The organism is Dechloromonas sp. CZR5 (assembly GCF_008711155.1).
Lineage (GTDB): Bacteria > Pseudomonadota > Gammaproteobacteria > Burkholderiales > Rhodocyclaceae > Azonexus.
In genome coordinates, this window is record NZ_VUYQ01000009.1 from 56890 (window position 1) to 112833 (window position 55944).

General features: G+C 59.6%; 60 protein-coding genes (2 of these 60 cut by a window edge). 32 read left to right on the forward strand and 28 right to left on the reverse strand.

The features are described from left to right. From F1002_RS21455 to motD, 17 genes are all read left to right on the forward strand, one after another. A protein-coding gene (locus F1002_RS21455) for a methyl-accepting chemotaxis protein (RefSeq protein WP_150430479.1) crosses the window boundary here: on the forward strand, nucleotides 1–1237 show its 3' end. Its footprint begins 1607 nt before the window's first position; 1237 of the gene's 2844 nt are visible here — the last part of the coding sequence; its start codon lies off the left edge, out of view; it ends in the stop codon at nucleotides 1235–1237. Between the two features lie 2 nt (nucleotides 1238–1239). Then, nucleotides 1240–2133 (forward strand): CheR family methyltransferase, encoded by an 894-nt coding sequence (locus F1002_RS18280; protein ID WP_150430480.1) that lies wholly within the window; start codon nucleotides 1240–1242, stop codon nucleotides 2131–2133. An 11-nt stretch (nucleotides 2134–2144) separates the two neighbouring features. After that, nucleotides 2145–2750: a chemoreceptor glutamine deamidase CheD gene (cheD, locus tag F1002_RS18285; RefSeq protein ID WP_150430481.1), complete on the forward strand. Its 606-nt coding sequence runs from the start codon at nucleotides 2145–2147 to the stop codon at nucleotides 2748–2750. A gap of 41 nt (nucleotides 2751–2791) precedes the next feature. Then, nucleotides 2792–3847 carry a chemotaxis response regulator protein-glutamate methylesterase gene (locus F1002_RS18290; protein ID WP_150430482.1) on the forward strand — a complete coding sequence of 352 codons (1056 nt, stop codon included), beginning with the start codon at nucleotides 2792–2794 and terminating at the stop codon, nucleotides 3845–3847. 76 nt (nucleotides 3848–3923) lie between these two features. After that, on the forward strand, nucleotides 3924–4229 hold the full coding sequence (locus F1002_RS18295; protein ID WP_150430483.1) for an STAS domain-containing protein: 306 nt from the start codon (nucleotides 3924–3926) through the stop codon (nucleotides 4227–4229). A gap of 139 nt (nucleotides 4230–4368) precedes the next feature. Continuing rightward, nucleotides 4369–5337, forward strand: a complete 969-nt coding sequence (locus F1002_RS18300) for a chemotaxis protein (RefSeq protein WP_150430484.1) — start codon at nucleotides 4369–4371, stop codon at nucleotides 5335–5337. A gap of 17 nt (nucleotides 5338–5354) precedes the next feature. After that, nucleotides 5355–6290, forward strand: coding sequence for a chemotaxis protein (locus F1002_RS18305; RefSeq protein WP_150430485.1), 936 nt, complete (start codon nucleotides 5355–5357; stop codon nucleotides 6288–6290). 24 nt (nucleotides 6291–6314) lie between these two features. Beyond that, nucleotides 6315–6707 (forward strand): chemotaxis response regulator CheY, encoded by a 393-nt coding sequence (gene cheY, locus F1002_RS18310; RefSeq protein WP_150430486.1) that lies wholly within the window; start codon nucleotides 6315–6317, stop codon nucleotides 6705–6707. A gap of 9 nt (nucleotides 6708–6716) precedes the next feature. After that, a complete protein-coding gene (gene cheZ / locus F1002_RS18315; protein ID WP_150430487.1) occupies nucleotides 6717–7571 on the forward strand; it encodes a protein phosphatase CheZ in 855 nt (284 codons plus the stop codon). An 11-nt stretch (nucleotides 7572–7582) separates the two neighbouring features. After that, on the forward strand, nucleotides 7583–9502 hold the full coding sequence (locus tag F1002_RS18320; RefSeq protein ID WP_150430488.1) for a chemotaxis protein CheA: 1920 nt from the start codon (nucleotides 7583–7585) through the stop codon (nucleotides 9500–9502). Between the two features lie 179 nt (nucleotides 9503–9681). Then, a complete protein-coding gene (gene flhB, locus F1002_RS18325; RefSeq protein WP_150430489.1) occupies nucleotides 9682–10815 on the forward strand; it encodes a flagellar biosynthesis protein FlhB in 1134 nt (377 codons plus the stop codon). After that, nucleotides 10816–12900, forward strand: coding sequence for a flagellar biosynthesis protein FlhA (flhA, locus tag F1002_RS18330; protein ID WP_150430490.1), 2085 nt, complete (start codon nucleotides 10816–10818; stop codon nucleotides 12898–12900). It begins immediately after the preceding gene. After that, nucleotides 12897–14360 carry a flagellar biosynthesis protein FlhF gene (gene flhF, locus F1002_RS18335; RefSeq protein WP_150430491.1) on the forward strand — a complete coding sequence of 488 codons (1464 nt, stop codon included), beginning with the start codon at nucleotides 12897–12899 and terminating at the stop codon, nucleotides 14358–14360. The genes flhA and flhF overlap by 4 nt, the downstream gene beginning before the upstream one ends. Beyond that, entirely contained in the window at nucleotides 14353–15243 is an 891-nt protein-coding gene (locus tag F1002_RS18340) for a MinD/ParA family protein (RefSeq protein WP_150430492.1), read from the forward strand. The genes flhF and F1002_RS18340 overlap by 8 nt, the downstream gene beginning before the upstream one ends. Then, a complete protein-coding gene (locus F1002_RS18345) occupies nucleotides 15243–15995 on the forward strand; it encodes an RNA polymerase sigma factor FliA (protein ID WP_150430493.1) in 753 nt (250 codons plus the stop codon). Before F1002_RS18340 ends, F1002_RS18345 begins: the two co-directional genes overlap by 1 nt. Continuing rightward, nucleotides 15988–16728 (forward strand): flagellar motor protein, encoded by a 741-nt coding sequence (locus F1002_RS18350; RefSeq protein WP_150430494.1) that lies wholly within the window; start codon nucleotides 15988–15990, stop codon nucleotides 16726–16728. Before F1002_RS18345 ends, F1002_RS18350 begins: the two co-directional genes overlap by 8 nt. Next, nucleotides 16728–17525: a flagellar motor protein MotD gene (gene motD / locus F1002_RS18355; protein WP_150430495.1), complete on the forward strand. Its 798-nt coding sequence runs from the start codon at nucleotides 16728–16730 to the stop codon at nucleotides 17523–17525. The genes F1002_RS18350 and motD overlap by 1 nt, the downstream gene beginning before the upstream one ends. A gap of 18 nt (nucleotides 17526–17543) precedes the next feature. Here motD and F1002_RS18360 read toward each other — a convergent pair whose 3' ends face one another. The 3 genes from F1002_RS18360 to flgA form a co-directional block, all read right to left on the reverse strand. Next, nucleotides 17544–18008, reverse strand: coding sequence for a flagella synthesis protein FlgN (locus F1002_RS18360; protein WP_150430496.1), 465 nt, complete (start codon nucleotides 18006–18008; stop codon nucleotides 17544–17546). Then, the gene (gene flgM, locus F1002_RS18365; protein ID WP_150430497.1) at nucleotides 18008–18295 is read right to left on the reverse strand and encodes a flagellar biosynthesis anti-sigma factor FlgM; all 288 of its coding nucleotides are present in this window, start codon (nucleotides 18293–18295) and stop codon (nucleotides 18008–18010) included. Before flgM ends, F1002_RS18360 begins: the two co-directional genes overlap by 1 nt. A 62-nt stretch (nucleotides 18296–18357) precedes the next feature. Next, nucleotides 18358–19032: a flagellar basal body P-ring formation chaperone FlgA gene (gene flgA / locus F1002_RS18370; protein WP_150430498.1), complete on the reverse strand. Its 675-nt coding sequence runs from the start codon at nucleotides 19030–19032 to the stop codon at nucleotides 18358–18360. A gap of 143 nt (nucleotides 19033–19175) precedes the next feature. Between flgA and flgB the strand changes: the two genes are divergently transcribed. From flgB to F1002_RS18430, 12 genes are read left to right on the forward strand one after another with little or no spacing between them, the layout of a single operon-like run. After that, nucleotides 19176–19586 carry a flagellar basal body rod protein FlgB gene (gene flgB / locus F1002_RS18375; protein ID WP_150430499.1) on the forward strand — a complete coding sequence of 137 codons (411 nt, stop codon included), beginning with the start codon at nucleotides 19176–19178 and terminating at the stop codon, nucleotides 19584–19586. Nucleotides 19587–19596: 10 nt separating this feature from the next. After that, nucleotides 19597–20010 (forward strand): flagellar basal body rod protein FlgC, encoded by a 414-nt coding sequence (flgC, locus tag F1002_RS18380; RefSeq protein WP_150430500.1) that lies wholly within the window; start codon nucleotides 19597–19599, stop codon nucleotides 20008–20010. A gap of 22 nt (nucleotides 20011–20032) precedes the next feature. Then, a complete protein-coding gene (locus tag F1002_RS18385) occupies nucleotides 20033–20722 on the forward strand; it encodes a flagellar hook assembly protein FlgD (RefSeq protein WP_150430501.1) in 690 nt (229 codons plus the stop codon). 12 nt (nucleotides 20723–20734) lie between these two features. Then, nucleotides 20735–22045, forward strand: coding sequence for a flagellar hook protein FlgE (flgE, locus tag F1002_RS18390; RefSeq protein WP_150430502.1), 1311 nt, complete (start codon nucleotides 20735–20737; stop codon nucleotides 22043–22045). 21 nt (nucleotides 22046–22066) lie between these two features. Further along, complete coding sequence (flgF, locus tag F1002_RS18395; protein ID WP_150430503.1) at nucleotides 22067–22810, forward strand: flagellar basal-body rod protein FlgF; 744 nt, start codon at nucleotides 22067–22069, stop codon at nucleotides 22808–22810. 13 nt (nucleotides 22811–22823) lie between these two features. Further along, nucleotides 22824–23606 carry a flagellar basal-body rod protein FlgG gene (gene flgG, locus F1002_RS18400; RefSeq protein ID WP_150430504.1) on the forward strand — a complete coding sequence of 261 codons (783 nt, stop codon included), beginning with the start codon at nucleotides 22824–22826 and terminating at the stop codon, nucleotides 23604–23606. A 9-nt stretch (nucleotides 23607–23615) separates the two neighbouring features. Continuing rightward, nucleotides 23616–24284 (forward strand): flagellar basal body L-ring protein FlgH, encoded by a 669-nt coding sequence (locus tag F1002_RS18405; RefSeq protein ID WP_150430505.1) that lies wholly within the window; start codon nucleotides 23616–23618, stop codon nucleotides 24282–24284. A 23-nt stretch (nucleotides 24285–24307) separates the two neighbouring features. Then, entirely contained in the window at nucleotides 24308–25402 is a 1095-nt protein-coding gene (locus F1002_RS18410) for a flagellar basal body P-ring protein FlgI (protein WP_150430506.1), read from the forward strand. A gap of 14 nt (nucleotides 25403–25416) precedes the next feature. Beyond that, nucleotides 25417–26376, forward strand: a complete 960-nt coding sequence (gene flgJ / locus F1002_RS18415) for a flagellar assembly peptidoglycan hydrolase FlgJ (protein WP_223879672.1) — start codon at nucleotides 25417–25419, stop codon at nucleotides 26374–26376. Between the two features lie 53 nt (nucleotides 26377–26429). After that, nucleotides 26430–28418, forward strand: coding sequence for a flagellar hook-associated protein FlgK (flgK, locus tag F1002_RS18420; protein WP_191090467.1), 1989 nt, complete (start codon nucleotides 26430–26432; stop codon nucleotides 28416–28418). Between the two features lie 11 nt (nucleotides 28419–28429). After that, entirely contained in the window at nucleotides 28430–29389 is a 960-nt protein-coding gene (gene flgL / locus F1002_RS18425) for a flagellar hook-associated protein FlgL (RefSeq protein WP_150430509.1), read from the forward strand. Between the two features lie 26 nt (nucleotides 29390–29415). Next, nucleotides 29416–29844 carry a hypothetical protein gene (locus tag F1002_RS18430; protein ID WP_150430510.1) on the forward strand — a complete coding sequence of 143 codons (429 nt, stop codon included), beginning with the start codon at nucleotides 29416–29418 and terminating at the stop codon, nucleotides 29842–29844. Between the two features lie 3 nt (nucleotides 29845–29847). Here F1002_RS18430 and fliR read toward each other — a convergent pair whose 3' ends face one another. The 13 genes from fliR to fliF are packed head-to-tail and all read right to left on the reverse strand — an operon-like array spanning nucleotide 29848 to nucleotide 40622. Next, nucleotides 29848–30633, reverse strand: coding sequence for a flagellar biosynthetic protein FliR (gene fliR, locus F1002_RS18435; RefSeq protein ID WP_150430511.1), 786 nt, complete (start codon nucleotides 30631–30633; stop codon nucleotides 29848–29850). Between the two features lie 3 nt (nucleotides 30634–30636). Then, the gene (gene fliQ / locus F1002_RS18440) at nucleotides 30637–30906 is read right to left on the reverse strand and encodes a flagellar biosynthesis protein FliQ (protein ID WP_150430512.1); all 270 of its coding nucleotides are present in this window, start codon (nucleotides 30904–30906) and stop codon (nucleotides 30637–30639) included. Beyond that, nucleotides 30903–31649: a flagellar type III secretion system pore protein FliP gene (fliP, locus tag F1002_RS18445; RefSeq protein WP_150430513.1), complete on the reverse strand. Its 747-nt coding sequence runs from the start codon at nucleotides 31647–31649 to the stop codon at nucleotides 30903–30905. The genes fliQ and fliP overlap by 4 nt, the downstream gene beginning before the upstream one ends. Continuing rightward, nucleotides 31642–32046, reverse strand: a complete 405-nt coding sequence (gene fliO, locus F1002_RS18450; protein ID WP_150430514.1) for a flagellar biosynthetic protein FliO — start codon at nucleotides 32044–32046, stop codon at nucleotides 31642–31644. The genes fliP and fliO overlap by 8 nt, the downstream gene beginning before the upstream one ends. Nucleotides 32047–32105: 59 nt before the next feature. After that, nucleotides 32106–32549 (reverse strand): flagellar motor switch protein FliN, encoded by a 444-nt coding sequence (gene fliN / locus F1002_RS18455; RefSeq protein ID WP_150430515.1) that lies wholly within the window; start codon nucleotides 32547–32549, stop codon nucleotides 32106–32108. Then, the gene (gene fliM, locus F1002_RS18460) at nucleotides 32542–33558 is read right to left on the reverse strand and encodes a flagellar motor switch protein FliM (RefSeq protein ID WP_150430516.1); all 1017 of its coding nucleotides are present in this window, start codon (nucleotides 33556–33558) and stop codon (nucleotides 32542–32544) included. The genes fliN and fliM overlap by 8 nt, the downstream gene beginning before the upstream one ends. 6 nt (nucleotides 33559–33564) lie before the next feature. Then, nucleotides 33565–34131, reverse strand: a complete 567-nt coding sequence (locus F1002_RS18465) for a flagellar basal body-associated FliL family protein (protein ID WP_150430517.1) — start codon at nucleotides 34129–34131, stop codon at nucleotides 33565–33567. Nucleotides 34132–34161: 30 nt separating this feature from the next. Then, nucleotides 34162–35232 (reverse strand): flagellar hook-length control protein FliK, encoded by a 1071-nt coding sequence (locus F1002_RS18470; protein WP_150430518.1) that lies wholly within the window; start codon nucleotides 35230–35232, stop codon nucleotides 34162–34164. Nucleotides 35233–35285: 53 nt separating this feature from the next. After that, nucleotides 35286–35744, reverse strand: coding sequence for a flagellar export protein FliJ (gene fliJ, locus F1002_RS18475; protein ID WP_150430519.1), 459 nt, complete (start codon nucleotides 35742–35744; stop codon nucleotides 35286–35288). Between the two features lie 6 nt (nucleotides 35745–35750). Beyond that, the gene (gene fliI, locus F1002_RS18480) at nucleotides 35751–37169 is read right to left on the reverse strand and encodes a flagellar protein export ATPase FliI (protein ID WP_150430520.1); all 1419 of its coding nucleotides are present in this window, start codon (nucleotides 37167–37169) and stop codon (nucleotides 35751–35753) included. After that, on the reverse strand, nucleotides 37151–37873 hold the full coding sequence (locus F1002_RS18485; RefSeq protein WP_150430521.1) for a flagellar assembly protein FliH: 723 nt from the start codon (nucleotides 37871–37873) through the stop codon (nucleotides 37151–37153). The genes fliI and F1002_RS18485 overlap by 19 nt, the downstream gene beginning before the upstream one ends. 3 nt (nucleotides 37874–37876) lie before the next feature. Continuing rightward, nucleotides 37877–38881, reverse strand: a complete 1005-nt coding sequence (gene fliG / locus F1002_RS18490) for a flagellar motor switch protein FliG (RefSeq protein ID WP_150430522.1) — start codon at nucleotides 38879–38881, stop codon at nucleotides 37877–37879. After that, the gene (fliF, locus tag F1002_RS18495) at nucleotides 38871–40622 is read right to left on the reverse strand and encodes a flagellar basal-body MS-ring/collar protein FliF (RefSeq protein WP_150430523.1); all 1752 of its coding nucleotides are present in this window, start codon (nucleotides 40620–40622) and stop codon (nucleotides 38871–38873) included. Before fliF ends, fliG begins: the two co-directional genes overlap by 11 nt. Nucleotides 40623–40755: 133 nt before the next feature. Here fliF and F1002_RS18500 point away from each other — a divergent pair, with 133 nt between their 5' ends. Genes F1002_RS18500 through fliE form a run of 3 tightly spaced genes read left to right on the forward strand, consistent with a single transcriptional unit; the run spans nucleotide 40756 to nucleotide 43653 of the window. Then, nucleotides 40756–41928, forward strand: a complete 1173-nt coding sequence (locus F1002_RS18500; RefSeq protein WP_370452196.1) for a PAS domain-containing sensor histidine kinase — start codon at nucleotides 40756–40758, stop codon at nucleotides 41926–41928. Further along, nucleotides 41921–43291 carry a sigma-54 dependent transcriptional regulator gene (locus F1002_RS18505; RefSeq protein WP_150430525.1) on the forward strand — a complete coding sequence of 457 codons (1371 nt, stop codon included), beginning with the start codon at nucleotides 41921–41923 and terminating at the stop codon, nucleotides 43289–43291. The genes F1002_RS18500 and F1002_RS18505 overlap by 8 nt, the downstream gene beginning before the upstream one ends. Before the next feature lie 47 nt (nucleotides 43292–43338). Continuing rightward, entirely contained in the window at nucleotides 43339–43653 is a 315-nt protein-coding gene (gene fliE / locus F1002_RS18510) for a flagellar hook-basal body complex protein FliE (protein ID WP_150430526.1), read from the forward strand. Here the strand turns inward: fliE and F1002_RS18515 are convergent. The 12 genes from F1002_RS18515 to F1002_RS18570 form a co-directional block, all read right to left on the reverse strand. Further along, the gene (locus tag F1002_RS18515) at nucleotides 43650–44444 is read right to left on the reverse strand and encodes a flagellar brake protein (protein WP_150430527.1); all 795 of its coding nucleotides are present in this window, start codon (nucleotides 44442–44444) and stop codon (nucleotides 43650–43652) included. The two genes, fliE and F1002_RS18515, sit on opposite strands and share 4 nt — an antisense overlap. Nucleotides 44445–44527: 83 nt before the next feature. After that, the gene (locus F1002_RS18520; protein ID WP_150430528.1) at nucleotides 44528–44821 is read right to left on the reverse strand and encodes an EscU/YscU/HrcU family type III secretion system export apparatus switch protein; all 294 of its coding nucleotides are present in this window, start codon (nucleotides 44819–44821) and stop codon (nucleotides 44528–44530) included. Then, complete coding sequence (locus F1002_RS18525; RefSeq protein WP_150430529.1) at nucleotides 44802–45944, reverse strand: flagellar hook-length control protein FliK; 1143 nt, start codon at nucleotides 45942–45944, stop codon at nucleotides 44802–44804. Before F1002_RS18525 ends, F1002_RS18520 begins: the two co-directional genes overlap by 20 nt. Next, entirely contained in the window at nucleotides 45941–46261 is a 321-nt protein-coding gene (locus F1002_RS18530) for a hypothetical protein (RefSeq protein WP_150430530.1), read from the reverse strand. Before F1002_RS18530 ends, F1002_RS18525 begins: the two co-directional genes overlap by 4 nt. 19 nt (nucleotides 46262–46280) lie before the next feature. Then, nucleotides 46281–46688: a flagellar export chaperone FliS gene (gene fliS / locus F1002_RS18535; protein WP_150430531.1), complete on the reverse strand. Its 408-nt coding sequence runs from the start codon at nucleotides 46686–46688 to the stop codon at nucleotides 46281–46283. A gap of 93 nt (nucleotides 46689–46781) precedes the next feature. Next, nucleotides 46782–48140 carry a flagellar filament capping protein FliD gene (gene fliD, locus F1002_RS18540; protein WP_150430532.1) on the reverse strand — a complete coding sequence of 453 codons (1359 nt, stop codon included), beginning with the start codon at nucleotides 48138–48140 and terminating at the stop codon, nucleotides 46782–46784. 41 nt (nucleotides 48141–48181) lie between these two features. Beyond that, nucleotides 48182–48562 carry a flagellar protein FlaG gene (locus F1002_RS18545; protein ID WP_150430533.1) on the reverse strand — a complete coding sequence of 127 codons (381 nt, stop codon included), beginning with the start codon at nucleotides 48560–48562 and terminating at the stop codon, nucleotides 48182–48184. Nucleotides 48563–48646: 84 nt separating this feature from the next. Further along, nucleotides 48647–49342 carry a flagellin gene (locus F1002_RS18550; protein WP_150430534.1) on the reverse strand — a complete coding sequence of 232 codons (696 nt, stop codon included), beginning with the start codon at nucleotides 49340–49342 and terminating at the stop codon, nucleotides 48647–48649. A 161-nt stretch (nucleotides 49343–49503) separates the two neighbouring features. After that, nucleotides 49504–53085 (reverse strand): glycosyltransferase, encoded by a 3582-nt coding sequence (locus F1002_RS18555; RefSeq protein ID WP_150430535.1) that lies wholly within the window; start codon nucleotides 53083–53085, stop codon nucleotides 49504–49506. A 7-nt stretch (nucleotides 53086–53092) separates the two neighbouring features. Next, on the reverse strand, nucleotides 53093–54262 hold the full coding sequence (gene rffA, locus F1002_RS18560; RefSeq protein WP_150430536.1) for a dTDP-4-amino-4,6-dideoxygalactose transaminase: 1170 nt from the start codon (nucleotides 54260–54262) through the stop codon (nucleotides 53093–53095). A 54-nt stretch (nucleotides 54263–54316) separates the two neighbouring features. After that, on the reverse strand, nucleotides 54317–55018 hold the full coding sequence (locus tag F1002_RS18565; RefSeq protein WP_150430537.1) for a WbqC family protein: 702 nt from the start codon (nucleotides 55016–55018) through the stop codon (nucleotides 54317–54319). 17 nt (nucleotides 55019–55035) lie between these two features. Next, on the reverse strand, nucleotides 55036–55944 hold the 3' portion of the coding sequence (locus tag F1002_RS18570; protein WP_150430538.1) for an FAD-binding oxidoreductase. 537 nt of this gene lie beyond the right edge of the window; 909 of the gene's 1446 nt are visible here — the last part of the coding sequence; its start codon lies beyond the right edge, outside the window; it ends in the stop codon at nucleotides 55036–55038.

The following is a 55944-nucleotide window of genomic DNA, read 5'->3' on the forward strand; positions in this document are numbered from 1 at the left end:
TGACCGGGGCCAGCGGCTGGGCACGGTCGGTGAATGGCGCGACCGTACCAACGAGCTTGCCGTCGAGAAGGAGGTGGCCGCTATCGTGGGCGCCGCGGCGAACGGCGATTTCTCGACGCGGATCATCGAGGAAGGCAAGGAGGGATTTTTCCGTAGCCTGGCCCAGGATCTCAATCGTCTGTTGAACACCAGCCAGCAAGGTCTGGAGGATGTGGCCAGAGTGCTTTCCTCCATGGCGGGCGGTGACCTGTCGCAGACCATCAATGCCGACTATGCGGGAACTTTCGGGCAACTGAAGGACGATACCAATGCAACGGTGCTTCGCCTGCAGGAGATCGTCACTCAGATCAAGGATGCGACCGACGCCATCAACACGGCGGCCAAGGAAATTGCCTCGGGTAACCAGGACCTGTCGAGCCGGACGGAGGAACAGGCGAGCAGCCTTGAAGAGACGGCCTCGAGCATGGAAGAGCTGACGGGCACGGTGAAGCAGAATGCCGACAATGCCCGGCAGGCCAACGAACTGGCTGGCACGGCCCAGCAGGTGGCAGTCAAGGGAGGAGAAGTGGTCAGTCAGGTGGTCGACACCATGAGCGCCATCCACCAGTCGAGCAGCAAGATCGCGGACATCATCGGCGTGATCGACGGCATAGCCTTCCAGACCAATATCCTGGCGCTCAACGCGGCGGTCGAAGCGGCCCGTGCCGGCGAACAAGGTCGTGGTTTTGCGGTGGTAGCGACCGAGGTGCGCAACCTGGCCCAGCGCAGCGCGGCGGCAGCCAAGGAAATCAAGGGCCTGATCTCCGACTCGGTCGAGAAGGTCGAAACCGGGAACCGGCTGGTCGATCAGGCGGGGCGGACGATGGACGAAGTCGTCACCAGCATCAAGCGGGTGGCGAAGATCATGGCCGATATCTCGGATGCCAGCCGCGAGCAAAGTTCGGGCATCGAGCAGGTCAGCCGTGCGGTCAGCCAGATGGATGAAGTGACGCAGCAGAACGCGGCGCTGGTGGAAGAGGCAGCAGCCGCCGCCGAGAGTCTGGAAGAGCAGGCGCACAGCCTGTCCAAGGCGGTCGCCGTCTTCAAACTGGCGGATGCGGAAGTCGCTCCCCGACTTGGCGCACCGCGCAGCGCCCAGCGCTCGCCTGCGCCGCAGCTCGAGCGCAGCCAATCTCCGCGCGGGCGGAAAGCGCCGGCCTTGCCGGCCAGTCTCGACGATGAATGGGAAGAGTTCTGATCATGGCTGACTTGCACAAACCGGGGTTACCGTTGAGAAGCGCCGTTACGGCCACGTTGCCGCAGCGGGAGAGTGCCGCGCGGGAATTCTCCTTTTCGACGGCTGATTTCGAGCGGGTTCGCAAATTGATCTATCAGCATGCCGGCATTTCACTGTCGCCGGTCAAACAGGATATGGTGTATTCGCGGTTGGCCCGCCGTTTGCGGGCAACCGGCAAGCAAACCTTCGCGGATTATCTCGATGCATTGGAAAAGAATGGTGGCGACGAATGGGAACGCTTCGTCAATTCGCTGACCACCAATCTGACCTCGTTCTTTCGCGAGCCGCACCATTTCCCCATCTTTGCGGAACATCTTCGCAAACTGGGCAACCATCGTCCGATTCGCGTGTGGTGCTCCGCGGCATCGACGGGGGAGGAGCCCTATTCGATTGCGATTACGGTAGCAGAAACGTTTGGCGGCAATTGTTCGAATGTTTCGATCGTGGCGTCGGATCTCGATACCAACGTGCTGGCTACGGCACAAAAAGGGGTCTATCCGATCGAGCGGGTTGAAAAACTATCCCCGGAACGCTTGCGCAAGTTTTTCCTGCGCGGAACGGGCGCTCAGGAGGGTTATGTCTCGGTGCGACCGGAGCTGAAAAACATGATTCAGTTCCAGCGCCTCAATCTCCTGGACCAAAGCTACGCAGTCAAAGGACCGCTTGACGTCATATTCTGCCGAAACGTCATGATCTATTTCGACAAGCCGACGCAGTACAAGATACTTGCTCGCTTTGCCCCCATGATGCAGCCGGATGGATTGATGTTTGCCGGACATTCGGAGAGTTTTCTGCATGCTGCGGACCTCTTCAAATCCCAGGGCAAGACGGTTTATACCCTGGCGCGGGCACGTTAGGAAAAGCGCCGGTGCAACACGCCTACGACGAAAACCTCGCCGCAAATCGCTATTTCGACCGCAAGTTCGGGCTGGAGGCTGCCAAGATATTGCCCGGCGAGTATTTCGTCGCCAATGACGATGCCTTGCTCGTGACGGTGCTTGGGTCCTGTGTCGCAGCCTGTATTCGTGACTGCGACTCCGGTATCGGCGGCATGAATCATTTCATGTTGCCGGATGACGGCGGGAGAGATACCGTTGGCACCTCGGCCCGTTATGGGACATATGCCATGGAAGTCCTGATCAACCACCTGCTCAAGCTGGGGGCGCGGAGAAACCGTCTGGAGGCGAAAGTGTTCGGGGGCGGTGCGGTCATGGCCAGCTTGTCGAGCAGCAACGTTGGCGCGCGCAACGCCGAATTTGTTCTCAACTTCCTGAAGACCGAAAAGATTCCCGTCGTTGCCAAGGACCTGCTGGATTCGTATCCGCGGAAAGTCTACTATTTCCCCCAGAGCGGCAAGGTTCTGGTCAAAAAGCTGCACCGCGTGCATAACGATACCTTGTTCAGCCGCGAAAACGATTACAAGGTCAGATTGTCCGGTTCGCGCCTCGAGGGCGAGGTTGAACTGTTCATTTAAGGCCGATTTTTCCGACAAATCCTTCCCTTGACGTGATCTAGATGCTGCACAAAACAAGAGTTCTGGTTGTTGATGATTCTGCGTTGATGCGTGGCCTGTTGAGCCAAATGATCAATTCGGCGCCGGATATCGAGGTTGTCGGCTCCGCACCGGATGCATCAACCGCAAGGGAAATGATCAAGACCCTGAATCCGGACGTATTGACCCTGGATGTCCAGATGCCGAAGATGGATGGCTTGGAGTTTCTTGATCGCCTGATGCGCCTCAGGCCGATGCCGGTGGTCATGGTTTCCTCATTTACCGAGGCCGGCTCGGATACCACATTGAAGGCGCTGGAACTGGGCGCCATTGATTTCATCGGAAAGCCCCGCTCTGATGGTGGGCGAAGCATGGAGGCCTATGCCGACGAGTTGGTCGAGAAAATTCGCGCCGCCAAGGGCGCGCGCTTGCGTCGCCCTGTCGCTATGCCGCTGACCGCACCGACGGTGAAGCCCGCAGGTTCCGCCAAGGGGGCGGCCAACGGGAGCAACGGGAAGATCATTTTTCTTGGCGCTTCCACGGGAGGGACCGAGGCCATCAAGGATTTTTTGATGGGCGTCCCGGCGGATTGCCCGCCGATCCTGATTGTCCAGCATATGCCGGAATCGTTCACGGCATCGTTTGCGCGCCGTCTCGATGGATTATGTGCGCCCCAGGTCATCGAGTCGCAGGGAAACGAGAAGGTAGAGTCCGGCACTGTCTATATAGCGCCGGGCCACTCGCATATGACGATCAAGCGGGTAGCGACCGGTTATGCCACCGAGTTGGCTGCCTCTCCGCCGGTCAATCGGCATCGACCTTCCGTTGACGTGCTTTTTGACTCGGCAGCCACGCTGGTTGGCAAAAAGGCTGTTGGAGTCATCTTGACCGGTATGGGGAAGGATGGCGCCCAAGGGCTTTTGCGCATGCGTCAGGCCGGTGCGAGAACCTTCGGACAGGATGAAGGTAGCTGCGTCGTATATGGCATGCCCAGGGAAGCATTCCTGATCGGCGGTGTCGAGGAGCAGTATTCGCTTGAGGAAATTTCCCGAAAGGTTTTGGCTGCTGCTGCGCTGTAAAGCGCGTTTGGGCTTGTTCCCCGTCTGTAAAGTATTAAACTAATGTGAAATTTGGTTATTTTGAATAGGAATACCGATGCAAGCGAGCATTCTCAAAGACGCCGGCAAGGCGACGATCAAACTGGTCGGCCGTTTTGACTTCAATACCCATCGCGAATTTCGCAGCGCCTATGAACCCTTGGTTGGCGATGCCTCCGTCCGTTCTGTCGTCGTTGATTTTTCTGGCGTAGATTATCTGGACAGCTCGGCTTTGGGTATGTTGTTGATGTTGCGGGATAAGTTGGGTGGCGCCAATAAGGAGGTCAGTTTGCTTGGTGTACGTGGTAACGTAAAACAGGTGCTGGATATTGCAAATTTTGGTAAATTATTCCAAATTTCTTAAAAAAGTGATAACGTAGGTCGCTAGGGAATGGCAGGGTGGATGCCCTGCATAGGGCTGAGTGAACAGCCTCTGTTGCGACGGTGCTCGGCAGGCAGGTGGCCTGATCGGATGGTAGCAGGTGACGTGCGAGAGGAATGCGATGTCGGAACTATTAAAGAATATTGATGCACGGACCAAGTTGGCTGGAACCAACAAATTGGAGATTTTGCTGTTTTTCCTCGGGGTCGATCAGCGTACCGGTCGCCGCGAAACCTACGGCATCAATGTCTTCAAGGTTCGCGAAGTGATGCGTACACCGGCTATCACCGCCGCTCCCGATATGCCATCCTCAGTTGAAGGGATGGTCAGCTTGCGTGGTGCGCTGGTGCCGGTAATCGATCTGGCGAAATACTCGGGCATTACGCCGGGGACGCCGCGCGAAATCATGATCGTGACGGAATACAACGGGCATACCCAAGGCTTTTTGGTCGAAGGGGTGGATACCATTCTGCGCCTTGACTGGAGCAAAATGCGGGTGCCTCCGGAGATGCTCACCGCCCAGACGGGTGGTCTGGTTACCGCAGTGACCGAGTTGGCAGACAACCGGCTGGTGATGATGATGGATGTCGAGAAAGTCTTGTCGGAAACCACCAGCATCGACCAGGAAATCATGTTCCGGGATGTCATCACCATCGATCGGCCCGAGTGCACGGTGTTCTACTGTGACGATTCCAGCGTCGCGCGCAAGCAGATCGAGCGCACCCTGGCGGCCATGGGCGTCAAGGGCGTGGCCGCGGTCAACGGCCGCCAGATGTGGGAAGAGATGGAAAAGGTCGCGACTTATGCGCTGTCGGTCGGCAAGTCGCCATCGTCGATCATCAGCCTGGTTCTGACCGATATCGAAATGCCGGAAATGGACGGCTACATTCTCACCAAGAAAATCAAGTCGGATCCGCGCTTCAGTGGCATCTCGGTCATCATGCATTCGTCACTCTCCGGGATGTCGAATCAGAAGCTGGGCTTGTCGGTTGGCGTAGACGAATATGTGCCGAAATTCGAGCCACTACGTTTGTCGGAAACCCTGGCGCGTCGCCTTGGGGTTGAAACGACATCTGTTGCTGTGGATTGAGTGAGCGGGAGAAGAAGATGAATCTCGTTGAAAGCAAGAACCTGCTGGATAGTGTCGATGCCAGGACGCGGCTGGCTGGCTCGAACAAAATGGAAATCCTGTTGTTTTCGCTGGGTACTCGCGAGATTTTCGGGATCAATGTTTTCAAGGTACGCGAAGTAGGGCGGACTCCTCACATCACCAAGACCCCCAACATGCCGCGCGGTGTCGAAGGTCTTATCTCGTTGCGAGGCAACGTGATTCCCGTGCTCTCCCTGGCCCCTTTCCTGCAGCTGGATACGCAGCCGGGTCGTGGAAAAACCATGATGGTGGCCGAGTATTCGAAGCGCACCCTGGGTTTCCTGGTGCACGATGTGGATCGCATCATCCGTGTCGATTGGGAGCGGGTAAAAGCGCCGGAGAGTGTGCTTTCCGCCAACCAGGGGCTGATCACTGCCGTCATCGAGCTGGAGGGCGGCGGTCTGGTGTCGATTCTCGATGTCGAACAGATTCTTGCCAACGCGTTTGGCGAAGCAATGATTATTGATATCCCGCCGGCACGTGTCGATCCGGATACCAGCGTGTTTTTCGTGGACGACTCGGTTGTGGCTCGCCGGAAGATTTCCGAGGTACTGGACAAGCTTGGGGTTCGTCACAAGCATGCCACCAACGGCATGGAGGCATGGACCCGCCTGCAGGGGCTGGCTGCGCACGCCTCCCAGATGGGGCGTAACATTCGCGACGATGTCCGGTTGATTCTTGTCGATGCCGAGATGCCGGAGATGGATGGCTATGTGCTGACCAAGAACATCAAGTCCGACCCGCGCTTCGATGGCGTGCCGGTCGTCATGCATTCTTCGCTCTCGTCTGAAGCGAATCGTGCAATGGGCAAGTCGGTAGGTGTGGATGCATACGTGGCCAAGTTCGATGCCGAAGCTTTGGCCGATACCTTGCGCCCGCTGATTGAACGATAACAAACAGAGTTACCGGAGTAGTTGATGGCTGATCCCAAAATGAGATTTCTGGTAGTGGATGACTTTTCCACGATGCGTCGTATTGTCCGCAACCTCCTCAAGGAGTTGGGCTACACCAACGTGGACGAGGCTGAGGACGGGGCGATTGCCCTGCAAAAGCTGCAGGGCGGTGGTTTCGAGTTCGTCGTGACGGACTGGAACATGCCCAACATGGATGGGCTCACCTTGTTGCAAACCATCCGCGCGACCCCGAATCTCAAGCACCTGCCGGTGCTGATGATTACGGCGGAAGCCAAGAAGGAGAACATCATCGCCGCGGCCCAGGCCGGTGCGAGTGGCTATATCGTCAAGCCATTCACGGCGGGTACGCTTTCCGAAAAACTGAACAAGATATTCGAAAAAATGGGTCAGGCCTAAGGGGATATCATGGCTGCCAATAACGATTCCGCCGATCTAGAGGCCCTGTTCGACTCCATCGCCGCCGATTTTCCGCCGCTTGCGGCTGCGGCGCCCGCGCCCGTAGCGTCGGCGCCTAAAGCGTCGGCCGATAGCGATTCTGACGATCTGCAGGCACTATTCGACAGCGTCGCCGCCGAGACCAAGGCGACTGCTGTTGTTTCCGAATTGGCTGCTACGTCGCCTTCGTCGGATGCGGGCCCTGAAGACTGGCCGCAGCAGGAAGCCGTATTCAATCGTCTCGGCCACATGGCGCGATCGCTGCACGACACGCTGCGTGAACTGGGCTATGACAAGTTGCTGGCGCAGACGGTGACCGCGTTGCCGGATGCGAAGGACCGCTTGGCGTACGTGGCGAATCTGACCGAGCAGGCCGCCTGCCGCGTCCTCAATGCCACGGATATTGCCGGTCCCTTGGTTGATGAAATCGAAAGCGGCGCTTCGGAACTGGGCTCTCGCTGGGACAAGGCCTTTGCCAATCAGCTCGGTGTTGCCGAGTTCAAGCAGCTGGCCGAGGAAACCCGCGCTTACCTGAAGGATCAGTTACCAACGAAGACGCGCGCAACCCACGCCCAGCTGACCGAAATCATGATGGCGCAGGATTTCCAGGATTTGACCGGGCAGGTTATCAAGAAGGTCGTGCTTCTGGCGCAGGAACTTGAGGCGGGGCTGATGGGGGCGCTGATTGATGTCTTGCCGGCCACCCGGCGGACTGAAGAGGTGGCTAGCCTGATGAACGGGCCGGTCGTCAATGCCGAGGGGCGCAGCGATGTCGTGGTCAACCAGGAGCAGGTCGATGACTTGCTCGACAGCCTCGGATTCTGAGGAGGGGCACTATGAGTGACTTTAGCGGAATGGAAGACCTGCTGCAGGATTTCCTGCAAGAGGCGAGCGATTTGTTGTCCGACGTTGACAACAAACTTGTCGATCTCGAAAAGATGCCGGATGACCGCGGGCTTCTCAACGACATTTTCCGTGGATTCCATACCGTCAAGGGCGGCGCTGGATTCCTGAACGCCACCGAACTGGTGACGCTCTGCCATTTGACGGAAAATCTCTTCGATCGCTTGCGCAATGGTGAGCTGGAGCTGACGCCCGAGTTGATGGACGTCATCATGGCGGCAACCAAGGGCGTTCGCGAGATGTTCGGCGAATTGGGGCAGATGGTACAGCCGCAACCGGCCGATCCCGACGTCCTGGCCGCCTTGCAGGGGGCCCTGTCTGGCGAACAGCCGGTGGCAGCTCCGGCGGCGGATACTGCTCCGGCCGCGCACGAAGTCGCACCGGAGCCATCCGCGACTAGTGGGGAGCCCGACTGGAGCCTGCTCCATGCTGCCGTCGCTGGGCAGCCGGCAACGCAGGCACCGGTGAGCGAATTGATTACCAAGGCGGAAGCGGCTGCCGGTGGCATTGCCGTGACGCCGGCAGCCGGCATGCCTGCTCAGGCCTCCGGCCAGCAGGCGCCGGCTTCTCCTTACGGACGTCGGGCAACCGATCGCCCGGGAGCGCAGCCCGTCAATGCAAGGCGCGCGGAAGAGCGCGTCCGCGAGAATACCATTCGTGTCGATACATCCCGACTCGACCAAGTGCTGAACCTGTCCGGTGAAATTGGCCTGACCAAGAACCGCCTGACCAGTTTGCGCGCCGATATCCTGGCCGGCAAGAACGATTCCGAAACGTTGCATGCCCTTGATCAGGCGGTCAGTCAGCTCGACTTGCTGGTTTCCGATCTGCAGAACTCGGTCATGAAAACCCGAATGCAGCCGATCGGTCGCCTGTTCCAGAAATATCCGCGTATCGCCCGCGATCTGGCGCGGCAACTGGGTAAGGATGTGGAACTGGTACTGGCAGGCGAGGAAACCGAGGTCGATAAAACCATGATCGAGGATTTGGCGGATCCGCTGATCCACCTGATTCGTAATGCAGTCGATCACGGCGTTGAAATGCCGGCCGAGCGCCAGGCGGCCGGCAAGCCCGCAAAGAGTCTGGTACGCCTGGAGGCGCGCCAGGAGGGTGATCACATCGTCCTGATCATCGCCGATGACGGTAAGGGGATGAGTGCCGAGCGGATTCGTGCCAAGGCTATCGAGAAGGGGCTGATTTCCGAGGAAGAGGCGAATACGCTGGATGAGCGTCAGAGCCTGAACCTGATTTTCCTGCCCGGATTCTCGACCAAGACCCAGATTTCCGATGTGTCCGGGCGTGGCGTGGGCATGGATGTGGTCAAGACCAACATTCAGAAGCTCAATGGCTCGATCGAAATTCGCTCCGAGCCGGGCAAGGGATCCGTATTCATGATCTCCCTGCCGCTGACGCTGGCCATCCTGCCGGTATTGCTGGTGCTTCTGGGTGATCAGCCGTTTGCACTGCCGCTGTCGCTGGTTCGCGAAATCCTGCCGATCGAGCAGAGCCGCATCCAGGAGGTGGGCGGCAAGGAAACGCTGGTGGTGCGCGGCGAAGTCTTGCCCGTCATTACACTCTCCCGCCTGCTCGGTTGGCCGCGAGAGCACTACCCGGAGTACGGGGTGTTCATGCAGACGGCAGAGCGAAGCTTCATCCTGGGAGTCGACAGTTTTGCCGGGCGCGACGATGCGGTGATCAAGTCGCTCGAGGACTTCCGTCCCAAGGGCGTTGCCGGGGTAACGACCCTGTCCAACGGTCAGATCGTGCTGATTCTGGATATGAAGGAGTTGCTGACCGATATCGGGCAGCATGTTGATATCGGGTCGGCGGTAAGGGCGCTCGACTTCGCCTGATTCCCGTTCCAAGTCAACGAGTTGAGAGAGGGCTGCGGCCCTCTCTTTCTTTTTGGATGTTTACTCTGATGTCATGGGCTTGCGTCTGGCATCTGAGAAACAATCTAAAAAAAGTGGTGTACCTATTTAATTTTTCTCGTTTTTTCCTATAATAGCCGCAACACCAACTAGACACGGCTATGGCGGAAGATAGCGACCTCGAGAAAACCGAAGAGCCTACAGGCAGGCGAATCGAGCAGGCCCGCGAGCAGGGTCAGGTCCCCCATTCCCGTGAACTTGGTACTTTTCTGGTCCTCGCCGTCGCTGCGGCAACTATCTGGATGATGGGCGGCTGGTTTGCGCAGCGCGCCATGGCCATCATGCGGAAGGGCTTCGTCATCGATTCTCAGGTCATGCGCGAGCCGAATCTGATGCTTCCGCGGCTGGCCGATATTTCCAGCGATGCACTGTTCGTGTTTTCCCCCTTGTTGGCCCTGCTCCTGGTGGCTGCCATCCTGCCGCCGTTTTTCCTGAACGCCTGGGTGTTTTCGCCCAAGGCGCTGGTGCCGGATTTGAAACGCCTGAATCCCTTGAGCGGTTTTGGACGCATGTTTTCCTGGTCCAGCCTGATGGAGTTGCTCAAGGCGGTACTCAAGGCGGTGCTGGTGGGGGGCGTGGCAGCCCTGTTGATTTGGAAGGAGCGGGAAGAGTTGTTCGGCTTGCTCGGTGAATCGCTGGAGGCGGGGCTGGCGCATGCCGGCCATATGATCGCGTTCTCGTTCCTGATCCTGGTAGCCACTCTGGTGCTGGTTGTTGCTGCCGACGTTCCGTTTCAGCTTTGGCAATATTTTGACAAGCTGAAAATGACCAAGGAAGAGGTCAAGCAGGAAATGAAGGAAATGATGGGTGACCCGCACGTCAAGGGTCGCATCCGCAGCCTTCAGATGCAGGCTGCACGCAGGCGGATGATGGCCGCCGTGCCGACAGCGAATGTGGTGGTCACCAACCCGACGCATTACGCCGTGGCGCTTTCGTACAAGGCGGGGATGGCTGCGCCCAAGGTGGTTGCCAAGGGCGTTGGCGCGGTCGCCTTGAAGATACGCGAGGTGGCTTCCGAAAATGCGGTACCGATCCTGGAGGCGCCCCCATTGGCACGGGCGCTCCACAAACACACCGAGATCGACGCCGAAATCCCCTCCGCCCTGTACAACGCAGTCGCGGAGGTTCTTGCTTATATCTACCAGTTGGCCAACTGGCGTCAGGCGGGGGGTACCTATCCGGTGCCGCCGCGTGACCTGCCGGTGCCGCCGAACCTTGTCCCGGAGGCGAGCTAAATGGCAGCCTCGTCGATGAGCATGCAGAACCTGCTGGGGCGTCTAAATTTGACCCAGGTAGCAGCGCCGGTTCTGATCCTGATGATCCTGGCAATGATGGTGTTGCCGCTGCCGGCGTTCGTGCTGGATGTGTTCTTCACCTTCAATATCGCAATCTCGGTGCTTGTCCTGCTGGTTGCCGTCAATACCCAGAAAACGCTTGATTTCTCGGTTTTCCCGACGGTTCTGCTGGTGACAACCCTGTTGCGCCTGTCACTGAACGTCGCTTCGACCCGGATCGTGATGCTCGAGGGGCATAACGGCCCCGATGCCGCCGGCAAGGTGATCGAGGCATTCGGCCATTTCCTGGTCGGAGGCAATTTTGCCGTCGGTATCATGGTCTTCCTGATCCTGGTGGTCATCAATTTTGTCGTGATCACCAAGGGTGCCGGTCGGGTTGCCGAAGTCTCCGCGCGTTTCACGCTCGATGCGATGCCGGGCAAGCAAATGGCCATCGATGCCGATCTCAACGCCGGCCTGATCGGCGAGGAGGAGGCACGCAAACGCCGGACCGACATTTCCCGCGAGTCCGAATTCTTCGGTTCAATGGACGGTGCGTCGAAGTTCGTGCGCGGCGACGCGGTCGCCGGCATCATCATCATGCTGCTCAACGTGGTCGGCGGTTTGATCGTCGGTGTCCTGCAGCACAACATGGAGCTCGCCCAGGCAGCCAAGAACTATACCCTGCTGACGATCGGTGACGGCCTGGTGGCACAGATCCCGGGGCTAATCATTTCCATCGCCGCAGGTATGGTGGTTACTCGCGTCTCCGACGATCGCGATGTCGGCCAGCAGGTCGTGAGCCAGATGTTCCGCAATGCCAAGGTGATTGCGATCACCGCCGCCATCGTCGGTTTCCTGGGCCTCATTCCGGGAATGCCCAATCTGGTCTTCCTGCTCCTTGCTGCCGTTCTTGGCTGGCTCTCCTGGACCATGATGCAGCGTGAGAAGCGTATCGTCGAAACCCCCATGCAAGTCGCTCCGGCCCCGGTGCAGGAAGCACTCGAGGCAAGTTGGGCCGACGTGGCGCCGCTCGATGTGCTCGGCCTGGAAGTCGGTTACCGCCTGATTCCGCTGGTCGACAAGTCACAGGACGGCGAACTGTTGCGCCGTATCCGCGGCATCCGCAAGAAATTTGCCCAGGAAGTCGGTTTCCTCGTTTCGCCGGTCCATATCCGCGACAACCTGGAGCTGAAACCGAATACTTACCGCATCCTGCTCAAGGGCGTGGAGATTGGCCAGGGCGAGGCCTATACAGGCCAGTATCTGGCGATCAATCCGGGGCGCGTTGCCGGAACATTGAATGGCGTCAGCACCAAGGATCCGGCCTTTGGCCTCCCGGCTACGTGGATCGATGCGGCGCAGCGCGATCAGGCGCAGGCGTATGGCTATACCGTTGTCGATGCGTCGACGGTCGTCGCCACACACCTGAATCACCTCATCCTGACGCACGCGGCCGAGCTGCTGGGGCGCCAGGAAGTGCAGCAATTGCTCGATCATCTGGCCAAGGAAATGCCCAAGCTGGTCGAGGATCTGGTACCCAAGATCCTGCCGCTCGGAACCTTGCAGAAAGTCCTGCAAGGCATGCTCGAGGAAGGTGTCCATATCCGCGACATGCGGACCATCATCGAAACCGTCGCCGACCATGCGACGCGGACCCAGAATGCGGACGATCTCACCATCCAGGTGCGTACCGCGCTGGGCCGTGCCATCGTCCAGCAGCTTTTCCCGGGCACCGGCGAAATGCAGGTCATGTCGCTGGACCCGACGCTCGAACGCCTGCTCACCCAGGCTGTCGCCGGCGGTTCGGAGAACACCAGTTTCGAGCCGGGCCTGGCGGATACCCTGATCCGCGAGACGGCCGCCGCCGCCGGGCGCCAGGAAAGCCTGGGCTTGCCCGCTGTATTGCTGGTTCCGGGAAGTCTGCGCCTGCTGCTCTCCAGGTTCCTGCGCCGCACCATTCCTCAACTCAAGGTGCTTTCGCACAATGAAGTGCCTGAAGCCCGAATTATCAAGGTGACCTCGATCATCGGAGGTAGAACATGAACGTCAGAAAATTCATCGCCGCCAACGCAAGGGATGCCTTGAGGAAGGTCAAGGAGACCTTGGGCAACGACGCCATCATCCTTTCCAACCGGGGCGTCCCCGGTGGCGTGGAGATCATGGCTGTCGCAGCCCGGGACATGGCCATGATCGTGCCGACGCCGGTTGCCGACAGCGCCCCGGTACAACAACGTCCGCAGCCCAGGATCGATGCCGAGGATGACTACCGGGTCGTGCTCAATTCGGCTCGCGCCCGGATTTCGCAGCCGACACCACCGGTGGCGGTGCCCTCGGCGCCGCAACAGGTGACCCGGCCGACGGCGAATCATGCTTTCCTCGCCAAGCCGGCCGCAACGGTTAATGCCGGTATTCCCAAGACCGGCGCGTTGCGTAATCTGGAAATGACTCGCCCATCACAGCCGCCCGTACAGCCCCGCCAGGCACCAGCCGCCGCACCCGCCGCGGCTGCGATCCCGCAACCGGCTGCCGCGCCACGCCGGGCTGAGGCGGAGGTCGTGCCGATGGAGGTCATGGAGGAAATCCGTTCCTTGCGCAAGATCGTCGAGCAGCATCTGGCCGGCTTTGCCTGGGGCGAGGTAGCGCGTTCGGAGCCGGTGAAGACCGACATCCTTCGCCAGATGCTCGATGCCGGCTTCTCGCCGCAGTTCGCCCGCGATCTGTTGTCCGACCTGCCGGTGGACATGAGCGCCGTCGAAGCCATGGCCTGGGTCAAGGGCGCTGCCGATCGCTCGCTGATGACGCTGGGCAACGAAAACGACATTGTCGACCGGGGCGGTGTCTACGCACTGGTCGGGCCAACCGGCGTTGGCAAGACCACGACGACAGCCAAGCTGGCCGCGCGCTGCGTGCTGCGCCATGGGCCGAGCAAGGTGGCGCTGGTGACGACCGACGGCTACCGGATCGGTGCGCACGAGCAACTGCGTATCTATGGGCGCATCCTGGGGGTGTCCGTGCATCTGGTCAAGGATGCGACGGAGCTTCGCCAGACGCTCAACGAGTTGCAGCACAAGCACATGGTGTTGATCGACACCATGGGTATGAGCCAGAAGGACAAGCTGGTCCCCGAATTGACCGACATGTTGGCGGGATGCGATGTTCAGCGGGTCCTGCTGCTCAATTCGACCGCGCGCGGCGATACCCTGGACGACGTGGTACGCGCCTACGCCGGCGATTCGCTGGCCGGTTGCATCCTGACCAAGATCGACGAAGCAGCCAGTCTTGCCACGGCGCTCGATGTCATCATGCGCCACAGCCTCAAGCTGCTCTATGTGTCGAACGGGCAGCGTGTGCCGGAAGATATCCATCTTCCGAATCGCAGCTACCTGCTGCATCGTGCCTTTAAGGACGTGCCGGAAGCTTCTCCGCACAAGTATGACGGGATCGAGCCGGCCATGATGATGGCCAATGCCGGCATGGTTGCGGCTGGAGGGCGTCGTGGCTGACTTTCGCGTCGACCAGGCTGCCGGCCTGCGTCGTCTTCTCGGGGGCGGGCAGCAGCTTCAGGTTGTCACCTTCGTCGCTGGTTGCGAAGGCGTCGGGCGCAGTGTTGCCGTCGCCAATATCGGCGTGGCCTTGGCTCGCCTTGGCAAGGAAGTCCTGATCATCGACGAGCATGCGCCGGGTGACGACATTGCTTCCACCTTTGGTCTGGTCGCGCGCAGCGACCTGCTTAATGTGGTGCAGCGCGAATTGCCCTTGTCGCAAGTCTTGCTGCAGCCGATGCACGGTCTTCGCGTCTTGCCGGCGGCCCGCGCAGTGAAGAAGCTGGGGCGCCTCTCCCTGCATCAGCAGCAAACCCTGCTCGATGCCATGTCGGGCCTTGATCGGCCGGTCGATGTGATTCTGGTCGATGCCAGCATGGCGCATCCACATGGCTTTTCTCCATTTGGCATAGCAGCCCAGGAGGCGGTCGTCGTCCTCTCCGGAAGCAGCGCCTCCATCACTGAGGCCTATTCGCTGATCAAGAAGGTGAGCCATGCTTTTTCACGGAAGCATTTCCGCATTCTGGTGAACAAGGTGCGCAGCCAGCCCGATGCACGCTCGATTTACGAGAATATCGCGCAGGTCGCCGCTCAGCGGGGCATTGCCCGTCTGGACTACGCCGGCGCGGTTCCGCTTGACGAATCCCTGCGCCTGGCTGCCCAGTTGTGTCGTCCGGTGCTGGTGCAGGCGCCGGATTCAGCCTCGGCCGCCGCATTTCGCGATATCGCCTCGGACATGCTGTATTGGCAGCGCAGCGAAAGCGAAGCCGGCGGAGTCGAACAGTTCATGCAGCAACTGCTACACTTGAGCCAACGCATAACTCCCAACGTATTACGAGCCTGATGTATACCGCTGCAGGGCAGCCAGACAGGGAACAGCTGGTTCAGCGCTTTGTGCCGCTGGTGAAGCGTGTCGCCTATCATTTGATGGCACGCTTGCCGCCCAGCGTTCAGTTCGATGATCTGGTCCAGAACGGGATGATCGGGCTGCTGGACGCCATTGACCGCTACCAGGAGGGTTTCGGGGCGCAATTCGAAACCTATGCCACGCAGCGCGTGCGGGGGGCCATGCTTGACGGCCTGCGGGAAAACGACTGGTTGCCCCGGAACCTCCGGCGGGAATTGCGGCGCATCGAAACAGCGATGAATCAACTCGAGCATGAGCACGGGCGAGCGCCCTCGGAGCGCGAACTGGCCGAGGCACTGGGTCTTTCGTTGGCCGATTATCAAAAAACGCTGCACGATGCGCGCGGCCACCAACTCGTCTATTTCGAAGATTTCTCGGGTGAGGATGACGACGACTTCCTGGAGCGTCACTTCACCGACAATAATGCCGATCCGGCTGCAATACTCGAGGATCAGGGCATGAAGGCGTTGTTGGTGTCTGCCATCGGCGATCTGCCTGAGCGCGAGAAGCTGATGATGGCGCTTTACTACGAGCAGGATCTCAATCTCCGGGAAATCGGCGAGGTCATGGGGGTCAGCGAATCGCGCGTCTGTCAGCTGCACAGCCAGGCGATCGCCAGGTTGCGTACCCGGATGACTGGTGAGGTGCCAAAGGCAGTCAAGCGACGCAAGGAGCGCGTGGGTGGATAAGATCAGCCTGGCCGGCCTGGCCATCGGGTTGTTTGCCATCATTGGCGGCCAATATCTTGAGGGTGGGCATGTTGGCTCTCTGGTCCAGCCGACCGCACTTTTGATCGTCCTCGGCGGTACGCTGGGCGCCGTGCTGCTGCAGAGTCCCATTCATGTTTTCAGGCGCGGCATGAAGATGGTGAAATGGGTCTGGGTTCCCCCGGTGATCGAGCAGAAGCGCCTCATCGAGCAGATTCTGATGTGGAGCCAGCTCTCGCGTCGCGAAGGCTTGTTGGCGCTGGAAAACCAAATGCCGCGCGTCAAGGACGAATTCACGAAGCGCGGCCTGCAGCTTTTGGTCGATGGTGCGGACCCCGAGCGTATCCGCGAGTTGCTCGAGGTCGAGATCGACACCTACGAAGACGAATTGCGGCAATCTGCCAAGATTTGGGAGTCGGCTGGCGGCTACTCGCCGACCATCGGCATTCTCGGGGCGGTGATGGGGCTGATCCACGTGATGGAAAATCTGTCCGATCCCACCAAGCTCGGGGCCGGGATCGCGGTTGCCTTTGTCGCCACGATCTATGGCGTCGGCCTGGCCAACCTGGTTTATCTGCCGATTGCCGGGAAGCTGAAATACTACATTGGCCGCATGGTGGCGACCCGTGAAATGCTGGTCGATGGACTGGTCGGGATCGCGGTGGGTGACACCCCGCGCATCATCGAAGGTCGTCTCAAGGGTTATCTCCACTGATGGCCCGGCGGCGGCGTGAGGAGGAGCACGAGAACCACGAGCGCTGGCTGGTTTCATACGCCGATTTCATTACGCTGCTTTTTGCCTTTTTCGTGGTCATGTATGCCATCTCATCGGTGAATGAGGGGAAATACAAGGTTCTCTCCAATTCCTTGACCAACGCATTCAAGAATACGACTGGGCAACCCGGAGGGCAACCGATTGCGACCATACAGGGCGCACCGCTCCTGCCGGTCAAGCCGATTGCCAAGCCCGACAAGCTTCCCGATCAGAAGAAGGCGGAAGAAAAGAAGGGCGAGCAGCGGCAAAAAATGAGGAATGTCGCTGACGACATCAAGAATGTGTTGCAGCCCTTGATTGCCCAGGGCAAGGTCAAGTTGCTCGAAACCAGTCGTGGCGTCACGGTCGAGATCAACGACAGTATTCTCTTCCCGGCCGGGCAGGCCAGGCTGCAGCCGGCATCGGTCAGCGCGATGCAGGCCATCGCCCAGGTTCTCGCCGATTCCGATTTCCCGATCACGATCGAGGGACATACCGACAACATACCGATCGCCACAGCCCAATTCCCGTCTAACTGGGAGCTGTCGGCCATGCGGGCCACGACGGTGCTCAGGCTGTTCAACGAAGGTGGTGTCGGTGCCGAGCGCCTGACCGCCATTGGCTATGGCGAAACACGGCCTCTGGAAACGAATACGACCTTGGAGGGAAGGGCCAGGAATCGCCGGGTCAGCATCCTGATCGACTCAAACCGTCCGGAGGAACCGACGGAAGTGAAGGATTTGCGTCCGGCCCAATAGGCCGGTTATCCAGGCCGTTCAGGCCGAGTCGACGATACGGCTGCCGGAACTGCTCATGGTCTGGCCGCTGGCTCCGTAGAGGCTCGAGGACTCAGGCGGCTGGGTGAGGATGGCGAGCGCCTCGGTGGCATTCTTGAGGTGCATGTCGACCAACTGAATGTTCAGGTCATGCAATGCCTTGGCCTCGCGGGCCAATTCCAGGAGTTGCTGCCAGTTTGTTGCAGCCGCGGTATCTGCTGCATTGTCTTCAAGCCAGCGCTGCATGCTGGCCTTGGTGCCGGGCTGACCGGCTGCGCCGATGGCCGCCATGCGCTCGCCTTCAGCGCTGTTCATTTGGGCAATCAGCGGGCTCTTTTCTGCCGTGATCGCTTGCAGCGTGTCCGCGTCAGCCTTTTTCAAGCTGTCCTGTTCGTCATTGAGCAGCGAGATGAACCGGGAAACCAGTTCGATTTCCCGAGCCAGGATGCCTGCAATGTCGGACATCAGGCCTGAAGCTTGCCGTCGCGGTTCAGGAGGTCGCGGGTCGATTCGATCAGGCGGTCGGCAATAGCCTCCGGATTGATCTTGAAGCGACCTTCCGAAATGGCCTGCTTGATTTCCTGAATACGCGCCGTATTGACCGGGGGCTGGTTGGTGCCCGCATTCAGGCTGCCTGCCACCTGGCTAAGGCTGACCGCATCTTGCGCCGGTGTCGCGACGGCCGTCGGGGTCGTCGATGGCTTGCTTGGAATGCCGGTCGTCGTGGGCTTGTAACTGTTGTCGATCTTCATGGTGATCATCTCAAAACTTTTTACTCAATCCTATTAACGACCATTCGAGGCAGAACTTTAGCCTAAAAAGAGATTTCTACACTACCGTCAGCTTTGGCCACGCCGCTGACGGTTTGTCCGGAAGCCATTCGAATCTGTGCAATCTGTCCTTCGGCGGCGTTATTCATGGCCTTTCCTTCTGAACTGACAGCAAATCCCGGGCCTGCCGAGATGATGCGGACGGTCTGCCCTTGCCGGATGACCAGTGGCGCGACGAGCTGGTCGGAGCGTAGCGGCTGACCGGCCCCCAGCGAGTTGCGCAAGGTCTTGCCGATGGCGAGTTGCGGGTCGCCGAGAATGCCGGTGGGCATGGTGGTCAAGTCGCCCGTGCTGACGATCAGGTCGCCGGCGGAAATGGTTTGACCGGCTGCCAGGGGGCGACCGGTCGTGACGTAGTTGCCGGTGATGGCAATTTGTACCGGCACCAGAACGCTCCAGATCGCAGGTCCCAGGCAACGCACGCCAACATGGGTTTTGCCGCTGAGCCGGGTACCGGATGGCGAAAAAGCCTCGTGGGCGGTACATGGGGGAAGGCGGGTAACATCAAGCCTGCCTACCTTGATCTGGACCTTGCCCGGCAAGCCCTGCGTCTGCTGCCGAACATAGCGCTCAGCCGTATCGACGACGAGATCGGTTTCCGCCGTGTGGCCAGTGGTGGTGGAAATAAGGAAAAACAGGAATGCCAAGTATCGGATCATCCGTACATTTTGCCTGAGCAATCAGGATGCTGCATGTCTTCCGGCAAGAATTGCCGAAGACTTTGCCGGGAAGCTGGAAAATTGCCGTGTGATTGCCATGGCACGGAGCGTGCTAATCACTGACCGAGCATCCGGAGTCCATCATGGCAAGCATCGAACAAAGCATTTCCGTCTACAGTCAGGCACTCAATCTGCGTGCCCAGCGTCATCAGGTTTTGGCATCCAATATCGCCAACGCCGATACCCCGCAGTACAAGGCACGCGATTTCAACTTCGAGGCTGCCATGCAGAATGCAATGGGTGGCCGCATGCAAGTCGGCGGCGTGGCTCTGGCGCGCACCTCGGGCAGCCATATCGCAGGCGGTTCGGCCAGCGGGCCGGCGGTGCTTCAATACCGCAAGGAAACCCAGTCGGCGGTGGATGGCAATACGGTGGACATGGATGTCGAGCGTACACAGATTGCCGAGAACGCCATGCAATACCAGATACTGACCCAGTTGATCAGCGACAAGTTCAAGGGTATCCGCAGCGCCATGGCTTCAAACAACGCCTAAGGGACAATAGATGAGCCTGTTCAACGTATTCAAGGTTTCTTCCAGCGCCATGACGGCGCAATCGATGCGCCTCAATGCGGTGGCTTCCAATCTGGCCAATGCCGACAGCATCGTTTCTTCGGACGGCAAGCCCTATCGAGCCAAGCAGGTTGTGTTCGAGGCAACGCCGATGGGCGGTGCCGGCGATCTTTCCAAGGGGGTCCGGGTACGCCAGGTGGTCGACGATGCTTCGCCGCCGCGCATGGTGTACGACCCCAAAAACCCGGCTGCCAATGACAAGGGATATGTCGCCTTTTCCAACGTCAATGTGGTCGAGGAAATGACCAACATGATCTCTGCCTCGCGTTCGTACCAGACCAACGTCGAGGTCATGAATACCGCCAAGGCCATGATGCTGCGCACCCTGCAGATCGCCCAGGGCTAAGACTCGTACAGGAGAGTAAAAAATGGCTACCAGCGTCACCGATACGAAATCGAATACGGCTGCCGATATCTTTTCCGCCATCAACGGCAACAGCGGCAAGAAAGCGACGACCAGCACGACAGCGGATATGGAGAATCGCTTCCTGACGCTGCTGATGACACAGATCAAGAACCAGGATCCGCTGAATCCAATGGATAACGCAGCGGTCACCACACAGCTGGCCCAGTTGAATACGGTGAATGGCATCGAAAAGCTCAACGCGACCCTGTCGCAGTTGTTGAGCGGCTATAACGAGGCACAGGGCCTGCAGGCGGCAGGCATCATCGGCAAGAATGTGATGGTTGCCGGCAACAGTTTGCCGCTCGCTGCCGGCAAGTCAGCTTTCGGCGGTGCTTCGCTGGCGGCGGCCGCCGATAAAGTGACGCTGACCATCAAGGACGCCAGCGGCAAGATTGTCCAGTCGAAAGAGTTGGGGGCGCAGGAAGCCGGCATCATGTACTTCTCCTGGGATGGCAAGGACGATGCGGGCAACGCCATGAAGGAGGGGAACTACACCTTCTCCATCGCCGCCACGGCAGGCGGCAAAAAGATCGATGCCACGGCAATGGAAATTGGCACGGTTTCTGCTGTTACTCGCAGCAAAGACGGATTCATCCTCGATTTGGGTTCCTTGGGCGATGTGGCCTTCAAGGACGTCCAGCAAATTCTGTAAGGGGTAACAGCAATGGCATTCCAACAAGCATTGAGCGGCCTGAACACTGCTTCCAAGGCAATTGACGCGACCAGCCACAACATTGCCAACTCGAGTACGGTCGGCTACAAGGCTTCGGTCACCCACTTCGGTGATGTTTATGCCGCCTCGCTTGCCGGTGCAGGCGCCAGTCAGATCGGTATCGGTGTGAACCTCGGTGCGGTTCAGCAGCAATTCACCCAGGGCAACATCACCGCGACCAGCAATGCGCTCGATATCTCGATCAACGGTGCAGGTTTTTTCCAGATGGACCAGAACGGGGCGACAACCTATACCCGCAACGGCCAGTTCCACCTGGACAAGAACGGTTTTATCGTCAATGACCAGAATCTGAAACTCACCGGATATGCCGCCCTTTCCGGCGTGATCGTGCCGTCGACGCCGGCGCCGCTGCAGATTTCCGCTTCCGCGTTGTCGCCCAAGGCAACGGGGTATAACACGAGCAGCAGCTTCAATGGCATCAAGGCCAACCTGAATCTGGATTCCCGGCAGTCTACGCCGACATCGGCGTGGGTTAACGGTGGCGCCGCCGGTTCGACCACGGCCTTCACGCCGGACCCGCTGACGTACAACTACTCGACGGCCCTGTCGATGTATGACTCCCTGGGCAACGACCACACCATGACCTTCTACTTCCGCAAGACGGCTGTATCGGGCCAGTGGGATGTCTATGCCAACGTCGACGGGACGACCAACCAGAATAACGGCGGCGCCGGTCCGATCGGAACGCTGACCTTCGGCACCAACGGGCAGATCACGGCCGGTTCGCCGATGAACGTGACGGTCAATATCAGCAACGTCGTCGCCAGCCAGAGCAAGCCGCCCAACGGTGCGCAAGCCACGCAAACCTTCCCGATCGACTTTACCGGGAGCACCCAGTTCGGCAGTCCGTTCGGCACCAATCGTCTGGAGCAGGACGGCTATGCGGCCGGCAATCTGATCGGCCTGTCGATCGGTAGCGATGGCGTGGTGCAAGGGCGCTATAGCAACGGTCAGACCTTTGCCCAGGGGCAGGTTGTGCTGGCCAACTTCACCAATCCGAACGGCCTGCAGGCACTCGGCAACAACCAGTGGTCGGAAACCTCCGTATCCGGTCCGGCGCTGGTCGGTGCGCCCAGTACCTCGAACCTGGGGGTCATTTCCTCCTCGACCATCGAAGAGTCCAACGTCGACCTGACCGGGGAACTGGTCAATCTGATCACCCAGCAACGTAACTATCAGGCCAACGCCCAGTCGATCAAGACGCAGGATCAGGTCATGCAGACGCTGGTGAACCTGCGCTAAACCACCGATTGAGCCGCTGACATGGATCGTCTGATCTACACCGCGATGACCGGCGCCAAGCATGTGTTCATGCAGCAGGCCGGTACCGCGAACAACCTGGCCAATGCCAGCACCATCGGCTTCAAGGCCCAGGAGCATCGCTTCCGTGCCGTGCCGGTGATCGGTGAAGGGATGCCGACGCGGGCCTTCACGGTGGATGCCTCGGTCAGCGACGTGATGGACGAAGGGCCGCTGATGTTCACCGGGCGCAACCTCGATGTCGCGGTGCGCGGCCGGGGGTGGATCGCCGTCCAGTTGCCCGATGGCAGCGAGGCTTATACCCGCGCCGGCAGCCTGGATGTCGATGTGACCGGTCTGCTGCAGACCAAGAGCGGCTATACGGTGGCCGGTGAGGGCGGACCGATCAACATTCCGCCCGACAACAACATCGAGATTGCGCCCGATGGCACGGTTTCCGTGGTGCCGAATTTCGGTACGCCGAACAATTCGAATGCGATCGGGCGGATCAAGCTGGTCAACCCGCCGGAGGCCGATCTGGTGCGCGGTTCGGACGGCCTGTTCCGCCTGCGCAACAACCAGCCGGCCGATGCCGATGTGAACGTCAAGCTGGTATCCGGCACGCTGGAAGGCAGCAACGTGAACGTCACCGATGCGATGGTCAATCTGATCAGCTTGTCGCGCCAGTTCGAAATGCAAATCAAGATGCTGCAGACAGCCGATACGAACGCCCAGCGGGCCGATCAGCTGCTCTCCCTGAATGCCTGATAGGACCTGAATCATGATCCGTTCCCTGTGGATTGCCCGTACCGGTCTCGATGCCCAGCAGACCCAGCTGGATGTCATTTCGAACAACCTGGCGAACGTCAGTACCAACGGTTTCAAGCGTTCGCGCGCGGTGTTCGAGGACCTGCTCTATCAGACCATGCGGCAGCCTGGCGCCCAGTCGTCGCAACAGACCCAGGTTCCTGCCGGCCTGCAGCTGGGTACCGGCGCCCGTCCGGTCTCCACGGCGCGTATCTTCACGCAGGGCAATCTGCAGAAGACCGATAACACGCTCGATCTGGCCATACAAGGCAACGGCTTCTTCCAGGTCCTGTTGCCGGACGGCACGACGGGTTACACCCGGGATGGCTCCTTCCAGAAGGATAACCAGGGCCAGATCGTCACTTCCGATGGCTATCCGCTGCAGCCGAACATCACGATTCCGGCCAACGCGCTGAGCATGTCGATCGGCACCGACGGTACGGTGACCGTCACCCAGCCGGGTAGCGCTGCGGCGACGCAGATCGGCAGCATCCAGCTGGCGACCTTCATCAATCCGGCCGGCATGTTGAGCATGGGGCAGAACCTGTACCAGGAAACCGCGGCGAGCGGTACGCCGACGCCCAATACGCCGGGGACCAACGGTGCCGGCATCGTGAACCAGGGCTACGTGGAAACCTCCAACGTGAACGTGGCCGAGGAACTGGTGACCATGATCCAGACCCAGCGTGCCTACGAACTGAACTCCAAGGTGGTGTCGACTTCCGATGCGATGCTCGGGCGCCTGACCCAGTTGTAAGGTGATCTCATGAAACGCCCTGTCCTGATCTTGCTGCTGAGCGCCCTGTTGCTGTCGGCCGGGTGCGCGACGGTTCCGCCGACCAACGTGCATCAGCCGATGACGGCGCGTCCCTCAGCACGTTTCGACATGCCGACCGGCAACGGTTCGATCTACCAGGCGGCCAGCAGCCGGCCGCTGTTCGAGGACCGCCGTGCCCGCTACGTAGGCGATACGATTACGGTCAAGATTACCGAAAGCACGACAGCCTCTACCAAGTCCAACAACAAGCTGGATAAATCGAATACGGCCTCGGCATCGGTGTCCGGTCTGAACAAGCTGCCAGGCAAAGGGCTGGTCGGACTCAATCTCGAGGCCGAAAGCGCCAATGCCTTCAGCGGCAAGGGCGAAGCGGCGAACAACAACATCTTCAACGGCAACATGTCGGTGACCGTGATTGACGTCATGCCCAACGGCAACCTGCTGGTTTCGGGCGAGAAGCAGGTGGCGATCGGGAACGAGCAGGAATTCGTCCGTATCTCCGGGGTGATCAACCCGAGCTTTGTCGATGCCTTCAATACGATCGAGTCGTCGCGGATTGCCGATGCCCGGTTCGAATACAAGTCTTCCGGCCAACTGGCCGAAGGCCAGGTCATGGGCTGGCTGGCACGCTTCTTCCTTAGTGTGATGCCGTTCTAGGGAATTTCTTGCGGAGGCGCATCATGAAGACGAAAAGCGGCAAACTGTTCCGGCAGACGGCAATTCTGGCCGCCTGTCTGCTGCCGCTGTGGTGCCAGCCGGCGCTGGCCGACCGGATCAAGGATCTGGCCAGCATTCAGGGGGTGCGCAACAACCAGTTGATCGGTTACGGCATCGTCGTCGGTCTCGACAACACCGGCGACCAGACCACGCAGACCCCGTTTACCACGCAGGCCATCGCCAACATGCTGTCGCAGTTGGGCGTCAATCTGACCCAGGAGCAGTCGCAGAAACTGCAGCTCAAGAACGTGGCGGCAGTCATGGTCACGGCCAACCTGCCACCTTTCTCGCGGCAAGGGCAGAGCATCGATGTCACCGTGTCGTCGATGGGCAATGCCAAGAGCCTGCGCGGCGGAACCTTGCTGATGACGCAACTCAAGGGGGCCGACGGTCAGGTATACGCCATGGCCCAGGGCAGCGTCATGGTCGGCGGAGCGGGGGCTTCGTCGGGCGGCTCCAAGGTGACTGTCAACCATCTGTCGGCCGGACGTATTCCTGGCGGCGCCAGCGTCGAGCGCGCCGTCCCGACGCTGATCGGACAGGGTGGCGTGGTTTATTACGAATTGTCGACGACCGACTTCGGCACCGCCCAGAAGGTGGTCGATGCCATCAACCGGAGCATGGGGCCGGGGACCGCGCAGGCTATCGACGGTCGGCGCATCGCGGTGCGTACCCCGGAGGATGCCGATTCGCGCGTTGCTTTCCTGGGGCGTGTCGAGAATCTCGATGTCCAGCCGGTGGCAGGCATGGCCAAGGTCATCGTCAATCCGCGTACCGGCTCGGTGGTCATGAACCAGAAGGTGACCCTGGAAGCCTGTGCTGTCGCGCACGGCAGCCTGTCGGTGGTGGTCGATGCCGGCCAGCCGCAGCTCGGACAGGGCGCCGACATCCAGGTCAAGCAGGACAACGGCAGCCTGATGAACGTCAAGGCCGGCGCCAACCTGGCGGATGTGGTCAAGGCATTGAACGCGCTGGGTGCCAACCCGCTCGACCTGCTCGCCATCCTGCAGGCCATGAAGGCTGCCGGGGCGCTGCGCGCCGATCTCGAAATCATCTGATCCCGACGATGTCGATGAAAATACAGAACACGCCCAACCGGGCGGCTTTCGACGTCCAGTCGGCGCAGGATTTGCGCAGCCAGTTCGCCAAGAATCCGCAGGAAGGGCTGAAGGCGGCTGCGCAGCAGTTCGAGACCATGTTCCTGCAGATGGTCATGAAGAGCATGCGCGATACCGTACCGGACGACGGCATGCTCAACAGCGAGCAATCGAAGTTCTACACCAGCCTGCTCGACCAGCAGATGGCGCAGAACCTTTCGTCCAATGGAAAAGGCGTCGGATTCGCCAAGTTGATCGAGCAGCAACTGGGGCGCACGATGGTCGGCAATGCCCCGGAGGGCGATGCGCAGGGGGCGGCAAACGCTGCCGCCGGCGACTTGCCGCTTGCCGCTTCCGATGGCCGCCATCTGCAGTACAAAACGGTGCTCGGCAATCTGCCGACTTCCGCGGCATATCCACGTGCCAATGCGACGGCTGCACCAGCTGCCGCAACGGAGATGCCGGCCAATTCGAAAGAGTTCGTCAATCGGGTGTGGCCGTATGCGGTCGAGGCTTCGCGCTCGACCGGCGTTCCGCCGCAGTTCCTGGTTGCCCATTCGGCGCTGGAAAGCGGTTGGGGGCGCTCGGAAATACGTCGCGCCGACGGCTCGCCCAGTTACAACCTGTTCGGTATCAAGGCCGGCAAGAACTGGAACGGTGCGACGGCGGATACGACGACGACGGAGTACGTCAATGGTCAGCCGCAGCAGTCGGTCGAGCGTTTTCGGGCTTACGGCTCGTACGAGGAGGCTTTCCGCGATTACGCCAATCTGCTGCGTAACAACGCGCGCTTCGGTGCGGTGATCGGGTCGCAGGATGGCACGGAGTTTGCGAAACGTTTGCAGCAGGCTGGCTACGCCACCGATCCGATGTATGCCGACAAGTTGTCGCGCATTATCAATGGCCCCGCATTGCGGCAGGCACTGATCGGTTGATGGCTTCCTAAACTTTACGGTAGTTTGGCCGTTAACCTCCTAGAGGTGACATGATGGGTACAGGAATTTTCAGCATCGGAGTCAGTGGCATCGCGGCAGCGCAGATGGGCTTGCTGACGACCGAACATAACGTGGTGAACGCCAATACGCCGGGCTACAGCCGTCAGACGACGACGCAGGCGACCAACATCGCGGTCAATACCGGTGCCGGCGCGATGGGGCAGGGTGTCCATGTGCAGACCGTCAAGCGGATGTACGACAGCTACGTCAATTCCCAGGTCAATACCGCCCAGACCCAGGTCAGCCAGCTGGATTCCTTCTACAGTGAAATCAGCCAGATCGATAACCTGCTGGCCGACCCCAATGCCGGCTTGTCGCCCGCACTGCAGAGCTTTTTTGCCGGTGTCCAGCAGGTTGCGTCGAATCCGTCGCTCCTGCCGGCCAGGCAGTCGATGATCAGCAGTGCGCAGACGCTGGTGGGCCGTTTCCAGGACATCCAGAGCAAAATCGGCGAAATTGCCGATGAGGTCAATGGTCGTATCACGGATGCCGTGAGCGAAATCAATGCCTATGCAGCCCAGATCGCCGACGTGAATCAGCGGATCGTGGTTGCCGAAGCTGCCTATCAACAACCGGCCAACGACCTGCTCGATCAGCGCGATCAACTGGTCAGCGAACTCAACAAGCGAATCCGGGTGCAAACGAGCACCAATTCCAATGGCAGCTACAACGTCTATATCGGCAACGGCCAGCAGCTGGTTGTCGGCTCGCAGGTGATGCAGCTGACGGCCACCGCCTCGACCTCCGATCCATCGAAGATCGTTGTCGGCCTGAAAACCAATAGCGGAACGCTCCAGATGCCGGATTCGCTGATTGTCGGCGGGCAATTGGGCGGCTTGGTCGATTTTCGCAATCGCTCCCTGGATTCGGTAGGAAACGAGCTGGGACGCATCGCCGCATCCGTGGCGCTTACCTTCAATGCCCAGCATGAGCTTGGTCAGGATTTGCAGGGCAATATTTTGGGGAATGCCGGATTTGTCGGCAATTTCTTTTCGATACCGTCTCCCATGGTTTTGCCGAACGCGGGCAATACGGGGACGGGCGCCGTGTCGGCAAGCCTTGCCGCACCGAGCAATTCCGGGAATTTTTATACCAATCTGACCAACAGCAACTATCAGGTGGCTTTCGGTGCCGCCGGCGCGTACACCATCACGCGCCAGAGCGACGGGCAGCTGGTTGGCAGCGGTAGCGGTGCCGGTTCGGTTACTGTGGATGGCGTAGCGATCACCATTGGTGCGGTCGGCAACAATGGCGATACCTTCGTGATCAAGCCGGTGGCCGATGCGGCGATGACGATCAGTGTCGACGGCCGGATTGCCGCCGACCCGCGTCTGGTTGCCGCTGCCGCACCGGTTCGTACGGCTCCGGTCCAGACCAATACCGGTTCGATGACCATCTCGCAAGGCAGCGTCGCGACCGGCTACAGCATGGCGGGATTGCCGGTGACGCTGAGCGCGACGGCGACCACGCTCAACGGCGTCCCTGGGACATGGACGGCTGTCTATTCGGACGGTACGAGTTCGGCGCCGAGCTCCGGTAACATCCCGTTGACTGCTGGCGCGGCAACCCTGGCGAAGATCACCTTCAACGGCATGAGCTTCGATATCAAGGGAAGCCCGGCAGCCGGCGACCAGTTTACGGTGCAGCAGAATACGGCAGGTGTTCAGGACGGCCGGAATGCGGTGCTGTTTGCCAAGCTGCAGACGCAGAACACCGTCTCCGGCGGCACGGCAACCTACCAGGCGGCCTTTGCTCGTCTGGTGGCCGATAACGGCATCATGACCCGAGAAACCAAGGTCAAGATGGATGCGCAAACTTCCGTGCTCAAGCAGGCGCAATCGGCGCGTGAGGCACTTTCCGGGGTCAACCTGGACGAAGAGGCCGCTGAGATGCTGAAGTTCCAGCGTGCCTACCAAGCATCTTCCAAGATACTGGAGGTCGGTAATCAGCTGTTCGATACCATCCTGTCGCTTGGCAGATAAGGAGAAAGCCCATGCGTGTCAGTACCTCGATGATTTTCACTAGCGGCAAGCAGGGTATCCAGGACCGGCAGTTCGATCTGTACAAGACCCAGAACCAGCTATCCACCGGACGCCGTGTGTTGACACCGGCCGATGACCCGATTGCCGCTTCGGAGGCGCTCAAGGTCGAGCAATCCAGAGGGGTCACCACCCAGATGCTCGACAACCAGAACACGGCCCTGTCTTCCCTGACCTTCCTGGAGGGAACGCTGAGCAGCGTGAACAACGAACTCGACGCGATCTTCGCCCGGGCGAGCGATGCGGGAAATCCGACCTACAGTGCGTCGGATCGCGGCATGCTCGCCGCCGAGTTGAAGAAGCGCATGCAGAATCTGGTCAGCCTGGCCAACACGCAGGACGGTACCGGCCTGTATATCTTTGCCGGCTTCAAGGCGACGACGCAGCCCTTCCAGAACAATGTGGGTGCGACCCAACCCTACGCGCTGGGTGGCGGGACCCTGGTCAATTACAACGGTGATGCCGGGCAGCAGTCGCTGCTGGTTTCCCAGTCTGCCGAAATGCCGATCAGCGAGAACGGCCTCGATGTGTTCATGCGCGTCAAGGATGCTTCAGGCAATGTCGTTGGCCGGAGCGTCTTCGACAGCTTGCAGAACATGATCGACATTCTCGATCCGACCAGCGGCGTTCCCTATACGGCCGCCACTTACAACCAGGCCATTGGCGACCTGCGTTCGGCCATTTCCCATGTGGCCAATGTGCGCGCCACGGTCGGCGCCCGCCAGAACTCTCTGGAGACGTTGATCGAGGGCAGCAAGGATCGCAACCTGCAGTACACCCAGCGCCTTTCTGATTTGCAGGATCTCGATTACACCGAGGCCATTTCGCGGTTCGCCAACTACAAGATGCAACTCGAAGCCGCGCAAACGACCTTCAAGGAAATCAGTCAGCTGAGCTTGTTCAACATCCTATGAAAACAAGAGTTCTAGTGGGGATGGCCGTGTGCGTCGCCTTGGTGGGTTGCACCAATACCGGCAGGACAGGGGGCTCGCCGCTGATTCCCGATCAGGCCATTCGCCTGACCGCGCACACTTCGGTTTCGTTGACGACCTTGCTGGTGGGGGCCGCGATCTATGCCTACTACGATCCGCTGGCGCCGAACTGGGAGATCGAGGAGGAGCGGCTGGACGACGAGACCTATCGGTTCTCGATGAAGATGAAGCGCTACCATACCGGCGGCTCGGGCGAATCGATACAGATACTCAAGCGCCGAGCCAATCAGATACAGCGCGAGCAGGGGTTTGGCGGATACCAGATTCTCGAATACAGCGAAGGTATCGACTCGCAGACAATCGGCGCCCGGCGCGTTGCCGAAGGAACGATCAAGCTGGTCAAGCCCCAGCAGGCCGACTCGTTCATGCTGAACTGAGCGTTACGGTTTTCCGGGAACCATAACGCCGAGCATCGCTTCGAGTCCGACCTGGAAAATGCCCTGGAACGGCGGCGCCAGGTAATTCAGGCTGATGGCCAGGATAAGGAAGCCTCCGATCAGGGTGAGCGGGAAACCCAGTGCGAAAAGATTGAGTTGCGGTGCGGCCCGCGTCAATACGGCCAGTGCGACGTTGGTGATCATCAGCGCCGCCATGATGGGCAGGGACAAGAGCAGCCCTGCGGAAAATATCTTGCTGCCGAGTTCGGCAATGTTCAGCCAGGAGCCGGCACCGACGGGCACGTTGCTGATCGGAATGGCCGAAAAGCTTTGGGCCAGGGTCGCGAGATAAAGCAGGTGTCCGTTCAGCGACAGGAACAGCAGCAAGGCGACCAGGTTCATGAATTCCGCGATGACGGGGGTTTGCGAGGCGTTCAAAGGATCATAGAAGGTCGCAAAACCAAGCCCCATCTGGCTGCCAATGAATTCGCCCGCGAACAGGAATGCCGTAAAGACAATCTTCGCGGCGAAGCCCATACCGATACCGATCAACATCTGCTGAGCCATGATCCATAGTCCGGCTGGCGAAGCGGGCTGCACTTCCGGCATTGGCGGCAAACCGGGGGCGAGGGCGACGGTAATCGCAATGCCGATGGTCAATCGAATACGCTTGGGTACGCCGGCTGTACTCCACAACGGAGCCGTCGCGATGAATCCCAGGATGCGACTCAGCGGAAAGATGAAGGCAACGATCCAGGCATCGATCTGGCCGGAAGCGATGCTGATCATGGATTAGCCGATGAGTTGGGGAATGCTGCCGAACAGGCGCTGGATATAGTCGATCAGGTACTGCAGCATCCACGGGCCGGTCAGCAGCAAGACGACAAACATGGCAACCAGCTTGGGAACGAACTGCAAGGTCGATTCGTTCAGCTGCGTTGCGGCCTGAAAGATGCTGATGATCAGGCCGACGACCAGGGCGGTGACGAGCAGCGGTGCCGAAATCAGCAGGGTTACCTCGATCGCCTGGCGGCCAATCTCCATGACGGTCCCCGGCGTCATGGCGAAAAGCTCTGGACCAGTGAGCCGATGATCAGGTGCCAGCCGTCGACCAGAACGAAGAGCATCAGCTTGAACGGCAGAGCGACCATGACCGGAGACATCATCATCATGCCCATCGACATCAGCAGGCTGGCGACCACCATGTCGATCACCAGGAAGGGAATGAACAGGATGAAACCGATCTGGAAGGCAGTCTTGAGTTCGCTGATGACAAAGGCCGGGATCAGTATGCGCAGCGGCGTGTCCTCTGGCTTGTCGATCTTGTCAATCTTCGCGATGCCGGCGAACAGTGCCAGGTCGGCTTCGCGGGTCTGCTTGAGCATGAAGCCGCGCATTGGTGCTGCAGCCCTCTCGGCAGCCTGCATGACGTTGATCTTGTTTTCCGACAAGGGAAGATAGGCTTCCGTATAAACCCTGTCGAGTGCCGGGCTCATAATGAAGAAGGTCAGGAATAAGGACAGCCCGACGATGATCTGGTTGGGGGGGGTGGTTGGCGTACCCAGCGCATGGCGCAGCAGGGAGAGGACGATCACGATGCGCGTGAAGCCGGTCATCATCAGCACGGAGGCCGGGATGAAGGTCAGCGCCGTCATCAACAGCAGTGTCTGGATCGTCAGCGAATAGGTCGTTCCGCCGCCGGCGGCCGGTGCGCTGGTGATTGCCGGAAGGCCGCCCGTGGCCTGAGCCAGCGCCAGTCCGGCGGGAAGCAAGAGCAGGAGCGAGGCGAGCAGGCGTTTAATCATGTTGTGAGCGATTGGCGACGGTTTGCAGCCACTGGGCAAAAGGTTTTTCGGCCGAGGCGGAGGATGTTGCGTCCGGGAGGCTGCCCTTGTCCATACGGTGCAGTGTACGAATCTGGCCAGGAACGATGCCGATGACCAGCCAGTCATTGCCAACTTCGAGCAGCACGATTCGCTCGCGAGGGCCTAGCGCCACGCCACCGATGACCTTCATGCCGGCCTGTCCGAAGCCTTTGCCGCCGGAGACCTTGCGTGCCAGCCAGGCCGTTGCAGCCAGCAGGGCGACGATAAGGGCCAGGGCGAAGCCGGCCTGGATATAGGTCCCTGACGAGATGCCCGGTTGAACGGCTTCGCCGGCTTGGGCTGCGGCAGGAAGGAGCAGAATTAGGGTGCGTAACAAGGCGGGTTTCGCTAGCGGAGATCGTAGCCCGCTATCTTAATCGAAACTCCGCAGCGCGTTCAGCGATTGAGCTTACGCATCCGTTCGGATGGCGTGATGATGTCGGTCAGGCGGATACCGAACTTGTCATTGACCACGACGACCTCGCCCTGGGCGATCAGGGTGCCGTTGACCATGACATCCATGGGTTCGCCGGCCATGGCATCGAGTTCGACGACCGAACCATGGGCAAGCTGCAACAGGTTCTTGATGGTGATCTTCGTGCGGCCCAGTTCGACCGTGATCTGAACCGGAATGTCCAGGATCATGTCGAGTTCGTTCATCATGCCGGCATTGCCGCTGTTGCCGCCGAATGAGGGGAAAATGTTCGCCGGCTGGGCATTGACCGGCTCGGCCGGGGCGTCGGAAACGGTCTGCTCGGCCATGGCGGCAGCCCAGTCGTCTTCGCTGATCTGGCCTTCGTCGGCGGCGTTACTCTCGATGTTTTCCATTTCGTCAGCCATTGTTTTCTCCTGGTGCCGGTTCCGCGTGGGCGGTTTCCGGCGAGGCGGCGATGAATCGCTCGACCTTCAAAGCGTATTGACCATTCTGCTGGCCGTAGGTGCACTCCATGAGCGGAACGCTGTCGACCAAAGCCTCGATCTTGTCCGGGATGTGCAGGGGAATGACGTCACCGGCCTTGAGTCTGAGTATCTGTCCCAGCGATACCTTGCCTGAGCCCAGCATGGCTACGATTTCAACCTCGGCACCTTGCAGTTGCTTGCGCAGGGTGCCGATCCAGCGCTTGTCCGAGGACAGCTGGTCGCTTTGCATGGTGCTGTACAGGAGGTCGCGGATAGGCTCCAGCATCGAATAGGGGAAGCAGATGTGCATGTCGGCCGTTGCGCCACCGAACTCAAGCGTAAAAGTCGTGGAAACCACGATTTCCGACGGAGTGGCGATGTTGGCAAACTGCGAATTCATCTCCGAGCGGATGTATTCGAAGCTCATGTCGTAGACGGGTTTCCACGACTTGCTGTATTCGGTGAAGACTACATTGAGCAAGCCCTGGATGATGCGTTGCTCGGTTGCCGTGAAATCCCGCCCTTCGACGCGCGTATGGAAGCGACCATCGCCACCGAACATGTTGTCGACCACCAGGAAGACCAGATTCGGGTCGAACACGAAGAGTGCCGTGCCCCGCAAGGGCTTGGCGACGACGAGGTTCAGGTTGGTCGGTACGACGAGGTTGCGGATGAACTCGCTGTATTTCTGGACGCGAATCGGGCCGACCGAGATTTCCGCGTTCCGGTGCATGTAGTTGAACAGGCCGATACGCAGGTAACGGGCAAAGCGCTCATTGACCAGTTCCAGGGTCGGCATCCGGCCGCGGACAATCCGTTCCTGGGTGCCGATGTTGTAGGCGCGAACCCCCCCGCCTTCACCTGTGCTGTCCTCAGGTTCGTCAGTCTCGCCGGTGACGCCCTTGAGTAGGGCGTCAACCTCATCCTGGGAGAGAAAGTCGCCTGCCATGGCTCCTTACTGGATGATGAAAGAGGTGAAAAGGACGGACTTGACCGGACCTTCGGAAGCCGTGATCTCGCCTTTCTTATTCTTCTTGGGCGGTTCAATGACCGAATTGATCTCTTCCTTGAGCGCTTCGGCCAGCTTCTCTTTGCCTTCCTTCGGCAGCAGTTCCGAGGCTTTCTTGGAAGAGAGCAACAAGGTGATGTTATTGCGAATTTTGGGGGTCAATGCCTTGAGTTGCGGGTCAGCGGTCGCATCTTCGAGTTCGAGCGAAAGGATCACCTGCAGGTATTGATCGCCGGTTTCAGGAACCAGGTTGACCGTGAACGGGTCGAGATTGACAAAGACCGGAGCGGCGTGCGCTTCTTTCTTTTTGTCCTTTTTCTTGGGCTTGGCGGTTTCTTCGGCGACTTCCTCGTCGCCTTCCTCGTGATCGCCCTTCTTGAGCAGCATGAAGGCCGCGCCACCGCCGGCCAGGACAACCACCAGAACAACGGCCAAGATGATGATCAACAGTTTTTTGCTTTTTTTCGGAGCGACTTCTGCCCCTTCTTCCGCTGGCTTGGCATCCTTGGCCATGTTCTCTCCTGTCTAGAGTTTCCTTGTCCGTCAGGCAAACAGGTCTACAAGGCCCCGGCCTTGTTGCAGGGGCGTTGCGACACCTGCGCCTGGCGCATTGTCATTGGCCGGGAGTATAGCGTTTTCAAGCGTTGCTTGGGTTCTGTTTGGCGTTGTGAAAGGGGTATTCTGGTTTTGCTGTGCCAGATTTGCACCGACATTGGTATCGCCCAGGCTGATGCCGGCGGAAGCAAGCATTTCCTTCAGTTGGGGCAAGGAGCTTTCGATTGCCTGGCGTACTTCGGCGTGAGGCGACGCGAATACGGCGGTTGCCTGGTCACCGCTCAGGCTTAGTGTGATCTGTACAGGACCGAGTTGTGGCGGATTGATGTTGATCTGGGCGCTTTGTATCTCTTGGTTGGCCATCCAGACGACTTTCTCGCTGAATTGCTGCGACCATGCCGGGTTATGCAGATGGGCGGCGACACTGCTCATGTTTGATTGTCCGCCTGGTGCGACGCCGCGCTGATGGAGCGAGGTGGCAATCGCATCGTTGAATGCAGGGACGTGCCCCATGCCGGGTTCGCTGCCGGCGGCAATATTTGCCGTGTCAAGGAGTGGCTTGGTTGCCGGTGCCGGATCGCCGGAGAGTTTCGCCTCCGTGCCGGAGACGCCCAGGCCGGCGCGTTGCGCGGCTAGCGCCTTGTCCAGAATGGGAAGGTCCTTGGGAGTAGATTCGGTCGGGATATTTCCCGCCAGCAATTGGCCTTTCGAGGCAGCGGAGAGTGTGTCGCTGTTCAGTTCGATGCTTGGAGCTTCGCTGCGGGCAGCGGGCTGGTTTTGAGCGGTGCCGAGCATGGCGATAAGCGCTGCCGGGTCGAGCTGCAATATGCCGGCATCGGCGGCGGTGTCGCTCGTGAGCAAGTCTCGCGTGCCGGCGTCATCGGCCAAGGCTTTGGAGGCGAGGGATGGGTCGCTTCCCTGAGACATGAGTGCGGACAGGGACTGGCCCGATAGCAGGGTGGCGAAATCGCCGGGCAGCGCACTGCTCGTACCGGTAGAGCTAGCGCCTGAGTTTGTGCTGACGCCGCTTGCTCGCTGTGAAATGACACTCAGGCCCATGGCCAAACCTTTGAAAAGATTGTTTAGCCAGCTGTGAGCAATATGCGTGCCTGTCAGGAGTCCTGGTCGGATGAGTCCTTGATGCCGTATTTCCGCGTGGAGAACTCATCCTGCAGTTTTTGCTCGATCTTGTTCTCGCGATAACGCTCACGGGCATCATGTCGTTGGGACAAGGTGTCAATGGCTTTCAATTGCTTGTTCTGGCTTTGCCAATGCACCTGGCCCGCTTTGGTGTTGCGTTCGGAATCCTGTACGGCAATCCGTTGCTGCTCGATGGCTTCGTCGATTCTGGCCAGGAAATCCTGATAATTGAGCATGACCAGCCGGGTGATGCCTTGGGCGACGGCTTCCCGCAGGCGTTGGGCGTATTCCTCGCGATACTGTTCGAGCATCTGCAAGCGGCTGCGCTGGCTTTGTTCTGCCGCGATCAGTTTGCCGAGGGTCCTGGTCGCCTCGTCGGTGCGGGTTTGCATCAGGTCCAGCAAGGGTTGCAGGGAAAATGTCTGAGGCATGGGTTATTAGAGGAGCGTCTTGAGTGCTTCAAGGCTGGCCGGAAAGTCTGCCTGCTCGACCAGTTGTTGTTGCAGGAAGCCCTCCATCCTCGGGTACAGCGCGATGGCCTGGTCGAGAACAGGGTCGGAGCCAGGCGCGTAGGCGCCGACTGAGATCAGGTCGCGCGAGCGCTGATAGCGCGCGAAGAGCACCTTGAATTTGCGGATCTGGTCGAGGTGCGGCGCGTCGATCAAATTGACCATGGCGCGGCTGATCGACTGTTCGATATCGATGGCGGGGTAGTGACCGGCGTCGGCCAGCGTGCGGGAAAGCACGATGTGGCCGTCCAGAATGGCGCGCGCCGAGTCGGCAATCGGATCCTGCTGGTCGTCGCCTTCGGCGAGCACCGTATAGAAGGCAGTGATCGAGCCGCCGCCTTCCGGGCCGTTGCCCGCCCGTTCGACCAGTTGCGGGAGGCGGGCGAAGACCGATGGCGGATAGCCGCGTGTCGCCGGCGGCTCGCCGATGGCCAGCGCTATCTCGCGCTGGGCCATGGCGAAGCGGGTCAGCGAGTCCATGATCAGCAGGACTTGCTTGCCCTGGTCGCGAAAGTACTCGGCGATGGTCGTCGCATAGGCGGCACCTTGCAGGCGCATGAGCGGCCCCGTGTCGGCCGGCGCGGCCACGACAACGGAGCGCCGCATGCCTTCTTCGCCAAGAATCTGTTCGATGAACTCCTTGACCTCGCGACCCCGTTCGCCGATCAGGCCGACGACGATGACTTCAGCTTCGGTGTAGCGCGCCATCATGCCGAGCAGAACCGACTTGCCGACCCCGGAGCCGGCGAAGAGTCCCATCCGCTGGCCGCGCCCGACGGTCAGCAGGGCATTGATCGCCCGAATGCCGACATCGAGCGGCTGGACGATGGAGGCGCGCATCATCGGATTGAACGGGCGACTCTGGAGCGAACGCGTGGTCGCTATGGTGAGCGGGCCTTTGCTGTCCAGCGGGCGTCCGACACCATCGACGACACGGCCGAGCAGTTCGTCGCCAACGGGTACCTGCTTGGCACGATCGATTGCGCGGCGGCGTTTGAACTGAGGAACGTCGACGCGCGGTCCGGTTTGCGGTGCATCGACTGCCTCGACGCGCGCTCCGGGGGCGAGGCCGAAAACATCGTCAGACGGCATCAGGTAGATTTTTTCGCCGGCAAAGCCGACGACTTCGGCTTCCACCGGCGTCCCTCCGCCCGGGATGATGCGGCAGGTGCTGCCAAGCGGCAGCTTGAGGCCGGATGCCTCCATGACCAATCCGTTGATGCGCGTCAGGCGGCCGGTTGCCCACAAGGGCTGGGCCTGGCTGGCTGCAGCCTGGCAGTTGGCCAGGAAGCGCCGCCAGCGACCAAGATGGTCAGGCGGCGGCGAACTCAGGTTTTCGTCAGCCATTGCGTCGGTTCAATGCCGATGGCTTCCAGAACCCGCCGCCAGCGTGTTTCGATCGAGGCGTCGATTTCGCTGCTGCCCGCCCTGACCTGGCAACCGCCTTCGGAAACGGTCACGTCCGGAACGATGTGGGCACCGGTATGGGTGAGTTGATCCTTGAGCGTCGAAGATAGCGCCTCGGCATCCAGCGGGTTGAGGTGCAAGGAGATGCCGCCGTGGTGCAGCGGCAATTCGGCCATGGCCTCGCGAATGGTCGGTAGCAAGCGTTCTCGTTCGACCTTGAGCGTGTTGCGGAGTACTTGCGAGGCGATTTCGAGCGCGAGATCGAGCAGTTGGTCGGATACTTCCTGATCCAGATGGGCCAGCGAAACCTGAAGATTGCCGATGATCGTCGAAAACTGCGCGGCTTGATCCGCCATGCGTGCGTCGAACTCGGCCTGTCCGGCAGCCAGTCCTTCTTCGTAGCCGGCCTGATAGCCTTCGGTGCGCGCGGCATCGTTGATGCGTGCCAGATCGTCGGCGGTCGGGAAGGGTATATCGACGACCGTTCCTGCGTCAGGTTGTCCGGAATCGGCCGTAGCCTGCGTCGATAGCGATCCGGCAGGCTCGTCGATTGCCGGCGCGCTTGGCTCGGCTGGCTTGTCGAAGGAGCCGATCTGCCAGCGCTGATAGCCGGCCAGCTGCTCCTTGGGAATGATGCGCGACATCGGTTAAACCATTTGTTCGCCGCCGGCGCCACCGAGCACGATCTGGCCTTCGTCGGCGAGGCGACGAACAATCTTGAGGATTTCCTTCTGTTCGGCTTCCACTTCGGACAGGCGAACCGGACCCTTCGACTCCAGATCCTCGCGCAGCATTTCCGCGGCTCGCTGCGACATGTTCTTGAAGATTTTCTCGCGCAATTCGGGCGAAGCCCCCTTGAGGGCCAGAATCAGCGAATCGGACTGGATTTCGCGCAGGATCAGTTGGATCGAGCGATCGTCGATATCCATGAGGTTCTCGAAGACGAACATCTCGTCGAGAATCTTCTGGGCCAGATCCGGATCGTATTCGCGAATGGCATCCACCACCGAAGTCTCGTTGGCCGTACCGATGAAGTTCAGGATTTCGGCGACCGTCCGTACGCCACCCATCGCTGTTCGCTTGACGCTCGCCGAGCCGGCGAGAATGCGCATCATGGCTTCGTTCAGTTCGCGCAAAGCGGCGGGCTGGATGCCTTCGAGCGTGGCGATACGGAGGACCACGTCATTACGCAGGCGCTCGGTGAAATGGTTCAGAATCTCGCTGGCGTGGTCGTGTTCCAGATGGACCAGGATGGTCGAGATGATCTGCGGGTGCTCGTTCTTGATCAGGTCGGCCACGGTGGCCGCATCCATCCACTTCAAGCCCTCGATGCCCGAGGTTTCACCCGTTTGCAGGATGCGCGAGATGAGGTTGGAGGCCTTGTCGTCGCCCAGTGCCTTGGTCAGCACGGAGCGGATGTAGTTGTCGGTGTCGACATGGACTGCGGCGTGTTCTTCGGAGGACTGGAGAAATTCGTCCAGGATGCCTTCTACCTTGGCGCGCGGAACCGACTTCAGCGCTGCCATGGCATGGCCGATCTTCTGGACCTCCCGCGGACCCAGGTGCTTGAGCACCTCCGCCGCCCGGTCCTCGCCGAGCGCGATGAGCAGCGTGGCGCTCTTTTCGAGTCCTTCCTCGGGGCTAGTTGCCATTGACGCCCATCCAGTCCTTGATCATGTTGGCAATGGCCTTCGGATCCTTGTCGGCGATATCTCGTGCCTTCTGGACCTTGACCGCGTAATGGTCGATGTGCACTTGGGTGGCATCTTCGCCCCCGTCCTCTTCGCCCGACTCGGCGCCGCCGAAGATGCCGCCCAGCCCTTCGCCGGCAGCATGGCGCTCGCCTTCGTGCTGCGGCGGGAACATGGTCTTGAGCAGCGGTTGAATGATCTTCAGATACAGGAAGGCGATGAGGGCTGCGATCAGCAGGTACTTGAAGATATCCTTGGCATACGAGACGTTTTCCGGATCTTTCCAGATCGGTAGTTCGCTGTCGCTCTTGTCGATGGCCGTGAAGGGCGCATTGGCAACCGAGAGCGTGTCGCCACGCTCCTTGCTGTAGCCCATTGCTTCGCGCACCAGTTCGTTGATCTGCTTCATCTCCGCGTCGGCAAGGGGCTTGGTGATCTGCTTGCCGGTCTTGTCGACTTCCTTGCGGTGGTTCAGGACGACCGCAGCCGAGAGGCGGCGGATATTGCCCATGCCCTGGCGGGTGTGGCGGATGGTCTTGTCCAGTTCGTAATTGATCGTGGCGTTCTTGCTGGTGCTGATCGGCTGGCCGGCAGCATTCAGCGGGGCCGTGACACCCGCGGCATCGACCTTGCCCTGGGGTTGTTCGCCCGGCTTGCCGGGCTGACCCGGGGTGTTGCCGGTGGCCGGCGTGGTCAGCGGGGCGGTCGCTGGTACCGGCGGCTGGTTGGTCAGGGCACCGGGAACGCCGCCGGCCGCCTGGTTGACACTGGCCGACTCGTTGTTTTGCTGGCTGCGTATGCTGGTGCTTTCCGGCGTGTTGTTCGGGCGGAAACTTTCGGCCGTCTGCTCCGTTTGCGAAAAATCGACGTCGGCGGCGACTTGTACCTTGAAATTATCCTGCCCGAGCAGCGGGGCGAGAATTTCATCGATGCGCTTGATGATGCTGTTCTCGACCTCGCGCACGTACTTGATCTGGGCCGGGTCGAGGCCGGCTTCGGTTAGCTTGCTCTTCAGTTGCGACAGCAGGGCGCCGTTCTGGTCGATGACCGTGACGTTGGAGGCCGGCAGTTGCGGTACGCTCGACGATACGAGGTGCGTGATGCCGGCAATCTGCCCGGCATCCAGGTTGCGGCCAGGGTAGAGGTTGAGCATCACCGATGCGGTCGGCTTCTGCTCTTCGCGGACAAAAACCGAAGGCTTCGGGATCGCCAGGTGGACGCGTGCCGACTGGACCGAGCCGACCGCCTGGATGGTGCGCGCCAGTTCGCCTTCGAGCCCGCGCTGGTAATTGACCTGCTCGGCGAACTGGCTGACGCCGAACTTCTGGTTCTCCATGAGTTCGAAGCCCACCATGCCGCCACGCGGCAGGCCCTGCGAGGCCAGTTTCAGGCGAACTTCATGGACGCGTTCCGCCGGAACGAGCAGGGCGCCGGTATCGCTGTAGCGGTGCGGGATGTTCTGTTGCTCGAGAATGGCTGCAATCGAGCCGCCATCTTTCTCGGTGAGGTTGGAAAACAGGACTTTCCAGTTGGGCTGACGACTCCACAGTATGGTGCCGACGATGACCGCGACGATGGCGGCTATGGCGACCATGAGGACGATCTTCTGCTGGCTGCCGAGCCGGTTGAAGGCATCGCGCAGGCGATCAGCCGGATTGGCGGCCGGTGCGGTTCCTGCTGTCGTCTCGGTAGTTGCTGCCATCAATATTCGGTTGAAATTCGGTGAAACAGAAGAAGAATCAATTGAGAAGCCAAATTTTCCTAGAAATATTCTACTATTACCGCGCCTGAATTCACCCTATCTTTTTTCAATGCCACCTGCCCAGGCAATTCCCGTGACGCCAGAGCCAGACAACAAGACAGCCGAATTGCAGCGCGCCTTCGCCATGTTCAATCAGGTTTCGGCCGAGTTGACCCAGGCATATGAGGCGCTGCAGGCTCGCGTGACGTCGTTGACCGAAGAGCTGGCCGTGGCCAACGGCGAATTGCGCCGGCAATTTCAGGAGAAGGAGGCGCTTTCGGAGCGCCTGTCGTCTTTGCTCGATGCCTTGCCGGCCGGGGTCGTGCTGCTTGATGCCAATGCCGTTGTGGTGGCGCTCAATCCCGCCGCGATTGTCTTCTTCGGGGAAACTGCCGTGGGGCGCCACTGGGGAGATGTCGCTCGCGATCATCTCGAGCCGACATTGACCGTCGGCGAATGGTTGTGCGGTGGCGGGCGGGTGTCGATTGCCGAGAGCGCATTGCCATCCGCTGGCGGGAAGATACTGCTGGTGCATGACGTGACGGCGGCGCATCAGATGAAGACCGAACTGGAGCGCAATCAAAGACTGGCGGCAATGGGCGAGATGGCGGCATCGCTGGCACACCAGTTGCGTACGCCGTTGGCGGCGGCCCTGCTATATACCTCGAATCTCGGTCAGCCCAGTGTGGCCGACGATGCGCGGGCCCGTTTTTCGGAGAAGGCCAGCGGCCAGCTGCGACGTCTGGAGCGACTGATTCAGGATGTGCTGCTCTTTGCGCGCGGCGAAAGCATCGGTCGCGATGTAATCGAGGCGGGCGACCTGCTGGCTGAAGCGGCTCAAACCGTCGAGCCGCTGATGCGTGAACATGGACTGGAATTTGCTGTGAACGATGCCTGCCAAGGGGCGACCATCGTCGGCAGCCGCAAGGCCCTGTTCGGTGCGCTGGTCAATTTGCTGGAGAACGCCATGCAAGCCATGCCGGGGGGCGGCAAAATTTGCCTGTCCGGCAATCGCCGAGGGGATTTGCTGGCCATCGGCGTGCGTGACAGTGGCCCGGGAATTTCCCGGGAAACACAGTCGCGCATTTTCGAGCCGTTCTTCACCACCAAAGGGCAGGGCACGGGCCTTGGCCTGGCCATTGCTCTCGGTGTGGCGCGCGCCCATGGCGGGACGATCGACCTGGTTTCCGAGCCGGGAGAAGGTGCCGAATTCGTGCTGACCCTGCCGGTCGCACCGGCAGAGAGAGAAAGAGAAGAGAATGTCTGATCATCGCTTGCCTATCCTCGTCGTTGAGGATGATCCCAGTCTTCGCGAGGCCATCGGCGATACACTCGAATTGTCCGGGCGGAGCTACGTCGCGGTGGATGGTGGCGAAGCCGCGCTCAAGGTGCTGGAAGAACAGGCGTTTTCCATCGTGGTCAGCGATGTGCGCATGATGCCGATGGACGGCATCACCCTGCTGAAGGAAATTCGGGCGCGCCTGCCGCATCTGCCGGTGGTTCTGATGACGGCCTATGCCGAAGTCGACAAGGCGGTCGACGCCATGCGTTCCGGGGCGTGTGACTTCCTGCTCAAGCCGTTCGAGCCGCAGGCCTTGCTCGCCCATATCAACAAATACGAACTGCCGGCTTCGGCCGATGGCGGCGGGGTTGTTGCCAACGATCCGGCCAGTCGCGAACTGTTTGCCATCGCGCAGCGCGTTGCACAGACCGATGCAACGGTCCTCCTGACAGGAGAGTCGGGCGTTGGCAAGGAAGTGGTCGCTCGCTATATTCATCGTCATTCGGCACGTCGGGATGGCCCTTTTGTTGCCATCAACTGTGCTGCGATACCTGACAGTCTGCTCGAGGCGACCTTGTTCGGTTATGAAAAAGGAGCCTTTACCGGCGCCCAGCAGGCGCAGGCCGGCAAGTTCGAGCAAGCCCAGGACGGTACCTTGCTGCTCGACGAAGTGACCGAGATGCCGATGGGGCTGCAGGCCAAATTGCTGCGGGTGTTGCAGGAGCGTGAAGTCGAGCGGGTTGGCGGCAAGAAGCCGGTGGCGCTCAACATCCGTATCATCGCGACTTCCAATCGGGATATGGCAGAGGCGGTTGCCAGAGGGGTGTTCCGTGAAGACCTCTACTATCGCTTGAACGTGTTCCCAATCGCCATTCCGGCGCTACGGCAGCGTCCGGAGGACATCGTCGCCATCGCCCGCCATTTCGTCGGCGAGCATGGCGGGCGCTTCGGGCGAACCGGCATGTCGCTGTCGTCGGGCGCCGAAGCGGCGCTGGCGGCCCATGCCTGGCCCGGCAATATTCGCGAACTCGAAAATGTCATTCAGCGCGCCTTGATCATGGCATCAGGCAGCAGCATCGGACCGGAGGCTCTGAATCTGGTCGTCCGGCCGGTGGAGGCCGCGACGCAGGTTGTCCCGCTTTCTGCGACGTCCGGCATGTCGGTTGGCGTGTCGGAACCGGCAAAAAAGGTCGATAATATGAAGGACTTGGAGCGCGACCATATCCTGCGGACGCTGGCTGAAGTAGGAGGCTCACGCAAGAAGGCTATCGAGCGCCTCGGTATATCGGAGCGAACCTTGCGCTACAAGCTGCAGCAGTATCGCGATGAAGGGTTTTTCGAAGGCTGATTGGCCTGAGAATTGCTTGTTAATTGCCGTATAGGTTGGAGTACATCATGGATACGAACGGAATCGAACAAATGTTGAGTGTGCTGCGCACGACGGCGGCGCAGGCATCCGGCAAGGCCGCAGCGCCGGTTGCCGGTGGTTCCGATTTTGCCCAGATTTTGCAGGGGTCCATCGACAAGGTTAACGAAACGCAGCGGCAGGCCAATCAGATGGCGGAAAAACTTGCCGCCGGCGATACCAGCCAGAACCTTCATGAGGTCATGATCGCTTTGCAGACGGCCAGCGTTTCGTTTCAGGAGATGGTGCAGGTGCGCAACAAGCTGGTTTCCGCCTATCAGGATGTGATGAACATCCAGGTTTAATCGACCAGGCCGGAGTTTCTGGCGGTACGTTCGCGCTCGATGCGGGTGATGTAACGTTCGATCATGCCCAGGCGCATGGCGGGGACGCCGACGAAAGAGCAGCCGATGCGGAGAGTGTGAGGCCCGTTGGGTGATGATACTTCCACGACCTTGCGCACTTGCAGGTTGATCTGCAGAACACATTCGTCCGGAATCTCCAGGCGACAATCCTTGAATATGCTTCCGGGCTCGAGATTCGCCAGCAGGTCGATCGGCGCCTCCAGACTGATGCCGCCGCCGCTGATGTCGAGGACAGTCAGGTCGTGGCGGTGGATTCCCGTGTTTGGGTCGTCAATGGCGATGCCGCAGCGGATTGGTATCCCGCCCGGAGGTTCGAGGCGGAAGTGTTCGCGGCGCTGCAGACGCAGCAGTATGCTCGGGACAGCAGCCTTGAGCGCCGGGCGATTGTTGTGGATGGTTGCCTGCAGTGCGTTGAGGCGAAACTGCACCTTGACCCGCTCGATCCGGACAATGAAGGTGATTTGTCGCGCCTGAACGGCTGCGCTGGATTGCTCGGGCGATTGGGGCGGGTCGAAAAAGAGTTCGCCACCTTCCAGGTCGATGGCCAACAAGGTGGTCAGGAAGCTCTGTCGTCCGTCATCGAGGTAGGCGCTGATCAGGTCGCCATGTTTGGCCAGTTGGCCAAGGTAGTAGTGAATTTCCTGCGGTTGATCCAGCGCGTATTGGGCGTACTCGTCGAACCGGTCGATTTCGAAGGCGTGTGGCGTCTGTTCGCCAAGGCTTGAAGGCATGCAGGTTGGTAACTGTCGAGCGAAATGCGAACATGGTAAAGCATTGCGTCGGTTCGTGCATTGCCCGTGGGTGCTGCTTGCGCTCACCCGCCTTTTGTCGCTGCGCTTTCCCCGTGCTCGATGCGGTATAGCCAGGCCAGGAGTTCGGCAACCGCCATGTAGAGCTGCGGGGGGATATGCTCGTCAAGATCGACCTGGGTCAGCAGTGCAACCAGTTCGGGTGACTCATGGACATAAACGCCATGCTCCTTGGCGCGCTCAATGATCTTTTCGGCAATCAGGCCTTTTCCTTTGGCCACCACCCGGGGGGCTGCATCGGTTTGGCTATAGGCGAGGGCGATTGCCTCGCGTACCGGATCATTCGCTGCCGTGGTCATGGCTGATGCTGATCTGGGCTAGCTCGAGGCCCGCCGATGACAATTGCTGTTGCAGTCGGTCGACGCCTCCGCGCAGGCGATCCTCGGTATTGTCCGAGTCGGTATTTACCGAGAGTGCTATTTTTCCCGCCGGTTGCAGGCGAAGGGTGACATCCAGCGAACCCAGTGAAGGAAGGCTCAGTTTGAGCCGGCTTTGCCATTCCCTTTCCATGCCAGGTTCTCCTGATTTTTGGCGGTCGGGGTGGTCGGCGATCTCCCATTGCATTGTCTGGCCGGGCCATATCTGGCCTTGCCAGGCAAAATTGTTTGTTGCCAGGCCGTCCAGTTGCTGTCGAACCAGCGAGGCCACGCCCTCCGGGATGGGGCCGCCGGCCGCCTTGGCTTCTGGTGCATTGCTGGCAAGCATGCCAGTACCCATCTGATTTGCCGGGCTGGAAGCGGATACGTTTTGTGTTCCGCTATCGATGGTGGCGAGAGCTGCTCCCGGCAACAATGGCGTTGCGGCAGGTAGTTTTCCCTGGGGTTCCTGTTTCAGGCTTTCGGTCGGTACTTGCCCGGCCACCCAGCGTGCCTGATGGGCTTCGTAGAACATGCCGCTTTGGGTCAATGCCTGCTTGAGTAGCGGCGCAAGTTCCGCACCGGTTTTCGGCATGTCGGTCACCAACGGCTGGCTGCCGTTGAGCGGCGCGGGGGCTGCTCGCTGGCCTTCATTTTCCTGGTTGCCGATGAGCTGGCCGATTAGTCGGCCGGCCGCGCTCAAGGTGGTCGGTACCGATTCGTTGGCCGATGCACCTGCGGTGTCGCCGGCCGTGCGGTTGGCGACGAAAGCCAGGGTGAGCTTGCCGTTACTCTCGGCGACTTCCAGTTCGAGGGTGTCGCCGGGCTTGGCGGAGAAGGGGAGTGCCAGCGTGACATCGCGCTGGGCGACGATGGCACGATAGGTACCGTTTGGCAGCAAGGCCTGTATTTCGGCCATGATGCGCTGCCCGGGCACCATCTCGGTCAAGGCATCGGTCAGTCGCTGGGCGGGGGCGACCGGCTGGTTCTGCGGTTGTTCTGCCGCAATGCGAGCCTGATCCGGAAGTTGTAGTCGCAGCGCGCTGGCGACGTCTGGCGGGATCATGCCTTGACTGGGTCGGGGAGTGCTTTCAGGCTGCCGACCAGCGGCGCGATCTGTTCACGACGCGTGGCGCACGCTAATTCTGCCTTGTTGATCAAGGCGTTGATCTCGGTGAGTCTGGCGCTGTCGGCTGACGAGGTATTGCTGATGGCGACCGGCGATCGATACAGAGACTCCAGGTCAGCCAGTTGTTGGCATACATTGGGCTGCATGAGTACCACCGCTTCCCACTCCCCTGCCTCGGCTTGCCTGATCAGTTGAGTCAATAGCGAAATGATGTTGCCCAGATCAAGTCTTGAGGAAACTCCCGGCTCGAGCATGTGGACGAATCCTCTATCTTCAGCCTGGTTGCGACGGCTGTCTGAGCTTGACGCCCAACTCGCGCCAAGCCCCGGCAATTTCTCCGAGCAACTTCTGCACTTCGGATACGGCGACCGGGTCCATGTGCGCATTGGCGTGAATCAGGCGGGAAACCATGTAGTCGTACAGCGCTTTGAGGTTGCCTGCCAGTTCGCCGCCTGACTCCGTATTGAGGCTGGCGGCAAGGCCGTCATTGATGATTTCGATGGCTTTGACCAGTGCGTCGGATTTGCCGTTGATGTCCTTGGCGGCGAGGCAAGTCTGTGCCCTGGCTAATGCTGCCTCTGCGCCATCGAACAGGAGCACGATGAGCCGATGCGGATCGGCACCCAATACATCGGACTCGAGGTCCATGCGGCGGTAGGCAGCAATCGGGTTAGAAAACATGGCGGGAGAGCTCTATCTGAAGCAAGTGGACAGATATCTTACGGTATCCAGATGGTGTGGTCGTCACACCAGGCTGAATTGGCTCAAAATTTGTCATTTAAAAATCTGCGATAGCGTTCCACTGGTCGCTTTGAATTGGGCGACAAGTTGGTCCATAGCGGTGAATTGGGCTCGGAAGCGTTTTTCAATAGTCACCATGCGGACTTCGAGTGCGGCCTGGTTGTCGGTGTATATCTTGACTGCATTATTGAGGCTGCTGACCCGCTGTGTCACGATGCCGCCGTTGTTAAGCATGCCGCCGACCGAATCGCTGAAGGCCTTTCCGTAGGCCTGGAGCGTGGTGAGGGCATCCGCAGGGGATTTGCCGATGACTTGCCTGAGCTTGGTTTCATCCAGCGTCAATTGGCCGGTCTGGGTAATGGAAACGCCCAGTTCGCTCAAGGTCTTGTAGGTTGCGCTGGAAAGTTCCGGCGGTATGCTGCTGCGTACGTTGGACAGCCCGGATGATATGGTGCGTGCGGCAAAGTCGCCATTTAGCGGCTGTGCGGTCTTTGTGGAACTGTTGTAGGCGCTGTTGGATTTGATCGTGCTGCTGATGCCGTTGTACGCGTCGACGAGTGCCTTGACGGCGGAGACCACCTTGTCGCTGTCGGTCTCCACTTTCAATGAGGTCGGGACGCCCGGGGGGCTGACTTTATTGGCGGTAATGCTCAAGCCGGCGATGTTCGTGAATACGTTGGTGGTTGATGAGACCGCAACGCCGTCGATCTTGATAAGGCCATCCTGTGCGGTGGCTCGGGCCAAACCAGCCGTACTGGTATCGAAATTCGCACCGTCCAGGTTGGCTTGCCCGCCGGAGGCGGTGAGGCCAGCGGTTAACGAGAAGTTGTTTGCTGCGCCAGAGTTATCACCGGTTAACACCATGCGCTGCCCACCGTTTGTCGTGTTGATCACGGTAGCAGTGACGCCGATCTTTGCGGCGTTGATCTTGTCGCGAACTTCGTCGAGTGTATAGCTGGTCTTGCCAGGGTCATTGAAATCGATCGCGGAAGCCGGGGTTCCTGCCACCGTGAAGCTGAGGCTGCCTGGAGAGAAAGTGGTTCCGGCTGTGTATTCCTGAGTGAAACTTTTTTGGGCAGAGGCCAGTTGGGTTACTTCGATACCGTATGTTCCAGCTGCAGCCCCGAAGGCGCTGGTTGCGGTAACGACGGTGGTATCTCCACTGGTCGCCTTGGTCGCCGCGAGCCGACTCGGAAACTGCAAAGTGTCGGCAGCTGTTTGCAGGGCTGATAACTTCGTGCTCAGCGTGCCAAAGAGCGAAATTCTGGCTTGTGTCGCGGTGATCTTTGTTGTCAGGGCGTCGATAGGCGCGCGTTCGGCGCTCATCAGCTTGGTGACCATAGTCTCCAGATCGAGTCCAGAACCGACGCCGAGGGAAGAAATGCTAGCCATAATCGATACTCCTAATTGCAGACCTTGAAATCAAGCAATAATCAGGCCTTCTCGCGAACGAACAATCCTTGCAGTTTATCCAGAGCCATGGCCAGACTGATTGCCTCTTCGGAAGGAATTTGCCTGATGACGTCTTTTGTGCCGCGGTCTATTATTTTTACAACCGATACCCCGGAATTGCTGTCAATTGCGAAATTGATATCCGTATTGGCTGTAGACACGAACTGCTTCAAACGTTCCACCGCCTGCTCGGTGGAGAGCGAGCCGCCTTGGCGATTCTGGTTGGCGGATTGATCGCCGCCATTATCCACCCTGTTGGCCGGGGGGGCTGCCTGGGTCGGTCTGGCCTGTTGCGTGTTGGTTGGCAGCCGGACAGCCGCCGCTCCCATGTTTCCACTATCCTGAATGGCACCGATGCTCATGATATGTACTCCCGGTGTGAATGGCAGAATGGGTGCAGGGCGTTTCCGCCGCTGCACCCATTACCGGATTAGTGGGATCCGTGATTAACGCAGCAGCGCCAGGACGCCTTGCGGAACGGCGTTGGCTTGCGAAACCATCGCCATGCCGGCCTGTTGCAGAACCTGGTGACGGGACAAACGGGCGGTTTCTTCGGCGAAGTCGGCGTCCATGATGCGGCTCTTGGCGGCCATCTGGTTTTCATAGCCAGAGCGGTCGGCTTCGATCTGGAATTGGGCGGCGTTGATGTTGGCACCGGCCGTTGCACGGGCGGATGCAATCGAAGTCAGGGCGCCGGAGGTGCCGATGGTTGCCGAGGTGAAGCTCAGGGATACCTGGGAGGTGCCGTTGAACGTTGCGTTGGCGATCACGTTGCCTGCTGCGGTAGCCAGCGCGGCGATTTCCGTGTCGATGTAGCCCTTTTCGGTAGTTCCCAGCAGTGCGTTGGTCTTTTGGGCTTCCAGTTCCTGGGCGCGCAGTGCGATGTCGCCGAGCGACTGGAGAGCACCGTCAGCAATCTGGTTGGCCGAAATCTGGTCGGAGTTGTTGCGGATGCGGGAGCTGATGGTACGCGAGTAGGCGTCCATGTTCAGGCCGATAGCCAGACCGGCGGCATCGTCCTTGGCGGAGTTGACACGCAGGCCGGAGGACAGGCGCTCAAGGGCAGAGGACAGCCCGGTTTCGTTCTTGGCGACGTTGCGCTGTGCATTGAGCGAGTAGACGTTGGTGTTGATGACAGCCATTTTGCTTCTCCTAAGTATGTTGGTACTGGGAGCGACCTACTTGCATTACCGCTTTCTGTTGTCCCGGTTGTACGGCGATTAATTCGCTGACAAGTTCCTTAACGACATCTCCCCGGGAAACTTTAGCGATTTTTTTAGAGTTTTCCGCTTTTTGCCTTTTTTCAAGGGAGGTGGGCCATAAGCCATTGATCCAGATTGTTTTCCAAAAGGAAGTGCTGGTGCACCCATTGTTTCAATGCGTCGCCTTCGGCCTCTCGGGCCTCGGGATCGTGGAGTCGTGCTCGAATCGCCTCAATCCACTGCCGGGGCGAATTTTGCACGCGGCAGGCCGGGCTGTTGCGATAGGGGTCGATATCCGTGCATACGGTACAAATACCGAGGATTCCATATTCAAGCAGCCGCAGGTTGCTCTTGCCCTGATTGAAGGGGTGCTGGACCAGTGGCGCAACCGCAATATCCAGATTCAACGCTGCGAGGCGGGCCGGATATTCGTTGAATGAGCCCAGTGGGTGAAATTCGGCGATCAGCGGGCGTAGTTCCGCCGGGCACATGCCGAAGAAAATCCATTCTGCCTCGTTGCGGGTCTGTTCGATAACCTCTTTGAGCAGGCTGAGGTCGGCGTGGTGGGTTGAGCCACCTGCCCATCCGATGCGTGGCTTTTTGCTTGTCCGTCTCTTGCTGTTCAGGCCGGACCAGATACCTTGCTCCAGTGCGTTGGGAATCACCCGGATATCGGAAATGAATCCGCGATAGGTTTCTGCGAGAAAGTCGGTCGAGACAATCAGACGATCGCAGCGTTCCAGCGCGTATTTGAGACAGCTCCGGCTGTTCGCCGGAATATTCTTGCGAAACAGATTGCTCTCGGGGAGATTGGTAATCAGGTCATCGAGCGTATAAACGGTGAATGGGCGCCCTGGCGTGCGGTGCAGGTTGTCGAGTGTAGCGAGCTGTTGCTCCTGGATATAGTGCTGGACGATCAGGGTGTCCGGAGCCATGCGCAATACTTCTGCGGTGGTCGGAATCCGCTTTCCATCTTGTTCCCAGATGCATGCCGTGGCCCGTCCGCTTTGTACCAGCCGATTCAGCGCCGCCGTAACGCGAAAGGCACCTTGTCCGTTATTGAGGGTGTGGACGAGCAGGCGCGGTGCGCCGGTCGGAAGAACCTGCCATTGAGGCAGGAAGGCTGTCTCTGGTGTAGGACTTGGGATGCTCAGGGACAGGCTGGGGTTCCAGAGACGATCCACCGCTTGGGCACCCCAGGTTTCGAGGATATTTTCGCCGGCCAGATGTTCCTGTCGGCGGACATGGAGGCGTGTCGTTTCGCGGGATTCTTCGGGCCTTTGTGCCAATCCGTCAAAGATCAGCGAGGCTCGGGGCTGATAGAGCAGGCGCTTGCCCAGCTTGTGGCGGAGCTTCAGCCCGAGGTCGGTTTCTGCGTGGTGATCCCCAAAGCGGGAGGTGTCCATTCCTCCCACGCCCTGATAGTCGGTTTTGCTGACCAGCATGCATCCGGACGGCAGAGTGCTGATATCGCGGCAAAGGTTGAGGCAGTCGAGGTAGCTGTCGTCACCGACTTTGGCCAATCGGCCATAGGGGGTTCCGGAAACCCCGGTCAGGCCCAGCACACTGCCGGCATTCTGAATGGCTGCACTACCGGGGGCAATCAACCGCGGGCTGCAAGCCGCAATGTCCGGTGAGGAGAGACTTCCCATCAACTCCTTGATCCAGAAGGGTTGAGCGACGACCACTTCTTCGCGGATCAGCAAAACATGGTTGTATTTGGCTGCCGCGACGGCCGCGTTACAGCGGGCTGCATGACCAGCCAGGGAGGGGGTGACAACATCTCTGATGAGACCGGCCTCCATCTTTGTTTTCAACCAGAGGGCGAGGTCGGGGTCGGTATAGGGGCAGCTGACGGAAACGAATACTTCCGATAGCGGGTAGTCGGTCTTTTCGAGGAGGCTGTCGAGGCAGCGTTGCAGCAGGTCCAGATTGCCTTGTGAAATGATGGCGATCGAAACGGGGCGGTTGTCGGATTTGGGGCGTACGCTCCAGCCTCGTGTCGATATCGGCGTGATTTCGGTGTGCTTCCCGACGGAACGCTCGTGTTCGGCCAGGGCTTCCAGACAGGCTGCCTGATCGCAGGGGAAGGTGTGGAAGTAGGTCAGGAGCACGTCGCCAACGTGCTTGATGTTTTGCCAGCCGGCTTCGCGGGCGACGCGTAGCAATTGGTCAAACCACGGGCTGCCAGGGCTCTTGGCGGTTCCGCCGGCGGCCATCCACACCGCTCGGCTGATACAGAGCGGGCCGGCAAGATCGGAAGAGAGCATGGCGCCGGGATTACTGCCCGGTTTGAAGCGGGGGGCGAAACGAAGTTTTCCGTCGGTGCAGTCGTCGTCGACAAAAAAAGCAACGGCAGCGGGCTGCGCCTGCATTTCGCACGCGATCCGCCAGAGATACAAGGGATCCAGCCGGGTGCCGGCGGGAATCTCGACCAGCCAATCGTGTCGGCGTAGCTCGGCAAGCTCGTCAATGGCGGCCTTGGCATCCTCCATCGTGTTCAACACATGCCAATCGATGCAGGGAATTTCCTGCAGCCCTTGCGGCGCAGGAAGCGTTGTGACGATATCGAGATGCCAGTGCGGGGTGAGTTGCTGCCCGAGACTTTCCAGTGTGTCGGCCAGCAGGGATTCGTCGCCAGGGGCGAGGCGCAGAAAGAGGTGAAAGTTCGTATGCTGCGTGGTGTTATTGGCTTCTTCGGGCAGCGAGGCGTTTTCCAGTATCAGAAAACGTTGGGTCAGCCAGCTCTGGTAGGCTTTGTCGATGCTGCGAGCCGTGCGGGTGGGGGCCGAGGAGTCCCGAGGCGACGCACTTTCCCGGGTTGCCTGCGTGACGCTGATGAAATTTTCCAGCTGTTTCCAGAACTCGGCCTGTTTTTTCCGGTAGTTATCCGTGGCCTTGCGAACGCTTTTCCTTGCCTCCTCCAGCGAAGCCGGGGCAGCGCTCCAGGTGCAACCGTCGGTGCCCAGATAACCCTTGAAGGGGGAGGGTAGCAGCAGTTCGTTTTGCAGATAGACAACCGGGCACCCGCAAAGCAATGCTTCGAAGCAGGCGGTTGAAGGCTCGTAGGTGTAGAGCACTGACGCTCGTTTGTACAGCGCTGCGAGTTCTTCAGGCGAGCGTGCCGGGACGCGGTAGGAAATTTCAAGTGCCTGCGCGGTGACCGGCGAGAGAATGCCTCCCCGGTCAAGATAGCGATTGATGAATACCAGTGCTCCGGAGCGCTGCCGGTCATCGGTCCCTTCGAGGTTGTATATCCGCGCGTTGATCAGCGGAACCTCCATGATTTCGGCCTTCATCCCGGCGGGCAGGATTTCTGCGCCGAAGCTGAAAATCAGATCGTCGTCATCCCAGTCGGGGGTCTGGCCGTTGACCACGCCCGGTGTATTGAGCAGATAGCGGACAACCCGATGAGCGGCCAAGGGATTGTCCGGGATGATCTCGGGATAGACCACGATAGGCTCAATGCCCGATGCCTGATGTCTTTCGCGCACCTCATCGGACAGGAAGGGCGTACGCAAATCGTTCGAGACCGTATCGGTCGTGACGTAGGCTTCTTCGCCGATCAGGTTGAGGGCATGGCAGAGATAGTGGATGGCGCGTGTCCCCCCGGAGCATTCCGTGTAGGGGGGGGCATACAGATAATAGGGAGCTCGGATTTGGCCGAAGATGTCTTTATCCATATGCGGTTTAGCTCAATTCACAAGGCTGTTTGGATGTGATTTTGAAAAAGACGTCGATTTCGCCACAGACGCGACGAATCTCGGCGGTGGTCATCTCCGAGAACATGGGGAGGCGGAGCAGGGTGTTCGCAATCTCGGTGGTGACTTGGAGTTTGCCATGGGCGCGGGCGTAACGAAATCCAGCAGGCGAATCATGGAGGGGGACGTAGTGGAAGACTGCGCTGATCCCCGCGCTATCCAGGTGCGCGATGAGCGCTTGTCGCTCGTTCGCGTCCCTGCAGAGAATGTAGAACAGATGGGCATTGGCCGGCTTGTCCTGTGCCAGCGCCGGGAGTTTGATGTGCCCTTGCTCGGCAAGCGGAGCCAGCAGCTCGAAATATTTGAGATATAGCGTGCGTCGGTGAGAGTTGATCCGCTTGGCATGCTCCAGCTGGGCGTACAGGAACGCCGCTGTTAGTTCGCTGGGCAGGAAGGATGAACCGATATCCACCCAAGTGTACTTTGACGTTTCTCCGCGCATGAAGGCTTTGCGGTTGGTCCCTTTCTGCCAGATGATTTCAGCCCGTTCGATGAGCTCGGGGTTGTTGATCAGCAGTGCCCCTCCCTCGCCGCTGATCACATTCTTGGTTTCGTGAAAGCTCAGGCAACCGAGATCGCCGAGTGTTCCAAGCGAACTGCCGCGATCACCGGAGAGAATGGCTTGCGCTGCGTCCTCGATCAACATCAGTCCGTGGTTGCGGGCGATCTCTCGCAGGGCGTTCATGGCGCACGGCTGACCTGCGTAATGAACGGCGACGATGGCTTTGGTCTTGGCGGTGATCGCCTCAGCGACTTGTCGTTCGTCAATATTCAGGGTGTCGGGGCGAATGTCGACGAAGACCGGAGTGGCTCCGCGAAGGACAAAGGCATTGGCGGTCGACACGAAGGTGAAGGACGGCATGATGACTTCATCCCCTGGGCCAACGCCAGCCAGAATGGCCGACATTTCGAGGGCGGCGGTGCAGGAGTGGGTGAGCAGGGCCTTGGGTGTTCCCAGGTGCTGTTCGAGCCAGGCTTGGCAACGCCGGGTGAATTCTCCGTCTCCGGCGATTGTCCCGTTGAGGACTGCCTGTGCAATATTGAAGAGTTCCTTGCCGACGAAGAACGGCTTGTTGAATGGAATGAGATCGTCGTGCATCGGATATTGCTCCTGGGGGTGATCTGCTCGATCGGGCTGGTTCGGGCAGTTTGACTATTTTTCTCGGTGCCCGGGGGCGTATCTCATATATTTACCGGATTTTGGGCCGCAATTGAAGAGCAGGTCCAGAATCGATACGGCGGGTTCGAAGGTCCCCCAACACTGCGGGTACTCAGGGTATCCGGCATAGTCGAACCAGTCGACCGCGATACCGGCCTCGGAAAACTCCGTGTCACTCAGATAGCAGCGGGCCGAGGGGCCCGAGATATAGACGTTCGCTTCGGCCTGGCGGCAGATGGCGATCAGGCGTTCAACCCGACCTTCTGCCTCCTGGAAGTCCCATGAATGATTGAAGCGGGTGCGTATGCCCAGGTAGTGGCATATCGCGACGATGAATTCCTGGTTCAGTGCCGAGAGATTGCTGTGGGTCTTGCCCAGGTAGAGCGGTTCGAGCCAGCGCGCCACGTCATGGAAATAAGCGGCGCGCGCATAGTTGGCGCACAGCGATTTCCAGTGCTTCTCCTGCCACAGGCTGTTCGACGGCGATACCTCCCGGATTTCGCGGTGGATATGATCGCCGACCGGGATGGTAAGCCAGGCAATTCCTTGAGGGGTTTTTATCTTGTTCCGGTTGCGCCAGTCGTTCTTGGTAAATTGGACGTCATCGTAGAAAACGAACTCGTCAACGGCGGCAATCAGATCGAAGTAACCTTTCCAGGGGATGTAGTTCGACTGGAGAATCGCGATTTTCTTCATGCCGGCTCAGCAGCGGCTTAAGGTTTGGCATGGCCGTAGCGATACATGTCGAGCATTTCCGGCGGGATTCCCCAGTCGAAGGCTCCCACTTGGTCGTGCAGTGTTTCGAGGTCGTCCCGGAACATCCTTTCCACCTGATCCGGCATCCGGCTCTTTGAAGGGGTAAAGCCGTGCTGGTACGCCGCACTGGTCAAATGGCGCGTCGCCTTGCGGATCGCCTGCTCCCGGGTTAGCGAACGGATGGGCTTGCGTTCAGGGGCGAATACCTCGAAGCGCTTGTCGACAGTTTCGCCGTGAACCATGGCGGCGACGTATTCCGAGAGCAACGGCGACATGTGGAAGCCATCGCGTTTGGTTCCGGAGGCGACAATCAGATTGGGGATCGAGGTTTTGCCGATCATGGGATAGGTATCCTGGCTTGTCGGGCGCCAACCCACATTGACCCGGACCAGGTCGGCACGGTAGAAGTTGCGGTTGATTTGCTCCATGCCGGCTTTCAGCAACGACTCCACGCTGGTGATGCGGCCAAACGGGTAGGGTGTCGGCGACATGAAGTTGCTCGCGCCGAGCAGGATGTGGTCGTTGCAGTCTGCGGAAATGTACGGGACGCTGTAGATGCCACAGGCCAGGCCGCGATTCGGGGTGCGTATGCATTTGGTGTGCCGATGGTCGGGGCTCCGAATTTCGATGGAAACGCCGACGCCGTAAAAAATGCGTTGCAGTTCGATCCCCAGGTTGCTGTTGTCCATGAGTGCGGAAACAGCTGCACCTGCCGCTACGACAAAATGGTCGCCTTCAATGCGCTGGCCGTCTTCCAGTAAAACCGACGCAATTGTTCCGTTGGTCTGTTCCAGCTTGGCAACGTGGGCTTCCACGAATGCAATGCGGTGGTCCCGAGCGAGGATGGCATCGAGTTTCTCGACCAT

Bases quoted from the DNA above. Each gene is read 5' to 3' on its own strand.
- F1002_RS18280 (WP_150430480.1), top strand. From the start codon at position 1,240: ATGGCTGACTTGCACAAACCGGGGTTACCGTTGAGAAGCGCCGTTACG.
- F1002_RS18290 (WP_150430482.1), top strand. From the start codon at position 2,792: ATGCTGCACAAAACAAGAGTTCTGGTTGTTGATGATTCTGCGTTGATG.
- F1002_RS18295 (WP_150430483.1), top strand. From the start codon at position 3,924: ATGCAAGCGAGCATTCTCAAAGACGCCGGCAAGGCGACGATCAAACTG.
- F1002_RS18300 (WP_150430484.1), top strand. From the start codon at position 4,369: ATGTCGGAACTATTAAAGAATATTGATGCACGGACCAAGTTGGCTGGA.
- F1002_RS18305 (WP_150430485.1), top strand. From the start codon at position 5,355: ATGAATCTCGTTGAAAGCAAGAACCTGCTGGATAGTGTCGATGCCAGG.
- cheY (WP_150430486.1), top strand. From the start codon at position 6,315: ATGGCTGATCCCAAAATGAGATTTCTGGTAGTGGATGACTTTTCCACG.
- cheZ (WP_150430487.1), top strand. From the start codon at position 6,717: ATGGCTGCCAATAACGATTCCGCCGATCTAGAGGCCCTGTTCGACTCC.
- F1002_RS18320 (WP_150430488.1), top strand. From the start codon at position 7,583: ATGAGTGACTTTAGCGGAATGGAAGACCTGCTGCAGGATTTCCTGCAA.
- flhB (WP_150430489.1), top strand. From the start codon at position 9,682: ATGGCGGAAGATAGCGACCTCGAGAAAACCGAAGAGCCTACAGGCAGG.
- flhA (WP_150430490.1), top strand. From the start codon at position 10,816: ATGGCAGCCTCGTCGATGAGCATGCAGAACCTGCTGGGGCGTCTAAAT.
- flhF (WP_150430491.1), top strand. From the start codon at position 12,897: ATGAACGTCAGAAAATTCATCGCCGCCAACGCAAGGGATGCCTTGAGG.
- F1002_RS18345 (WP_150430493.1), top strand. From the start codon at position 15,243: ATGTATACCGCTGCAGGGCAGCCAGACAGGGAACAGCTGGTTCAGCGC.
- motD (WP_150430495.1), top strand. From the start codon at position 16,728: ATGGCCCGGCGGCGGCGTGAGGAGGAGCACGAGAACCACGAGCGCTGG.
- F1002_RS18360 (WP_150430496.1), bottom strand. From the start codon at position 18,008: ATGTCCGACATTGCAGGCATCCTGGCTCGGGAAATCGAACTGGTTTCC.
- flgM (WP_150430497.1), bottom strand. From the start codon at position 18,295: ATGAAGATCGACAACAGTTACAAGCCCACGACGACCGGCATTCCAAGC.
- flgA (WP_150430498.1), bottom strand. From the start codon at position 19,032: ATGATCCGATACTTGGCATTCCTGTTTTTCCTTATTTCCACCACCACT.
- flgB (WP_150430499.1), top strand. From the start codon at position 19,176: ATGGCAAGCATCGAACAAAGCATTTCCGTCTACAGTCAGGCACTCAAT.
- flgC (WP_150430500.1), top strand. From the start codon at position 19,597: ATGAGCCTGTTCAACGTATTCAAGGTTTCTTCCAGCGCCATGACGGCG.
- F1002_RS18385 (WP_150430501.1), top strand. From the start codon at position 20,033: ATGGCTACCAGCGTCACCGATACGAAATCGAATACGGCTGCCGATATC.
- flgE (WP_150430502.1), top strand. From the start codon at position 20,735: ATGGCATTCCAACAAGCATTGAGCGGCCTGAACACTGCTTCCAAGGCA.
- flgF (WP_150430503.1), top strand. From the start codon at position 22,067: ATGGATCGTCTGATCTACACCGCGATGACCGGCGCCAAGCATGTGTTC.
- flgG (WP_150430504.1), top strand. From the start codon at position 22,824: ATGATCCGTTCCCTGTGGATTGCCCGTACCGGTCTCGATGCCCAGCAG.
- F1002_RS18405 (WP_150430505.1), top strand. From the start codon at position 23,616: ATGAAACGCCCTGTCCTGATCTTGCTGCTGAGCGCCCTGTTGCTGTCG.
- F1002_RS18410 (WP_150430506.1), top strand. From the start codon at position 24,308: ATGAAGACGAAAAGCGGCAAACTGTTCCGGCAGACGGCAATTCTGGCC.
- flgJ (WP_223879672.1), top strand. From the start codon at position 25,417: ATGAAAATACAGAACACGCCCAACCGGGCGGCTTTCGACGTCCAGTCG.
- flgK (WP_191090467.1), top strand. From the start codon at position 26,430: ATGGGTACAGGAATTTTCAGCATCGGAGTCAGTGGCATCGCGGCAGCG.
- flgL (WP_150430509.1), top strand. From the start codon at position 28,430: ATGCGTGTCAGTACCTCGATGATTTTCACTAGCGGCAAGCAGGGTATC.
- fliR (WP_150430511.1), bottom strand. From the start codon at position 30,633: ATGATCAGCATCGCTTCCGGCCAGATCGATGCCTGGATCGTTGCCTTC.
- fliQ (WP_150430512.1), bottom strand. From the start codon at position 30,906: ATGACGCCGGGGACCGTCATGGAGATTGGCCGCCAGGCGATCGAGGTA.
- fliP (WP_150430513.1), bottom strand. From the start codon at position 31,649: ATGATTAAACGCCTGCTCGCCTCGCTCCTGCTCTTGCTTCCCGCCGGA.
- fliN (WP_150430515.1), bottom strand. From the start codon at position 32,549: ATGGCTGACGAAATGGAAAACATCGAGAGTAACGCCGCCGACGAAGGC.
- fliM (WP_150430516.1), bottom strand. From the start codon at position 33,558: ATGGCAGGCGACTTTCTCTCCCAGGATGAGGTTGACGCCCTACTCAAG.
- F1002_RS18465 (WP_150430517.1), bottom strand. From the start codon at position 34,131: ATGGCCAAGGATGCCAAGCCAGCGGAAGAAGGGGCAGAAGTCGCTCCG.
- F1002_RS18470 (WP_150430518.1), bottom strand. From the start codon at position 35,232: ATGGGCCTGAGTGTCATTTCACAGCGAGCAAGCGGCGTCAGCACAAAC.
- fliJ (WP_150430519.1), bottom strand. From the start codon at position 35,744: ATGCCTCAGACATTTTCCCTGCAACCCTTGCTGGACCTGATGCAAACC.
- fliI (WP_150430520.1), bottom strand. From the start codon at position 37,169: ATGGCTGACGAAAACCTGAGTTCGCCGCCGCCTGACCATCTTGGTCGC.
- F1002_RS18485 (WP_150430521.1), bottom strand. From the start codon at position 37,873: ATGTCGCGCATCATTCCCAAGGAGCAGCTGGCCGGCTATCAGCGCTGG.
- fliG (WP_150430522.1), bottom strand. From the start codon at position 38,881: ATGGCAACTAGCCCCGAGGAAGGACTCGAAAAGAGCGCCACGCTGCTC.
- fliF (WP_150430523.1), bottom strand. From the start codon at position 40,622: ATGGCAGCAACTACCGAGACGACAGCAGGAACCGCACCGGCCGCCAAT.
- F1002_RS18505 (WP_150430525.1), top strand. From the start codon at position 41,921: ATGTCTGATCATCGCTTGCCTATCCTCGTCGTTGAGGATGATCCCAGT.
- fliE (WP_150430526.1), top strand. From the start codon at position 43,339: ATGGATACGAACGGAATCGAACAAATGTTGAGTGTGCTGCGCACGACG.
- F1002_RS18515 (WP_150430527.1), bottom strand. From the start codon at position 44,444: ATGCCTTCAAGCCTTGGCGAACAGACGCCACACGCCTTCGAAATCGAC.
- F1002_RS18520 (WP_150430528.1), bottom strand. From the start codon at position 44,821: ATGACCACGGCAGCGAATGATCCGGTACGCGAGGCAATCGCCCTCGCC.
- F1002_RS18525 (WP_150430529.1), bottom strand. From the start codon at position 45,944: ATGATCCCGCCAGACGTCGCCAGCGCGCTGCGACTACAACTTCCGGAT.
- F1002_RS18530 (WP_150430530.1), bottom strand. From the start codon at position 46,261: ATGCTCGAGCCGGGAGTTTCCTCAAGACTTGATCTGGGCAACATCATT.
- fliS (WP_150430531.1), bottom strand. From the start codon at position 46,688: ATGTTTTCTAACCCGATTGCTGCCTACCGCCGCATGGACCTCGAGTCC.
- fliD (WP_150430532.1), bottom strand. From the start codon at position 48,140: ATGGCTAGCATTTCTTCCCTCGGCGTCGGTTCTGGACTCGATCTGGAG.
- F1002_RS18545 (WP_150430533.1), bottom strand. From the start codon at position 48,562: ATGAGCATCGGTGCCATTCAGGATAGTGGAAACATGGGAGCGGCGGCT.
- F1002_RS18550 (WP_150430534.1), bottom strand. From the start codon at position 49,342: ATGGCTGTCATCAACACCAACGTCTACTCGCTCAATGCACAGCGCAAC.
- F1002_RS18555 (WP_150430535.1), bottom strand. From the start codon at position 53,085: ATGGATAAAGACATCTTCGGCCAAATCCGAGCTCCCTATTATCTGTAT.
- rffA (WP_150430536.1), bottom strand. From the start codon at position 54,262: ATGCACGACGATCTCATTCCATTCAACAAGCCGTTCTTCGTCGGCAAG.
- F1002_RS18565 (WP_150430537.1), bottom strand. From the start codon at position 55,018: ATGAAGAAAATCGCGATTCTCCAGTCGAACTACATCCCCTGGAAAGGT.